Origin of the sequence: Spiroplasma endosymbiont of Phycita roborella, assembly GCF_964031195.1 — a bacterium.
Classification (GTDB): Bacteria; Bacillota_I; Bacilli_A; order Mycoplasmatales; family VBWQ01; genus Spiroplasma_E; species Spiroplasma_E ixodetis_A.
The window spans coordinates 1-57,671 of sequence record NZ_CAXIQJ010000004.1; the positions used below are offsets into that span (position 1 = coordinate 1).

Here is a 57,671-nt window from a genome sequence, read left to right on the forward strand (position 1 = left end):
AACCACAATCTATTCTTATTGATTATGTTGAATATAAATTATCGCTTCCAAAATGAATGATTAAAAATAATTCTTTTATTGTTGATAACAGTTATACATATTGAGTTTTTAATTTAGAAAATATTAAAAGAGAATTAAGTGGTAATGAATTAATAAAATTATTAGAACCATATATTAAAGACCAAAAAATAACTGTTAATAAACCAACTGCTCCAAAAGAATATTATCTTAATGATATAAAACTTGAATCATTAACATTTTATGAACATCATAATAGTTGATTTATGGGTGAAATAACTGATAACAAAACTAAAATTACTAATCCTTGTTTTAAATATAACATTACGTGAGAAGAAAACAGAAAAGGTTTTAAAATAAATAATCCATATAAACATGATGATTTACCAATTAATTATATAGTTACTTCTTATAAGGAAATTTCAACTCATAATGAAAAAGTATTTTTGTTGAACATGTAAACAAAATAAATTAGATTATTTATTCTTTAATACTAATGATATAAAAACAAGAAAATATTTTTTAAGAGATAAAAATAGTAAAGCAATTTGTTATGACTGTATTTTAAATATTAAGTTAAGTAGGAGGTATAAATATGGATAAAGAATATTTAACTAAAAGAGGAACGATTTGCATACCAGACAGTGATGATATTGAATTTAAAATAGGGCTAATTAAACTGATTGATGATTTAAAAAAAGATAATTTAGTTTGTGGTCATAAAGAATTTATTGAAGAATGTAAATATTGTTGATGTAATTGTGATTTAGAAATTATTAAAACGGTTATTAGAGGTTAACTTAATTAATGTAATATGACTTAATTATTGGAATTGACCCCGCTGGTATTGGCAATAATGGAATTGTTATATATTCAAATGAAACTAATAATATTGTTTTTAATGAAACATTCAATACATTAACTGTTTTATGAACTAAAAATATTTATAAAGAAAAATTTCAATTAATTAAAGAAAAATTTATTGATAAAAAAATATTAGTTATTGTAGAAAATTTCTTTTTAAGTTCAAAACAATTATTAACTAATCCATTAGCAACCCCTAAAATTATTGGTGCATTAATGGTATTAGTACAAGATGTTATAAATTGAGATTATCTAGAAAGTGAACCAAAAAATAAAACTAAAATAGAAAATTATAAAGGAAATATAAAATTAACAAAACATGAACACTATGCATATAAGCATATTCAATATTATTTAAGGAAATTATAAAAATGAAAGATAAAACAAATTATGTCAAATTAAAAGTAAAACTTAGTAACACTATTGAAGCAAAATATTACGAAAAAGGTAATAAAGAATTATATTATAGTGTTCGTGGTCAATGAAATGGATTAAACTATGTTACTTTAATTTTTAATAAACCAAAACTTTATAGACGCTGTATTTTATTAAACAAAAACGATGAAATTATAGTAACTGGTGAAATCTTTAATACTTTAAATATTCAAAAAAATCGTGCATTTTGTTCAATTAATGTTAAATGATTTAAAAAATGAAAAGAGTAAAAAATGATATTATGAAAAATTTTATTAATAGTACCAATATTAATAACAAGTATAACTATTTTAATATTTTTAATTTATATAATTATAGATTTAAAAAATGAATATAAAGTTTTAAATCTATTAAATTCAATTGCAAAAGATTTAGAAAAGAAAGATAAAAATAAGGAGAATAAATAATGGGATATTGAACAAAGTATAAATGTGTTTTTTGTGGAGAAATAATGATTGGTGATGAAGAAAATATTGAACATGTAAGAGAACATAGAAAGGGTATTAGATAATGAAAAAAGTTGAAATTAATAAAGAAAAATTACTTGAACATTTAAAAAATATATATTATGGATATAAATTAACAAATTACTCAATTGATATTATTAAAATTTTAATTAATAAAATTGAAAATGGAGAATTTGACTAATGATAATATTACCTACTTTGTTTGAAAATAAAGATGAAATTGAAATATTATCACCATTTCCCAAAGCAATTCATACAAGTAATGATATTAGAGCAATTATTTTAAGACAATACCCAAATGTTAAATCAAAACACATAATTGTTTCTGACCCAGAAAGTAATGTTGCATTAATAGTTGGTGATAATGATGTTTATCAAGGTTGAATTAAAGTAACAATTAAAAAATTAGAAAATTAAAGGAGATTAAATTATGTTAGATGAAATTTTAAAAGTAATTTTTGATAGAGCAGATAAAAAAGAATTAATTTATATAATAGAAAGATTAATTCTTGTTACTAACAATCACATAGAAACAAAAAAATGACTTATTAAAGAATTTGATAAAAATCATTATGTTTTAGAAAAATTATTGAATACGAACGGAGAAGTTAAATAATGTCAAATGAAAATACACAATCAAATTATACTTTAACTAAATTAATTAGAACTGGTATAAGTCCTATTTGTGCAATGATTGGTACAAGTGCTTATTATGGTCAATTAATAGGTAATCCAGTGTTAGGTAGTATTAATTCATTATTATTTGGTAAAAAATTAGGTTTAGATGTATGAAATTTAAATCAAAGACCAAATACTAAAACTAAATTAATTAATAGTAGTAAAAAAATATTATTAGGTTTAGGAACAATTGGTTTAGCAAATTATAGTAAATGAACAGAAAATAATATTAATCCTATTATTCCAACAACACCAACTCCAATAACTACTACAACTACAACAGAAGGTCCTCCATGATTATTATTAAATAAACAAGAACATCAGTCATTAATGGATTGAGATACATATATTAGTTTAAATGCTTATGGTATATCAAATCTTATTAGTGGATTAACTGAATTAATTCCTAATAGATTTGAAACTATTCGTAAAATAGCAAATATGGCAACTGGTGGATGTTTAATATCAAGTGGTGTTGCTATGGGTATTAATAATGATTTTAATAATGCTTATGCAATTCCTACTATTGTTGCAGGTGCTAGTGAAATTATTCATAATTTACTACCTATTGAAACTACACATCATAATGAAGAAATGCAAGAAACATCATTTAATGATGAAACTGCAAGATTAGTAAATGATAATAGATTCACAATTAATAGTGAAACAACTAGTCAATATGGTAGTGATAATATGAGCGAAGTAGCATTAAATCACGATAATGCTTCATTAAATTGAGATTATAATCACATGAGTTTATAAAGGAGGTGAATAATTTATGAATAAAGAAAAATTACTTGAATATTATAATAATGAAATTCATACATATAAAGAGAGAATGGAACAATTAAATAAAGAAATTGCCTTATTAGTAAACATTATAAGTAATTCAAAATCAATGATTGAAAGAATTAATGGTGGTCAATTTGATGAATAATTAAAAATAAAAAAATAAATAATTGAAAGGAAAATATTGAAATGAAAGAATTTATACATGAATTAATTATTATTGGAACAAGTGTTGGAACATTAATTTGCAGAGAAATTATTGTTTTATTAAAAAGATTTATCACAACTCCAAAACATGTTAGAGCAAATAACAAAATTATAAAACATCAAAAAAAATTAGCAAAATTAAATGAAAAGATTAATAAAGGAGAAAAATAATATGACAAAAATTGAATTTAATGAAAAATATAGAAAACAAGATATTAGTATTGATAGAGATTTTGATTTACATATTGATAATTGCTTTAAATTTTCTGATATTGATACATTAGAAAATGCAGTTAATGATTATAAAAAATTAATAAGTGAAATGCCACAATTAGTTAAAGATTGATTATTGGGATAAGATTAGGAGAATGTTAAATGTTAGAAAATGAAAATAATGTTCAACAAACAACTGAACCTTTAACTGAAAATAATGCTCAACAAGAAAAAGAAAATAAAGTTAATGAAGCAGAAAATAAGTTAAATAAACTTAATCAAGAAATTAAAGAAAAAGAAATGATTAATATATTTAAAAAATATCAAGTTAAAACTGAATTTTATGATTATTTAAAATTTAAAACTAATAATTTAGAAAATTCAAAAATTGAAGAAACTATTAAAAAAATGATTAAAGAACAACCGGTATTTAAAGAAATAATTAATACAGGTGGTAAACAACAAACAATAATAACAAATCAACAAAATTCAATAAAAAGTACATTATTGGATTATAAAAAGAAAAATAATTTATAACAGAAAGGAAATAAAAAAATGTCAGTACCATTCAATCAAAATTTAGATAATACCGAAAAATTAGTAGAAGCACCTGAGTTTATAGAATTTTATAAACAATCAAATTCACCATGGGCAAGTTTTTTTCCTATTGAAATGGTTAATTCTACAAAAATTGAATTTATAGTTAAAAAACCAAAAAATTCAGAAATTAAAGTACTAAAATGAAATGATAAAAGCAAAGGATTAGATGTTAGTTACGCTGAAACTATTAAAATTTTAAAAGAAATTAAACAAGAAGCAGTTGCAGGTGAAATAATTGCTAATGTTGATTTAAATGCAGAAAATGGACAAAATTTGTTAAATACAATGCAATATGAAGTTGCTAATGATTTAGCAGATTATTTAGCAAATAATGATACAAATGTAATTGCAAAATATGCAACTAAATTAGATATTACTGATAAAACACCAGTAGGATATTTAAAATCAATGCTATCTGCTTGAAATACTTTATTTCAATTAAGAAATAGTAATAATTGTCAATTTTTTATTACTAATAATTTATATGATAGTTTAGTTTATTTAGCAGATAATAAAGGTTTAATTACTGATAACCAAATAGCACAACAATTAAGATTAAATGGAACAAATTTATATATCAAAGGTGTACTATGTCAAATTGTAATGGATGATTATATGACTTTTACTGATAATAATGAAACTAAAATTATGTCTTTTGTTTTAGCAACACCAAGAGCAATGAAAAGATATATGTTACAAAATACAGTTGTATATGTTCAAGATATTAATGATGGTAAAGTTGGGAGAAGATATTTAGTTGGGGGAGAAGTAACTGGTGAATCAATACCCTATATAACAGATGAAGAAACAACTTCACGCTGAATGTTATGTGGAATTATTAATAGTGATAAAACTGATTTAAAAACTAAAATTACAATTTTAACAACTGATATTACTGCAAATGTTAATAACAATAATAGTGAATTAAATACACAAATAAAAAGTACTAATGAACTTAAATCATTAAATCCTAATTTAACAAATCCAACTATTAAATATTTTAGTGATGCACAAGGAAAAACTAATGTAAGTAATCAAAAACAAAAAGCGGGTGACTTATACATAGTTATTTCTTCAAATGTTAATGATTTAAATTATAAAGGTTCAACAAATCCAATTAAAATAACTCTTAAATAAAGGAAATTAATATCATGCCAATTGGTACAACTAGTACAGCAATACTTTTAAACATAAATAAACCAAAACATACTAGAACAAGTAACCAACAAGAAAATAAAAGTTTTTGATGAGAAATTTTAGAAATGATTGGTGTACAAGTTATAGCAGTAGCACTTGCTCCTTTTACTGGTGGATTAAGTGAAAGTATAGCACTTGGATTAGGTGCAAGTGATTTAATTGCTAGTATTAGTGCTGTTGGTATAGAGTTTTTAACTGATTTTACTATTAATCAAGTTTATGATTATTTAAAAGGAAATGTAACACCATTAAATACTTTTTTTAATATATTACCTGCATTTGCTGGAATTAATAAAATTAGTCGTGGTTATCGTACTACTAAATTTATTAAGTTAGCACAAAAAACTAAAACATTAGAACAAATTGGAATTAAAGAAGCAAAAAATTTACAAGAAATTATTAGTCAAGTAAGTGGTAAAGAAATTTTAACAGATAAAATTATTGGTAATAAACGTTATTTATTCAATTATAGTTTTGCTCCTAATCGTGAAACAATAATACAAAATTTAGGATATGTTGCTGAAAGACAATTTAAAAATAATTTTAAAAAGTTAGAAACCAAAGAGTTAAAAGATTATTTATTATTACAAAATACATTAATAAAATTAAGTCCACAATTAACTCCTAAATTTAAAATCAAAGATATTGAAAAAGCAAATAACTTTTTAAAAAAATATAATACTGAATTAAAAGAAGTATTAAAAATGAACCAACATGATTGATTAAATTTAGTTCATACAATACATGCAGAGAATAGATATGGTAAATCTTTAATTTTGGATTTACAAAAAATTCGTGCAAATGTTATTAAATTTAATTTTAAAAATAATGTTATTCATCAACTTGTTTTAAAAGCAAATCAAAGTTTTAAATATTTTGATATTAGATTTTATTTAAAAAAAGGTTTAAATAAATTTTGAAAAGATACACCATATTTTGAAAAAATAAGAGAAAGTATATATAAATTACAAGAAAAATTTGAAAAGTTAGAAAAACAAGCATTTGAAAAAATTAATAAATTAAAAGAAAAAGCAACTGATTTATTTACTAGTGCAGAAAAAAGAGCAATTAAACATGCACAATTAATTCCATTAAATTCCCCAGTATTTATGGGTTGTAAAATTCAACCTTTATCATTAGATAAATGTGCAATTACTATTTATCATCGTAATCCTAAGTATAAACCAATTACAGTTATTGATAGTATTCTTAAAGCAGAAACTTTTGTTACTCAAATACATCCATTCCATTGATATCGTTGATATAGTGGTTGATACATTGGTTATGGAGTTAATCAAAATAAATGATTAAAAGCAATAGCATTTGCTCCACCAGTTTTACAACAAGTAATTAGAGATAGTTTTAAAGTATATAGAGAAATATTTAGAATAATAAGAACTTATCATAAAGTAGTAAATGTTATTAATAATCCTATTGAAAATATTAACAAATCATTTAAAAATGTTGGTTTAAAGTTTTCAGTTAATACTTTATTTGGTACTGGATTATTACATCATTTAGAAAAATTTGCATATAGTCAAGTTGCAGAAAAAGGTAAGAAAAAATTACAAAAAGAAATTATTCATATATCACATAGAAAAACTAAAACAAAAACTAAACATTATAAAAAAGCATTTTTTAAGGAATGATAAATTATGATTAATAAACTTTGAACTGGTGTCAGTCTAGAAAATTATAATAACTGATATCCATTAACTGGAAAAATTACAGAAACACCACAGCAATATATACAAACATGACCAAATGTTAATGATTGATTTAAAACTTTTGCTATTCGTGCTCAAAATGATATTAATGCTTATCTTGGTTTTATTTTATCTAAATTTCCTTTTGATAGTTTTAAAGATGAATTAATTAAAGAAACATTAAGAGATATGGTTTATGTAACCACTGAACATTGAGTATTTAATCGTACACCAATTGAATTTAATGTTGATGCTACTATTCAGTTTAATAATGGTAGTCAATTTAGTGCAAATAGTATTCCTACAATTAATGTTTGAGATTTAGCACCAAGTAGAATGAAAATATGGGCAAGACTAACAGAATTAAAACAAATATTATCAAATTATAATAATGATGAAATAGATGTTGAAAAAATTGATTTAAAAGCATTTTATACTAGAAATCAAGTTGATGAATTAATCGAACAACAAAAAGAATTTACATTATCAAAACAAATTAAATTATATGATGATTTAGTTGATGATAATGAAAATGAAATATATAGAGGTCCTGTTAGTAAATTTATTAATAAAGGTTATGTTGCAACTGATTATGATAAAGAAACTGAAACAATGATTTTAGATTGACCTGATGAAATTGGTACATTACCCCCCGAAGCATTACAAAATAATCCACAAATTGGTGATTATACGCATGCACCAACTTGTGATTTTTCTGCTAAACAACAAAAACGAATTACTACAAATGAAAATAATATAACTAAATTGAATGATGAATTAACTAAAACTAATGAAAGTATTGATGATATTAAAAATAATTGATTTAATATTGAAACTAGTCCATTATGAAAGAAAATTAATAATGATAATTTTTATTTAGATAAATGAACTATAATTCTTTGAGTAATTGATTTACAAGATAAAAATGATAAAAAAATAGTTAATACTCTTAAAAAAGAAATAAAATTTTTATTAAATAACAATGAAAGTTATAATACAAAATCAATCATTCAAATAATATCATGAGAAGAAATGACAACAGTAGCAGATGTTACTAGAAGCGTAACTTTATTTTATGATTATAGTACAAAAAAAATTTTATTCGAAGTTTCTCCTACTCCTCCAACAATAGAATTTAATACAAATGTAATTAATCAAATTGAAGTATATCAATATCAAGGAACTGGAATACCAACTGAATTTATAGCAGAAGAAAGTACTGAACGTGATTATTATACAAAAATAGAAACTAATAATTTATTAGATAAAAAACAAGATAAAATAGATAATTTACAAGATAAAATTTTTAATGATAAAGATGATAAAAATAAAGTTACGTATTTAATTAATAATGTTTTAAGTGAAGTAAGTGTTAATGGTTTAATTTATTCACAAGCACCAACTATGAATAATGATAATAAAATACCAAATAAAAAATATGTTGATGATAAAATAAATACTAAACAAGATAAAGAAAATTGAAAAGTAATAGGTAATAGTCTTGATAATCGTACATGAGAAGATTTTACTCTTGGTTTTAATAAATATTATAGAGTAATTATTATATGAGAAAAACCACCATTTAATCAAGTAAATACAAGAATTACAGTAGAATTTAAAACTGGTTCTTATTTAGGTGGTAGTGTTAATGAGAAATTTTTTCTTACAAAAGGAGAAATTGATAGTGTAGAAGCAAATTTATATTTGGTTATAGGAAACGAACATAAATTCAAATTAATTATAGATGGTGGTAATGAAAAATATGGAAATATTTTTTCATTAGAAGAATTACAAAATACAATTAAAGTTGATGTTACACCAAAAATAAAAATTAATTCAAGAAGTTTAAAAACTAATGAAATAGAAGAAAATTATTGAGATATTGAATTACCAGATAATCCAACACCAACTCCAAATAATCAACAATGAAAAGATGTAGGAACAAGAGAAAAAAATAAATGAGATAATTGACAAATTACTTATGATTTTCAAGAGAATAAACATTATAGAGTTTATTATTCTTGAAGTATATATAATCCAGTTTATACTATTCAAGAATTTATTATAACTGATAAAAAAATTGCTGGTGTACAAATACAAACCTTTAATGATAGTGCTAATATAGTAATTTTATCAGTTCAACATGCAAAATGGATTACTATTTATACTGGAAAAGGTAATTTAAAAGGTAATGTATGAAAATTAGAAGAATTACAGGAATAATATTATGATTTGAAAAATTATAAAAATTATTTTAGGTTTAATAGGAGTTATATTATCATCAGCTATTGCTGGTTTAATTATATTTATTATTATAAAAATTGTATTTAAAATTAATCAAATATTTTAAAAAAAGGTGGTGAATATTATGTTAGGTAGATTTTTAAGAAAAGATAAAAGCACTAATAATGAAGAAAAAACTAAATTAACTTTTTTAAAAGGTAAAAGTACACATGCTTCTATTTTAAGTTATTTTGGTTTTAATGATTTTAATCATGAAACTTATTTCACTGATTTTGTAGCAGAAAATAACGCTAATTTATATAATGCTCCATTAGATATTAATAATGAAGTTATTACGAAATATTTAATTCAACAAGAATTTTATAGAAAAAATTGAAATTCTATTTTTAAATTAAGTAAATTAGGAATTAGTGGTTATTTAATTTTTATTGCTAATGATGATTTATATTTTCAAGTCGTTGATATACAACAAAGAGTTTATGATATTACTAGTAAATTAATTCAATGCACTATTTTTTATGATAGTTATGAACAAAATGCACAAACTGTAAGATTATTTGAAGTTTATACACTAAATAATGAACAAATAACTATTAATCGTGCAATTTATAGTATTAGTGATAATAAAAAACAATTTCCATTAGATTTTAAATCATATATTAATAACCCTAATTTAGAACAAGAACAAATATTAAATATTAATTATATTCCAATAGCAATTATGCGAAATAAAGCAAATGAATTAGCAGATTGTAATAAAGTAATGGATAAAATTAAAGCATTAGATGTTATTTATGAACAAATTGTTTTAGATACAATTTTAAATTCACCTAAATTTATATTTAGTCAAACTTATGGTAATGTTCAATCAACATTAGAAGAAGCAGTAAGAACACTAGTTACTAAAAACTACATATTTAAAAGTGGTGGAGATAATAATGAACAAAACGAAAATATCAATATGACAAATAGTAATTTTAAAGGTAAAAATTTAACTGATATATATGATTGAAATGTTAATGAAATATTTAAACGTTGTGGTATTCATATTCCAAGTCAAAAGAAATCAGCACAACAATCTGTTCCGGAAAGTACAGCTGTAAATATTTCAACTATTAATTATATTGAACAAAAATTATGACAATTTAACATTGATATTCTTAAATTTATTCAAATATTAGTGAAAATTGATAAAGATTTATTAAATAGTAAAACATTTAATATTAATGATGAGCAAGAAATTAATAACTTAACAGTTAAATTAAAATTATTTAATCCCGAAAATAACCAATTAATAGGAGAGAACAATGGACAATCAAAACAACAAACCACAAACGAAGTTTCCACAGAAACAAACTAAACTTAATCAAGCAGCAATAGAAAATGATTATTTAATTGATAATATTCCTTATGACTTTACTAATATGATGCGTGCTACTAGTGACCCAGATATTAATAGAGCATACGATGAATTTAAAAAAAGAACAATTTATATTTATGAAATTGAACGTTTATTTAAAAATAATGAAAATAATAGTTTAAGATTTTCAGCAAATACTATTAAAATTGGTTTTATTGATATTGAAAAAGTATTAAAAACTACTGCTGTTGAAACATCTGACTTTACTATGCAATTAAATCAAAGAGCAAGTACAAATATTAATGATAATACAATTGAATATAGTATGACTGATATTAAAAATTTAATTTTTCAAGAAATAAATTTATTAAATCAATTTAAGTTATATGCAGTTTCTATTAATGAACCATTAACTGAAAATAATATTGATAATTTATATATCATTAATAACTATTCTCAACCTTATCAAAATCCAAAAACAAGAAGTACTAAAAGTATTACTATTATTAAAATTAAAGATTTTAAAACAAGAGATGGTTATCCTATAATTATTAAATTACAAAAACCATTAGATAAAGATACCAAAGTTATTGGCTTAAAAATTAAAGCCCCTAGAAGTATGATTTTTGGCAATATAAAGGTACTTGGTGAAGTTGACAATATGGAAGTATACCCAAAGTTATTTGTTAAAGATAAAATAGCATTTCCGCTGTTATCAATGCCTATTGAAACGCAACCAAAAGTTAGAATACTACAACAATGATTTAGTGAACAAATATTACCTTGAAATTTAGCAAAGCAATTTATAGGACAAGAAAAATCAGTTTTAGACTTAATTAAAATTAGTAGTGGTTCTGTAACAAGAAGAGAAGTTATTAATAATGCAAGAATAACTCATGCTTGATTAGGATATGAGTTTAGTAATGTTTTAGGTGGTAAATGACCATTAAAAAGCCAAAAAGAATTAAAGGATAAAGAAGTTTGAGATTTTGTAGGTGAAAGTCAATTTTATCAATATGTTGCAACTAATAATAAATTTGATGACATTGAAATAGAAATTAAAGATGCACCAACTAATGATAGTTTACAACAACTATTATTAGATATGCTAAGTTACACATATAACTATAATAGAAATTTTGAAGGTGCTACATATGATGAAAAAACAGGTAAACCAACAAATAAAATGGCAATATTACGTGATACATTTTCAGGACAAAAACCTGATGAAATTATTACTAACTTATTTAAACAGTGAGAATTAGATTATCCAAATTACATCAATTTATCACAAGTTAAAATATTTAAACAAGTATTGATTATGTTATCAAAATATATTTATTCATCTTTATCAATAAATAAAGGATTAAATGATGATAATAAAATACTATTACCTTATTATTTTGAATTAAAATCAAGTCCAATAAAACCTAGTGATAAAGATATTTGAAAATATAAAGACGTAAAAGTTATATTAAAATCTCCATATTTTGATTTTACAGATATCAATAATATTAAATTAAAAAATAATGATATTAGTCAAAATGAATTATTTAAGTTAGATGATAATCAATTTAACTGATTATCTATTACAAATGAATTAGAAAGTAATAATATACCTTCTTTAATTCCTGCTGATTGAACATTAGCAAATGGTGAATATGGAAAATATTTTACAAGAACAATTATTAGTAACAATAAAATTGAGAATGCTTTAAATTTATATGGTTCAAATAAATCTCAATTATTTTCAAAATTGGAATTTTATGAAGAAATTTTACAAATTGATAATATTAATGAATTAGAATTACAAATTAAAAATCCAATTAATAACTTAAATCGACTAGAAATTAGTGGTATATTTGGTGCTGGTGACTATGATTTAATTTTAATAACTAATAAGCAAGAAATAAATCTAACTAATATTAACTTATTTGATAAATATAATGAAAACATTTCTTACATAAACTTAGAAATTTAATTATCAAAATATCCATCAGGATATTGACCATTTCATTTTATATCCTCTTTAAATTTTGGCTTAATATCAAAATATAAATCTATTTTATTTTCATCATATAAATTTTTAGTTTCTCATATTGTTGTTCCAGCCCCCCCCAGTAGACTGTATAATCATGTCCTAAAAATGATTGATAACCATTAGTTTTATTTTGTGCTATCGAACCAATTATTAAACCGGTTGTAGCAAGAACTAATGCTAAAATTGATGTTATTTTATAAAAATTTGTTTTTATTCATGTTTTCATATTAAATTACTCCTTTTTAATTTGTTATTTTTTCTTAATTTTTGATAACTTATTCTTTATTTTTATAATTAAAATGGTCTTCAAATTCTTTTATTTGAATTTGAATTATTTTCAATCGTAGGATAATTATCTGCTAATTTATTAATGGCATATTTAAACAATGAATTTTCAAAATTTTCAGCTTCTTTTTTTAATTTATCGACTAATGGTGATATTGAATTATCTATTTTTTGAATTTTATAATTAAGTTTATCATTTCAATCATTTCATTGTTCATTGCTTACTTCATTTCATCATTTTCCATTTTGTATTTCTTCAAGGGAATATTTTTCATCATCATGTTCTTCAACTCATTTCATAATTTCTTTTTCAATTGTATTTTTTTCAGCTTTTCTTTTAAAATTTTGAACTTTTTCAGATGATGAATCAAAAATCATTCATGATTTATCAATTGAACTAAGTCTTTTATCAACATGATTATTTCAATTTTTAGTCATAGCATTAAATGATTCATATGATTTTAAAGGTTTTTTATCATTAAAATCATTAAATATAAATTTAAATATATTATAAGCAAATTTTTCTTTTTCTTCATTTTCAATTTTTTCTTTTAAATCTTCCTTTTCTTTTAAAGTGAAAAAAAATTTTTCTTTGTTAACTAAGCATAAAGCATCATTTGATTTGTTTAAATCTTTATAATTTACAAATTCTGCACTGATTACTTCTTCTGCTTTTGTTCCATCACCTTTACCTTTGTAAATTGCATTCAAATTTAAATTTAGATTTGTTAAATCTATAGTAAAAAAATATCATAATTTTGTACTTGATTTATTTGCATAATGTTTACCTAAATAATAAATTTTTGATTTATCATTTTTAACATTAATTCCAGTTTCCTCCAACATCTCATTAATTACAGTTTGATAAGGGTCTAAATTTTCAAGTCCACCAGTGATACTACTATATTTACTAATTTTTTTATCTTTAAATAATGGATTATTTTCATTAGTTAATAATAAAAAAAAATATTGATTGTCTTCTAAAACATAGGGTAATATTGCCACTCCTTGGTTATTACATCAAGGTTCTTCAACACCATACATAAAGTCTTTTTTAATTAATTTTAAAAATTCTGGATTCATTAAATTACTCCTTTTTTTAATTTTACTTTTAAATTATACTATTTTTGATTATTTTTACAAGTATGCTTTTAAATGTGTCATTATTTAGTGATAATTTCCTATTAGTTATCGAGTGAAAATTTCTCAAAAAGTGAAGTTAAATATACTTGGTAATAAAAATGGAAAGAAGCATGACTATGAAAGAAAAATATAAATACAAAATTATAAATGACATTGTTATTAATAAATTATCTAAACATCAAGCCAAAAATAAACTTAACCTAACTATTAGAAGAATTAACCAATTAATTCAAATTTTTAATAAAGAAGGTAAAGTTGGTTTTATTCATAAATCTCGCAATAAAATTTCTAATAAGGCAACAAAAATAGAAATTAAAAATAAAATTATAAACTTATATAAAACAAAATATTATAATTTTAATTTTCAACATTTTCAGGAAAAATTAATTAATGAAGAAAACACTAAAATTGCATATAGTACAGTTTATAATCTATTAATTCAAGAAAAAATCACTTCACCAAAAAGACATAAGAATAAAAAAAATAACTTGCATCCCACAAGAAATCGTAGAACAAATTTTGGTGAATTAATTCAAATGGATGCAAGTAATCATCATTGATTTGGTAACGATAAACCAAAAGCATTTTTACATGCTGCAATTGATGATGCTACAGGAAATATTGTTGGACTATGATTTGATCACCAAGAGACATTAGATGGTTATTATAATGTTTTTTATCAAATTTTAACTAAATATGGCATACCAAAGATATTTTATACTGATAATAGAACAGTTTTTGGATATAAGAAAAAAATTGATTCAGGTAAAATAAACACAGAAAATGATACTTATACTCAATTTCAAAAATGCTGTAATGATTTAGGTGTTGAAGTAATTAGAACCTCAATTCCACAAGCTAAAGGCAGAATTGAACGATTATTTGGAACACTTCAAAGTCGCTTAATTAGTGAATTACGACTTAATAAAATTAAAAATTTAGAAGATGGTAATAAATTTCTTAAAACATATATAAACATTTTTAATAATCAGTTTGCTTTTCCTATTGATGATAATAAATCTGCTATGGTTAAAGCTCCTACACAAAATGAAATAAATGTTTATCTTTCAAGATTTTGTAAAAGAAAAACAGATAGTGGTTCAACTATAACATATTATGGTAAAAAATATTTTCCTTATAAAAATAACAAAGTTCAATATATACAACCTAGAACTGATGTAATTGTACTTAAATCATTTATTAATGAATTCTATCTTAGTTATAATAATAAAATATATGAACTAAAAGAAATAGCATTAAAACCAATTATTAAAGAAGATTTGATAAAAACTAAAAAAGTTTATATACCAAATAAAGACCATCCTTGAAGATATGGATATCAATAATTTTTAATTAAAAGTAAAAAAACATATTTTAGAAGAGATTTATTTTATTAATACTAAACCATATAAAATTTTAAAACATTTGTATATGAGCAAATTTGGTGTCTTAAAATCAATTTTAAAGATATAAAGATATTGCAAATGCAATATCTTCCCCTTTTACATCTGTGGTGAGCTTGGTTTATATCCACTTGTTAAAGGTTGATTTTCACTGTTTGCACTGCGTTTTCATTGTTCAAAAATTGAATCAAAATCATAATCTAAACTTGATTTTAATTTTAAATATTTTCCTACATTATCAACCCTTTTTTGTCCTTTTGATTCGATTTTATCTTCTAAATCATATATATTTAATTTTTCAATATATGGAATTATTTTATATTTCTTTTTTAAATTTTCATTTAATGTTTTTAGATATATTTCTAGTTTTTCTATTTCTTCTTTAAGATTTTTTTCAGTATTTATTATATTATCTAATTCTTTATTATCTTTAATTTTACCCTCTAATTTTTTTATTTCAGAATAATAAAATTCATAAACTGGTGAATTAGGTTTAACTTTAAACATTTTTTCTTTTCTCCTTTGAATAAATAATAAAAAAACTCATTTATTTTAAGATAAAATAATGAGTTAAAAACTTATATAATTTTTTGTATAAATTAATTATACAAAAAATTTTAAAAAATTAAAAAACTTTATTTCTATTTTTATCTAGAAAAGAATTTATTTGGAATTTATGTTTATTTAACAGTATAACTTTTCAAAATAATTTATTTTTTAAAAAATATTTTTGGGAAATTTTCACTCGATATTGACAGTATGCTTTTAAATGCTGTCATTATTTAGTGATAATTTCCTATTAGTTATCGAGTGAAAATTTCTCAAAAAGTGAAGTTAAATATACTTGGTAATAAAAATGGAAAGAAGCATGACTATGAAAGAAAAATATAAATACAAAATTATAAATGACATTGTTATTAATAAATTATCTAAACATCAAGCCAAAAATAAACTTAACCTAACTATTAGAAGAATTAACCAATTAATTCAAATTTTTAATAAAGAAGGTAAAGTTGGTTTTATTCATAAATCTCGCAATAAAATTTCTAATAAGGCAACAAAAATAGAAATTAAAAATAAAATTATAAACTTATATAAAACAAAATATTATAATTTTAATTTTCAACATTTTCAGGAAAAATTAATTAATGAAGAAAACACTAAAATTGCATATAGTACAGTTTATAATCTATTAATTCAAGAAAAAATCACTTCACCAAAAAGACATAAGAATAAAAAAAATAACTTGCATCCCACAAGAAATCGTAGAACAAATTTTGGTGAATTAATTCAAATGGATGCAAGTAATCATCATTGATTTGGTAACGATAAACCAAAAGCATTTTTACATGCTGCAATTGATGATGCTACAGGAAATATTGTTGGACTATGATTTGATCACCAAGAGACATTAGATGGTTATTATAATGTTTTTTATCAAATTTTAACTAAATATGGCATACCAAAGATATTTTATACTGATAATAGAACAGTTTTTGGATATAAGAAAAAAATTGATTCAGGTAAAATAAACACAGAAAATGATACTTATACTCAATTTCAAAAATGCTGTAATGATTTAGGTGTTGAAGTAATTAGAACCTCAATTCCACAAGCTAAAGGCAGAATTGAACGATTATTTGGAACACTTCAAAGTCGCTTAATTAGTGAATTACGACTTAATAAAATTAAAAATTTAGAAGATGGTAATAAATTTCTTAAAACATATATAAACATTTTTAATAATCAGTTTGCTTTTCCTATTGATGATAATAAATCTGCTATGGTTAAAGCTCCTACACAAAATGAAATAAATGTTTATCTTTCAAGATTTTGTAAAAGAAAAACAGATAGTGGTTCAACTATAACATATTATGGTAAAAAATATTTTCCTTATAAAAATAACAAAGTTCAATATATACAACCTAGAACTGATGTAATTGTACTTAAATCATTTATTAATGAATTCTATCTTAGTTATAATAATAAAATATATGAACTAAAAGAAATAGCATTAAAACCAATTATTAAAGAAGATTTGATAAAAACTAAAAAAGTTTATATACCAAATAAAGACCATCCTTGAAGATATGGATATCAATAATTTTTAATTAAAAGTAAAAAAACATATTTTAGAAGAGATTTATTTTATTAATACTAAACCATATAAAATTTTAAAACATTTGTATATGAGCAAATTTGGTGTCTTAAAATCAATTTTAAAGATATAAAGATATTGCAAATGCAATATCTTCCCCTTTTACATCTGTGGTGAGCTTGGTTTATATCCACTTGTTAAAGGTTGATTTTCACTGTTTGCACTGCGTTTTCATTGTTCAAAAATTGAATCAAAATCATAATCTAAACTTGATTTTAATTTTAAATATTTTCCTACATTATCAACCCTTTTTTGTCCTTTTGATTCGATTTTATCTTCTAAATCATATATATTTAATTTTTCAATATATGGAATTATTTTATATTTCTTTTTTAAATTTTCATTTAATGTTTTTAGATATATTTCTAGTTTTTCTATTTCTTCTTTAAGATTTTTTTCAGTATTTATTATATTATCTAATTCTTTATTATCTTTAATTTTACCCTCTAATTTTTTTATTTCAGAATAATAAAATTCATAAACTGGTGAATTAGGTTTAACTTTAAACATTTTTTCTTTTCTCCTTTGAATAAATAATAAAAAAACTCATTTATTTTAAGATAAAATAATGAGTTAAAAACTTATATAATTTTTTGTATAAATTAATTATACAAAAAATTTTAAAAAATTAAAAAACTTTATTTCTATTTTTATCTAGAAAAGAATTTATTTGGAATTTATGTTTATTTAACAGTATAACTTTTCAAAATAATTTATTTTTTAAAAAATATTTTTGGGAAATTTTCACTCGATATTGACAGTATGCTTTTAAATGCAAAATAACGCCTAAATTAAAGGCGTTTATTTTGTGATACCTATATTATTAATTGAATTGTATTTGTTTATTATATTTTAAATATGAAAGTGATTTTTTAAATATTTTTTATTTTATTTAAAATAACACTTATATATTTATATAATAATTAAGTAAATTAATTTTTTAAATATATTTACAATAAATTTAGATTTTTTTAAAATAGTTAGGAGAAGTAAATGTGAATTTTAATTATAAATGAAATTTTAGAGAACAAAGTGCAAAAATTGATAAATTAGTTTTAGAACATATAACAAAAAAATGAGAAAAATGAGATTGAAGAATAAAAAATACAAGAGATAAAAAGAAATATAAGATTGTTGATTATCAATATCGAACAAGAAAAATAATGTATGGATTAGTAACTTATAAAAGAAGAATTTATGAATATTTTGATGAAAAATTACAAAAATGAGTTCGTGTTTGTTTAGTTGATGAATGACTAGAATTACCTAAATATAAAAGAATTGGTGAAGATGTTGAACAAACTATTATTGAATATTTTGCTGATGGAAAAAGATATCATGATATTTGTGCTATTTGTAAAAAAGCAGGTATTAGTGTTAGTACTGTTCATAGAGTTTTTAAAAATTTAAAAGTAATTGAAGTAAATCCAGTAAAAGTAAAATTAGAAAAAAATCAACCTATTTTTGTAGCAATTGATGATGGACATCGAAAATTTTGAAATTTTAAACGTAAGGGTATAAAACACTCTATGCGTTTAATAGTAACATATACAGATAATATTAATCACAAAGTACAAAATAAAAGAGTAAAAGCAATTATTAGACCAACAAAAACAGCAATTGGTGTTAAAAAAACTGCTGAATTTGTTAAAGAACATTGTCAAAATTTTTATGAAAACATTGAACAAGCAAAAATCATTATTTGTGGTGATAGTGCAGGATGAATTAAAGATGTAGCAGATTATTTAGGTGCACAATTTGTTTTAGATAAATTTCATTTAATTAGAACATTATATCTTGGAATAATGTCTGGAAATAAAGGAAAATATTTAAAAAAATATAATCACTGTAAAAATTTAATTAATAATGGTCAATATGAACAATTAATTATCTATTTATATAAAGAATTAGATAATCATAAAAAATTAAAGAAACAGTATTTTAAAAATAATAAACAAGGTATCGAAAATCAGGGTGCAAAATGAAATATTGGTTGTTTTACAGAAACAAATATTTGACACGTTTTAAAAGAAATGCTTGGTAATAGAACATATACAGATAATATTAATCACAAAGTACAAAATAAAAGAGTAAAAGCAATTATTAGACCAACAAAAACAGCAATTGGTGTTAAAAAAACTGCTGAATTTGTTAAAGAACATTGTCAAAATTTTTATGAAAACATTGAACAAGCAAAAATCATTATTTGTGGTGATAGTGCAGGATGAATTAAAGATGTAGCAGATTATTTAGGTGCACAATTTGTTTTAGATAAATTTCATTTAATTAGAACATTATATCTTGGAATAATGTCTGGAAATAAAGGAAAATATTTAAAAAAATATAATCACTGTAAAAATTTAATTAATAATGGTCAATATGAACAATTAATTATCTATTTATATAAAGAATTAGATAATCATAAAAAATTAAAGAAACAGTATTTTAAAAATAATAAACAAGGTATCGAAAATCAGGGTGCAAAATGAAATATTGGTTGTTTTACAGAAACAAATATTTGACACGTTTTAAAAGAAATGCTTGGTAATAGAACATATAATATTTTAATTTATATTAAAATGGTTATTTTTAAATGTAATAAGATAAATTTAGAAACATAGTTTTAATGTATGTAATAGTTACTTATTATTTCACAATTTTGAATAGCATCTCAAAAATTATTATTTTTTATTTTTACTTTTAAACCAATAATGAAAAAAGTTAATGATAAAATTATAATTATTAAAATTGGTACTAAAATTAGACAAAAAATCACTCCAATTTGTAATTGAATTCAATTATAATAATTTCCATTACAATTAGTTATTGAACATACAAATTTCGGAGAACAACCTAAAATATGGATTATACTGGTTGTACTTAATATTCCAAATCCATTTTTTTCTAGATTTATATGTTTTTTTGTTAATAAATTATAAATATGAGAATGATAATCACAAGAACCTATAAGAGTTAAACCTATAGTCATAATTAAAATAGTAAAAATAAATAGTAATACAGTTATTAACTGTAATTTTTTAAGTGCTTTAATTGTCATCTTTAAATTCTCCTTAATTTTATTTCATAAGTTTAACACTTACTAAACTTAATTATAAGTATTTTAGTTGCAATAAATTTAAAAAAATTATATTATTTAAATACAATTTCATAAAAATCCAAATTATTTCTTGTCTAACATAATAATAAGACTTATGAATTAATTTATTCCGGATTTTTGACAATCTCCCTACATTAAAAGTAGAAAGTTTATTTGATATTTTAGAAAAAAATAGATTAGCAAAAAAAGAGAGTAGAAGGAAATTTTTTGAAGATGAATCATTAGATGAAAGATTAAATATTGAAGAAATTAATAAATCAGAATCACAAAATCAACAATTTTTAACAAAAAATTATTCGCAAGAACATTGCAAATTTAAAGTTTATTAAAAATATTATGATACATTTTTATTAAGTTAAATCTAAATTTTAATTTTCAAGAAGTATTTTTATAAAGGTTATATTTTCATTTATATTTCATAATTGTCGTTAAACATGTTAATCATCATTTATGATAGAATTTAATATATGAGATTTTAGAGTTGTGAGGTTTTAGTATGGAAGTGTCAGCAGAGAATTATAGAAACATTAATTCTCATAATCGTTGAGGAATTATTGTTAGTTCGGGGTTAATGGCAATAACTTTGATTATAAGTTGAGTATTATGACTTATACTTTATCGTACTAATGCTAATGAGATTTTAGTAATTTTAACTGAAGTAATTAATAGTAAAGGCATTACATTTACTCTTACTTTTCAGATTTTAACAATTTTTACTTTAATTTTTTCGGTTATTACTCTAGTGTTTATTACAATTCCATTTATTTTTTTAAATAAATATGGAGTAATAACTTTAGTATGAGCATTAATAGTAGTAGTAATTTCGCTTGTCTTACTTATTGGTTCAGGATTATTAATAAGTTATGGTTATAAAAAAATTTATAGTTATGTTATGGACAAAAAAATTATTAATGTTTTATTTTTTATTTTGCCTTGAGGCTTTGCATTAATTTGTAGTTTCTTTTTAGTACTTTTTTCTTTATGATTAATAATGGCTAATCTAAGAAATAAATCAAAAAAAGCATTATCATTGACAAATAATAATGCTTTATCAGCAACAGAAATATCCGCGAGTGTTGAACAAAATTCTCTTTTTGGTGAACAAACTATTGGACCATCATTTACAGATCGATTTTTTAATGAACACGATAAATCAACACAAGGTATAAATATAGTTATTAATAATACTGGTGGAGGTGCACTTCCACAATCAAAATTACTTGATTATCAAGTAACTAGTAATCCGAATCCTGTTCAAACTAATAACAGTAGTAATGTTGTTAATAGCGAAGTAACTTGAACACCACAACAAATTGAAGAAGTATGAAATAAAGGAGAAATTATTGATGATTATAATCCACAGTTATATCGAAAAGACTATGCAGGTGCGCTAATGTTTAGGAATAACTTTATTAGTAATGTTAAACTTGATGATGATCCTAAAAGTTATAATTGAACTATTATACATCAACGACCTTTATTTCATGGAGGCACTTCTGATATTAGTAATTTACAACCAATGAATAATACTAATGCTATTACTAAAGGTAATAATTATCCACGTTGAAAAACAGCTATTGCTTTTAATGGAAAACAAAATTTTTTAAAACAAAAATCATGAAAAGATAAAAAATAGAGTATTAATCATTAATTTAATTGAAGATTATATTGAGCATATTATAAATATAATTGGTATTTTGCTTAGTTGTTAATAATTTAAATTTAATTACACTATTATCTTTTAAAATTTATTTGTTTATGGGAAAATGTATATAATAATTAAAAGATAGGAGCAATTAATCATGCAAGTTATTGTCCATGGAAAAAATATTAATATTACTTATGAAATTAAAAATGCTGTTGATAAAAATTTTAATTATTTACAAGAAAAGTATTCTAAATATATTAAAAAAGATATGATTGCTAAAGTTGGTATTGAAAGAAATAGTAATCATACATATAATATTTTCGTTCATATTCAGTTATTAAATAATAATTTTTTACAGTGTTTAGTAGAAAATCACGATCTTTATGTTGGCATTAATAAAACATTGGTTCCGTTGGAAAAACAATTAAGTCGTTTAAAAACTGTTGCTGATAAAACTGGTGCTGAAAGCGTTGGTCAATTTATAACTAAAGAAATTCTTGATGATAATAGTGAAGTTATTATTGACGTAACAGAAAATAAAGATTAAAGAAAACGTTTATGAAAGTATACAATTATTAGCATTAGTTTTTTTATTTAAATATGATGCATCATATTTTTCATTGAGGCTTTTTAATAATCTGTGTATCTTTGTTTTACAAAGTTACTAATTTAGATTAATTCTGTCTTCAAATTTTATCATAAAATGAGCAATTGCTGTATTTCAATTTTGAATAGGCAATGTTCATTTTTTTGTTATATTTTCAATTGCCAAGTAAAATATTTTGAAAACTGCCATATCATTAGGAAAAACTTTTTTATTTCTGATGATTTTTCGTAATTGACTATTAACAGATTCAATAGCATTTGTAGTATAAATCACTCTTTTGATTTCTACTGGATAACTAATAAAAACCATTAAATTATCTCAATTTTTATATCAAGATTTAGTAATTTGAGGATATTGTTTATTTCATTTACTTTCAAACGATTCTAAAGCTTGCATTGCTTGTTCTTCACTACATGCACTATAAATTGGTTTTAAATCTGCAACTAGACCTTTTCGATGTTTGTATGAAACATATTTTAAACTATTTCTAATTTGATGAACAATGCATAATTGATGTTCTGTTTTAGGATAAACTGATTGTATTGCTTCTGACATGCCTGTTAAATTATCACTACAAGCAATAAGAATATCATTTAAGCCACGATTTTTCATTTCTGTGAAATTAGATAATCAAAACTTAGAACCTTCATTTTCACTAATTCATAATCCTAAAACATCTTTTTTGCCTTCTAAATCAACTCCTAATGCTATATAAACTGATTTGTTAATAATCCGTTTATCTTGTCGTACTTTAACTACTATACAATCAAAATAAACAATAGGATAAATACTTTCTAATGGTCGATTTTGTCATGCTTTAACATCATCAATAACATCATCAGTAATTTGACTAATAACACTTTCACTAATATCAGCACCATGATATAACTCTTGCAACTGCATTCTAATGTCAGATAATGTCATTCCTTTTGCATACAAGGAAAGAACTTGTTGATCAAAACCATCAAATCTTCTTTGCCTTTTAGGAACTATTACAGGAGTAAAATTACTATTGCGATCTCTTGGTACATCAATTTCAATTTTACCTTGTTGAGTTATTAATTTTTTTGAACTTGTACCATTACGAGCATTTTCAGTAGTACTATGTTGATTTTTTTCATATCCTAAATAATTTTGCATTTCAGAATTCAACATTTTTTCAACTAATCTTTTTGTTAATTCTTTATATAAACCGCCAGGTTTAAAAACTGTTGTTAAATCTTCAGTATTTTCTAGTAATAAATCTACTGCTTTTGATATTGGATCATTATTATTAAAGTTATCTTTTTTAGCCATCTGTAACTCACTCTTTCTAGTCATTTAATTATATTTACTAGAATTAATTAAACATAGTTATTTTTGTAAGTTACACAGATTACTAAACATTTCCGATACTTATGCAAATATATTAGAATATTTAGAAAGTAATGAATTTTATAATGATAATAAAAATTAAAAAGAATAATAAATGTGGTTATGGTAGAGTTTTTGCTCATAAATGTAATAACTTATGTAAACAAAAACAAAATAAAAGAGTTAGAAAAGAAAGGTTAAATTATGAATAAAGAAAAATTAATTAAAGATTTAGAAGAACGAATAACATGACTTACAAATGAAATATCTAATGTTAAATATTTTAAACAAATAGAATTTTATATATGAGAAAAAATATGTTTAAAAAATCTATTAATTAAAATTGAACAAGGAGAATTTGACTAATGTGTTTTTGTTATGAAGATGAAGCAATAAAATGTGATAAAGGATATTGTGATAACTGTTGTGAAAAATATTGTAATCAAGGAGATGAACATTAATGATAATATTACCTACTTTGTTTGAAAATAAAGATGAAATTGAAATATTGTCACCATTTCCAAAATCAATTCATACCAGTAATGATATTAGAGCAATTATTTTAAGACAATACCCAAATGTTAAATCAAAACACATAATTGTTTCTGACCCAGAAAGTAATGTTGCATTAATAGTTGGTGATAATGATGTTTATCAAGGTTGAATTAAAGTAACCATTAAAAAATTAGAAAATTAAAAAAATTAAAATTAGAATTCATGAATTTGAATTATATGATTATCAAGTAAATACTTTATTAGATATTGTAAGAGAAATGTTAAAAGCAAATAAAGGAGAATAGAAATGGAAACAAATAATTATACATTAACAAAAATAATACGCTCTTCAATAAGTCCTTTAAGTGCAATGATTGGTACAAGTGCTTATTATGGTCAAGTAATAAGTAATCCAGTATTAGGTTCAATTAATAGTTTATTATTTGGTAAAAAATTAGTGGATGGGTTACACTTTATTGGACACTAATTACATAGACAAGTGAACAAATTAGTTAAAAGAAAGGAATTATAATTATGGTCACTATTAACTCATATTCAGATGAATTTAAAAAACAAATAGTAGCTTTATATCAAAGTGGCAAATCAGTATCTTGCCTTGTTAAAGAATACAATGTTACAAGAGCAGCTACTTACAATTGAATTAAGCAATTTACTAATTCAGGTAGTTTTAAAACTAAAGATAATCTTTCAGATTTAGAAAAACAATTAATTCAAGCAAATAAAGAATTAAAACAGTTACGAATGGAAATTGATATTTTAAAGCAAGCAGCACTAATAATAGGCAGAAAGTAGAGATTATTGCAAATAATAAATCTAAATATAAAATTCGCACAATGTGTCATTTTTTAAAACTCTCTAAATCAACATATTATTTTAATTTAAAGAAAAAAAATAAAATTCAAAATAATATTTATGAACAAGCTGTTATTAGTGCTTTTAAAGAAAATAAAGAAGTTTATGGTACTAGAAGATTAAAAGTCATACTAGCAAACCAAGAAATTTATTTATCACGCAGAAAAATTAAAGAAATTATGAATAAGCATAATTTAATATCAAAATACACTAAATTATCATTCAAAAATTATCATAATAAAGTCAATGATAGTCAAATAACCAATCTTGTTAATAGAAACTTTAATAATAGAATTAAAAATGAAGTTATTGTTAGTGATTTAACTTATGTTCAAGTTAATGGTAAATGAAACTATATTTGCCTATTAATCGACCTATTTAACCGCGAAATTATTGGACATAGTGTTGGAGTTAAAAAAGATGCATCATTAGTATATCAAGCATTTATGCAATCAAATCACTGTTTAAAAGATATTGAAATATTTCATACTGATCGCGGTAATGAATTCAATAATAAAACTATTGATAAACTTTTATTAGCTTTCAACATAACTCGATCTTTAAGCAAAAAAGGATGTCCTTATGACAATGCTGTTGCTGAAGCAACTTTTAAAACTTTCAAAATTGAATTTATTAATGATAAAAATTTTACATCATTAATCCAATTAAAATTAGAATTATTTGATTACATCAATTGATATAACAACATAAGAATTCACAGTACTCTAAACTACCTAACTCCAATTAGTTATCAAAAACAAATGTCTACCAAAAAATAGTCCTAAAAAGGGTTGCCATTCCAGATGCAATCTGTTTTTCTGTAAATTCTGGGATTTGTTCTTTTGTAAAAGCAGAAATTTGTAACGGTGTAAACGCAGGGATTTGTTCGGTTGTAAATAACCGAATTTGTTCAATCGTAAAAGATTGAATTTGCAACGGTGTAAACGCAAGGATTTGTTCTGGTGTAAAAATTGGGATTTGCTCATATGTTAAATACGGAATTTGTTCTAATGTAAATGCTGCAATTTGAATAGATGTAAATGACTGAATTTGTCATAATCAAAATCATTGAATTTGTTTGGGTCTAAACGATTTAATTTGTTCTGCTGTAAAAAGTGGTATTTGCTCTGGTAGCAATGATTGAATTTGATATTTAGATAAAGCTTTTATTTCATGATCTGTTAAAATTGATATTTTTATTGAAGGTATTATTGAAATCATTGTTGTATTAGATTCTACTTGTAAAGTCTTAAAAATTGAAATATTACTATTAATGATAGGTTCTTCTTGTAAAAGAGGTTTAACAATCAATGAATAATTATTAGGCATGTGCTTTTCCTTTCCAAATAAAAACCCATTTACTTTAAAATAAAGTAAATAGGTCAAAAACTTATATTTATATTTTAATATTTTTCTCTATCTATTAAGTGAATCTTACACTATTTTAAGAATATTATTATAAATATTATTTATAAGCAATTTTATTTTTAATATTAATATAAAACCTTCATTTATTTTTAATGTTCATTAATAACAACAATTATTTTTTTACTAACATTGTTAATTTTAATAAAATCATTAATTTTTTGTGAATTAACTCGTTTAGCATTACGCAATGCTCAACCAATAGAACGTATTAGATAAAAATTTGTTGTTAATAACAATGGCTTAATTAATGCAAATAGTAAATTAAAATCAGTATCTTCTTTAAACATTAATTGTGATTGAATTGCTATTCTTTGAATTCAAAAATTACTATCATTTATTAACTTAAATAAATATTGATCTCTAACACTAATATTATTGTTACTAAATATAAGAACACCAATAATATTATCAAAATAATCAGTAGTATCTCATCAAATATTATGCTTAATTATCGATAAAAGCCAATCTAAGTCATTAAAACTTAAGTTTTTCTTTCATCAAAGATTTAAAAATTCCATTGCTGTATATTGAAATTCACGATTTTTTTGTAAATATAATGTTTCAAATAACTGTTTTTTACTTATTAAAGATAAATTTTTATTTCATTTATCTAAAAATAATCTTACTAATGGTTTTCGTTTACTAGTTAAAATTCCATAAAATTTGAAATTATTAATTAAAAATTTTTCTTGTTTAATTTTAGTATTGATATTAGCATTATTAATAAAAATTGTCGTTAATATTTTTATTTCTTCATTAAATTTTTCCATATATACCTTTCTATCTATATAAAATATTTTATCTTAAAAATATTGAAGGGAAAGTACTCATTAAAATAATCGTTATTATTGCTAAACAACTAAATATGCATAATCTAAGAATATGACGAAAATGTTTTTTATTTAAATAACTAATTGTTTGATTTAAATACATTAAATTTCATTTATTAATTGGCAATTGATAATAATCCAAAATAGCGATTAAAATTGCATGTCGTTTAAATGATTTACATTTTTTATAATATTTAATATGGAATGAAATTTCATTTCAATGCTTGAAACTAAAAATATTATTAAGATCCATTAGTTCCGAAACAATTTCTTCTGGTGTAAAATCAGCATTTGCTGCATAAAAAGATTTGAATTGCTTATTTTGTTTAATTCAATATTTAACCTCATAAATAATGCAATTACTAATACCATTACCACTGTTAAATCTTTAAATATATTTACCGCATACAATAATTTTCGAAGTTCAAAACTAATTTTTTGATCAGTTTTATCAATAACAGTTAATAATATTGAAAGAATTATTGAAAATATTGATAAAAACAATGCTAATATATCCATAATTCTAATTTTTTGTGTACATTTTAATTTAATATATTTAAATAAATCTTTAACAACAATATTAACATCAATTGTTAATGTTAAATTTTGTATATTTGTTTGTATTTCTTCATACCTAGCTTCTTCTAACTTTTTTTCTTCATTATCAAAAAACATAGTTTTCCCTCCATCCTATATTATAATTTTAACATTATCCGTAACTAAAACTAAAAAAATGAACAACTCAAAAAGTTGCTCATTTTTATATTTTAGTAATAGTTTATTTTGGAGTTCAAGTTTTTAATAAATCATTTTTAATATTACCTACTTGTGGCCCATAAATTACCTGAATAGCTGTACCTTTTTTAAAGATACCAACCGCACCAGTTGATTTTAAAATATTATCATCAATTTTAGTTTCATCAAAAACTGTAACACGCAATCTTGTAGCACAATTGTCTAATAATTTAACATTACTTCGTCCACCAAGACCTTTAAAAATATTTTCTAACATATCATTATTTTTATCTTTATTAGTATCAGGTGTTAATGTTTGTTTCTTTGTCATTTCTGCTTGTAAAGTTTTATGAATAGACTCTGCACCATCAAGATAGGTAATTTCAACTTTATTGGCAATTACTTTAATATTTTTAGTTCCACTTAATCTTAATAAAGCTTTTGAATAAATATTTGCATCTTTTAAAGTTGCAACTAATACTTTATCTTTAGCGTTAACATCAATGATATTTAATGCTCCACCAAGTCCAAGTAATAAATTTTCTATTTTTGTTCTACCTTTTTTTGAAGACTTATCTAAAGAACTTTCAACACTTTGTAAAGCTAAGTTGGTTGCTAATTCTCCTTCTTCACGACCTAAAGTTTTGTAATTTCTTCACTTAATAATGTAATAGAACCCAAAGAAATAAGCAGGTACCATAATTAATCCAGTAACAAATACTCAATAGAATCCTGTTTCTTTACCAAGAATACTTGGTAATATTCCAAAGAAAGAAAAATCAATAAATCCAGCAGCAAAACCTTGACCAACAACTATATTTAATAAATACGCCATCATAAAACTAATTCCTGCCATAAATGCATGGAAAACAAAACATAATGGTGCTACAAATAAGAATGAAAACAATAATGGTTCTGTAACTCCTGTTAAGAAAGAAGTTAGAGCAGCAGATCCTAAAATACCACCAACCATTTTTTTATTTTCTGGTCGTGCTAACATTCACATAGCAAGTGCTGCAAAGGGATAGCCATATTGCATATATGCAAATCGCCCACTCATAAACATTGTTCCCGGTGTTTGATTCATGTGTCCTACTGCATTAGAAGCAAATTGTCCAAAGAAAATATTGTACGCTCCAACAAAATGATCACCAGATTCATTAATTCAATTTCCACCAATTCCAGTATATCAGAAAGGCGCATATTGAACGTGATGCAATCCTGTTGGTATTAATAAACGCTCAGTAATTCCAAAAAACATTGCAATAAATGCTCCACCAACTGTCGGATGAAAATTATCACCAGTTAACTGTCCATCAGTAAGTTGACCTGTATTCATACCAGCTGCTAAGCCATTACCAATTTCTCTAAAAGCAATTAATAACATTGGTCAAATAAAGAAAAAAGCTAATCCCATTCCTATTCCAACAAAAACAGCTAAAATTGGCACAAAACGTTCACCACCAAAAAAAGCTAATACTCTTGGCATACGAATATTGTATGAATGATTATGAACAATTGATACTAATCAACCAACAAGAATGCCACCTAAAACTGAAGTATCAAACGTAGGAAATAATCCTAAGACAGAAGAAAATAAACCAGAAGATTTACCACTTTCTGGAGTAATCTTTGCACCTTCACCTAAACCTCATGGATCAAACCCCAACATTCCTGTTTTAGGATTTCAAAAAAACATGCCACTAATAACTGAAGTCATAACAATAAAAGTAATAAATCCAGAAAGAGCAGCTACACCTTTACTAGCTTTTGCAAAACCAAAAGCAATAGAAATAGCAAAAATCAATCCTAAATTAGCAAAAACAACGTTTCCGGCTGATTGCATAATTGAAAAAATATTAATAATAGCAACAAGATTATCATGATTAGGCAATTGCTTTAAAGCACTAGCAACTCCACCACCAATTCCTAACAATAAACCAGCTATTGGTAATGTAGCTATTGGTAAAACAATGGCTCTTGATAAGTTTTGCATTTTACCAAACATTTTGCCACCTAATTTATTGAAAGTTCCTTTAAAAGTAAAACTAGGATTTTTCTTATCCTCAGGAGATGTTTGTTTACTATGAAAAAATTTACTCATTTTTTCACCTCCATTCTATATTGTTCTATACAGATAAAAATATTATATATATATATAATAGTAAAAACAACAATAAAATAAATAAAAACGATTTTTTTACTACTATAATAGTAATTTCGGAGAAATTTTATAATCTATATAGATATTATTAATAACTACTATAAATTTTAATAGTATATTGTAATTAAAAAAATAGTAAATATTTTAAAACACTTACTATTTTTATTTTTTTAATTTTAAGTATTAATTTAAATTAAATCAAATATCTAAACCAATAAATTTAATAATTAACGTACCAATACAATAAGTAAAAACTAAAGTTGTTAACATATATAAAATTCATGATTCTTTTACTCTTTTATGATCAAGAAATTTATTAAAAGGAATTGCTTTTACAGCAAATCCGCTAGCAATAAAACTAAAAAGATAAATACTTATTTCAATTATTCATTTTATTAAATGTGAATCATGCATATTTATTAACCTCCACTAACCCTTTTAATACGTTCATCAAATACCTTTGTTTCTTGCTCTTTTAAAATTGATGTATATTCAACTTTATCACTAATAATACGAACCATATGTAAATCAGTTACCAAAAGTCCACCAGAAATCGTTAAATTACGAATTTTTTCTTTAATTTTAAATGACATTTTTGATATTTGAATATTAGCAATCAAAGGTGTATGCCATTCAAGAATACCAACATAGCCTTCAGTTGTTTTAACATTAACTCACTGTACTTCTCCATCGAAAAAAATACCATCAGGAGTAATAATTTTAAGATTTAATGCCATACTATCACCTTCAATTATCTCAATTTCTTTGCCTTTTCAATTGCTTGTTCAATAGTTCCTACATATAAAAATGCTTGCTCTGGTAAATCATCACATTCACCATCTAAAATTTGTTTAAAACTATTAACAGTTTGACTAATAGGAATATAAATACCATTTAAACCCGAAAATTTTTCAGCAACATGAAATGGTTGTGAACAAAAATTACGAATTCTTCTTGCTCTAGCTACTATTTTTTTATCTTCTTCACTCAACTCATCCATTCCTAAAATACCAATGATTGGTTCTAATTCAGAAAAACGTTGAATTGTTTCAATAACTCTTTGTGCAACATCATAATGTTCCTGACCAACAATAGCAGGATCTAACATTCTTGATGAAGATTGTAAAGGATGAACAGCAGGATAAAGCCCTAAAGCAGCAATATTACGATCTAAAACAATTTTAGCATCTAAGTGAGTAAATGTTGTCGCAGGAGCTGGATCAGTTAGATCATCGGCTGGTACATATACTGCTTGTACAGATGTAATAGAACCACGTGTTGTTGATACAATACGTTCCTGTAAAGCACCCATTTCTGTCGATAATGTTGGTTGGTATCCTACTGCTGAAGGCATTCTTCCTAATAAGGCCGATACTTCACTACCAGCTTGTGTAAAACGAAATATATTATCAATAAATAATAATACATCTTGCTGTTTTTCATCACGGAAGTATTCAGCAATTGTTAAACCAGTTAATGCAACACGCATTCTAGCACCTGGTGGTTCTGACATTTGACCAAACACTAAAGCAGTTTTACTAATAACACCTGACTCTTGCATTTCATAATATAAATCATTACCCTCACGTGTTCTTTCGCCAACTCCTGAAAAGACAGAAATACCACCATGTTCTTTAGCTATGTTATTAATTAATTCTTGAATTAAAACTGTTTTACCAACTCCAGCTCCACCGAATAAACCAATTTTTCCACCTTTAGCATAAGGTGCTAATAAATCAATAACTTTAATTCCTGTTTCTAAAACTTCTGATTTTGATTGTAATTCATCAAAACTAGGAGGTGTACGATGAATAGGATATTTTAATTTAGTTTTAAGTTCTTTACCATCATCAATGACTTCACCCAATACATTAAAAAGTCTACCCAAAACTTCTTCACCAACAGGAACACTAATTGGTATTCCTAAATCAACTGCTTCAAGACCACGTAGTAATCCTTCAGTTGGACCCATTGAAATACAACGAACACTATCATCACCAATATGTTTTGCAACTTCAACAATTAATTTTTGACCATTATTATCAATACTAATAGCATTATTTAAATTAGGTAAACTATTATCATTAAAACGAATATCAATAACTGGACCTGAAATTTGAACAATTTTTCCAATATTTCGTTTAGTTGGTAATTGTTTACTAGTTTTAACACTTTCTTTGCTATTAACTACTTTTTTAGTGACTTTTGCTTTTACTTTAGCAATAACTTTAGTATTATCCTTTTTTAAAGAATTTTTATCACTAACTTTTTTTTCTTTAATTGTTATAGGTTTTTTACTAGTTGCATTTTTCATTTTAGTTTACTCCTTTATTATGATGATTGGGCATCAGCGCCACCAATAATTTCTGAAATTTCTTGGGTAATAGCACCTTGACGGGCACGATTATAACTTACTAATAATTTATCTTTCATTTCTTTGGCATTATTTGAAGCATTTTCCATTGCTAATCTTCGTAATGCTTGCTCTGACACTTGTGATTCTACTAATGTACCATAAACAATGGCACCAACATATAAAGGAATAGCACTATTAATAACAGTATTAGCGTCTGGTTCAAAATCGGTTTGAATTAAATTACTTTCTTGATTAGTTTTAATAGAAACAATTGGCAATAAATCAATAATTTTTGGAATTGTTGTTACCGTATTTAAATATTTTGTATATGCAATTTTAATAGCATCAGTTTCTTTATTATTAAACTTAGAAAGTAACAACAAAGATATCTCTTGCGAATCATTATATGATGATTGAATGTTAATTTCAGTATAAGATTGCATAATTTTACAATGATGATTAGTAAAGTATGAAACTCCTTTACTACCAATAACAACTATTTCATCTTGTGGTTTATATTGTTCTAATACTAATTTATTTAAATTATTATTAAAACCACCACATAATCCTAAATTAGAATTAAAAACGACTCATATTGTTTTATTAATAACTTGATCTTTTGTTTTTAAATAAATTGAATTACTTAATTTAGGTATTAGTTGATTGAATGTATCATAAACTTCAGAATAATAAGGTTTAATCATCTCAATTCTTTTACCTACTTTTTTTAATTTAGCTGTTGATACTAGTTGCATTGCTTTAGTAATTTTATAACTAGTATTAACAGATTTAATTTTTTGTCTAATTTGTTCCATGCTTTGAGCCATGATATTTCACCTTACCTTCCTAAATACATTATTTGAATGTTTTAATTAATGTTTCCCATTCTTCAAGACTACCATATATTTTAGGATTATAGTCATTTAGCTTATTGGTCAAATTATAAACAACCTGCATAATGCCTTGACTAATGCTCACTTGTAACTCTTCACTAAACGCTTGATCTTGCTGTAATTTTAAATAACTTTTTCGTTGTTGTTTTTGAAAATAAGTTATTACTTCCTTTTTAAAAGAATCCATCATTTCTACTGGTAATCATTTAATTGCCTTATTTTTAATTGCTAATAAAATAATTGCTTGATCAATTTGATTTAATGGTTCATTTTGTTTTTGTTTTAAAATTTCAATGGCACGTTTACCATGTTCAATAACAGCTCTAGTATTTTCATCTAAATCAGAACCAAATTGTGAAAAAGCTTGTAATTCACGAAATTGTGCTAATTCTAATTTTAATGTTCCACCTGCTTGTTTTATTGCTTTAATTTGTGCTGATGAACCTACCCGTGAAACTGATAAACCCACATCAACTGCTGGACGAATTCCGGCATTAAATAATTCTGACATTAAAAAAATTTGACCATCAGTAATTGAAATAACATTAGTAGGAATATATGCAGAAATATCACCGGCTTGTGTTTCAATAATAGGTAAGGCAGTAATACTCCCACCACCATGTTTTTCATTTAATTTAGCTGCACGTTCTAATAAACGTGAATGAAGATAAAAAACATCTCCTGGATAAGCTTCTCTTCCTGGTGGTCGTCTTAATAATAAAGAAATAGCACGATAGGCCACTGCATGTTTACTCAAATCATCATAAACAATTAAGACATCTTTACCTTCTTCCATTCATTCTTCGGCAATAGTTACTCCTGTATAAGGAGCAATATATTGCAAAGGAGCAACTTCACTAGCAGTAGCAGCAACAATAGTTATATACTCCATTGCCCCTAATTGTGTTAATTTATCAACAATTTGAGCAACAGTTGAGGCCTTTTGACCAATAGCAACATAAACACAAAAAACATTTTTACCCTTTTGATTAATAATAGTATCAATAGCAATCGTTGTTTTTCCAGTTTGACGATCACCAATTATTAACTCTCTTTGACCTTTGCCAATCGGAATCATTGCATCAATTGATAATAATCCTGTTGCTAAAGGTTCTGATACAGATTTTCTAGTCATCACACCCAGCGCTATTCTTTCAATCGGTCTAGTTTTCGTAGTTTTAATTGGACCTTTACCATCAATCTTTTGCCCTAGTGCATTAACAACTCTTCCTAAAAGCATATTACCAACTGGTGTTTCAACAACATTACCTGTTCTACTAACAATATCTCCTTCTTTGATACCCGTGTCATCCCCCATTAAAGTAACACCAACAGCAGTTTCTTCTAAACTCAAAACCATACCATAAATATTACTTTTAGGAAAAAATACTAATTCACCATTAACAGCCTTATCTAAACCATGAATTAGTGCAATTCCATCACCGACAGTAACAACAATGCCTTCCTCATTAGCACTAATTTTTTTACCATAATTTTTAATTTGGCTTTTTATAATTTCTGAAATTTGATTAACGTTTAAGGACATTTGTTTTACCTCTATTCATGACTTAATAATTCTTGTTTTAATTGATCAATTTGACCTTTAACTGAACCATCAAAAACTTGATTCCGTACTTTAACTTTAATACCGCCAATTAATGATTTATCAATCTTGTTAACGACTTTAATCTTATGTTTAATGACTTTCTCAATTTTCAATTTTATTTGATTTATTTGTTGGTTTGAAAGTTCTATCACTGAATAAATAATGCCATAGTTTACATCTTGATATTCATTACATAATTTGCGAAATTCTTTTAAAATGAAACGAACACACTGGAAATGATGTTCATCAATCAACAAAAAGAAAAAATTTAACATATATGGTTCAATATGATTTTTAAAAGTTTCACTAATAATTTGTTTACGTGTTTCAATAGTTAAATTACTACTACTAGTAATATCAATAAATTCTGGATAAGTAGTAAAAATATCAATTAATTTATTACTTTCTTCAGCAAATTGAGTAATTTTTTTTATTTCTCTTGCTAATTGAAAAAGACCATTACTTCATTGATTAGCTAATCCTTCATCTATCATTTAACTTCACCACTATTCCAAATTCTTAATAAAATCAGTAATTAATTGTTCATGTTTTTTAGCATTCATTTCAGCACCAATAATTTTTTTAGCTGCTTCTAATGCTACTACTTTGATTTCTTCGTTAATCTTTGCTTCTGCCTCTTTACGAGCACGAACTAAATCACGATTTGATTGATTAGTAATACGCATACTCTCTTCTTGCGCTTTATCAATAATTTGTTTACGCTTATTGTAACCATCATTTTGTGCATTAGCAATAATTTCCTGAGCTTCAATTTTAGCAGCTTTTAATATTTGACTAGCTTCACCACGATCTTGATTAGCTAATGATTGCTTGCAAGCAGCATCATCAAGTTTTTCTTTAATTACTAAATGTCGCGAATGTAAAGCCTTACGAAACGGAGCATAAACTCATCTTCAAAGTACCATTAATAAAATTAATGTTGCAAAAATATGAGCAATAAAAACAGGAAGATTGGGAAATAATTGATTAACAATATCATCACCTGATACTAAATCATTGAAATTAAAATTCATAAAATCACCTACTTTTTAATATTTTTTAATACCTTATGCTACAAATATTAAAATTAGAGAAACAACTAAACCATAAATAGCACCTGATTCGGCAATAGCTGCACCAATAACAAATTGTGTTCTAATTTTAGATTCTACTTCAGGATTACGAGCAACCGCTTCAACAGCTTTACCAGCAGCAAAACCTTGACCAATTCCACTTCCTGCACAAGAAATAGTTGAAATTCCAGCTCCAACAAACTTTAAATTCATCAATCCATTAGGATCAGCTGCTAAATGATTAAAAAAATGAAAGACATGTGTCATTACTGTTGTTAATAATTCCATAATAAATAAATTCTCCTTTTTGTATTTTATTTTTTTTCCATAATTGAACGTTCGGTATAAATTTCTTCTTCATGATTTATTGCTTGTTGTTTACGAAGTTTTTTTGGTAATTTAATAGTAAGTTCTCCCTTATGAGAACTTCCTTCTTCCATTTGTAATTTCCAATAAACAAGAGTTAAGGTGCCAAAAATTAAGGCTTGAATGCTTCCAGCAAATAAATCAAAATAAATATGTAAGAATGGTCCAATTACACCAATTAATAAATTCATCTGACCAATAATTGGGATATTACTTCAAATATTAGCAGTTACCCCATAAAGCATTGCCAAAATAATACTTCCACCTAAAATATTACCAAATAAACGAAAAGATAAAGAAATCAAAGGTGCAAATTGAGTAATTAATTCTAGAGGGTTAATAATAAATTTTTTAAAAAATAAAAGTTTCTGAAATTTAATAGCAATATAATATATTCCAATAAAAGTAACTAATGCCATTGATAAAGTAACCGTATACATTGATGACTGTGGTTCAAGACCAATAATCGATAATCAATTACCAATTAAAATATAACCCATTACATATAACAAATAAACTGTCAGGTTTTTATACTTTACACCAAGAACATCAACAACAATTTTTTCAACTGATTTAATTATTAATTCAACAACTAAAACAATACCTCTTGGATCTTCATCAGGCTTCATTCGTTTTACTTTATAATAATAAATATAACTAATAACACTGATAAAGACTATTGTTATCAAAATTGTTACCAATTGTGGCATAATTTGTAAATAATTCCAACTTTCCAATCCAGCTAAAGTTTCCATTTAAATTCCTTCTTTTAAGTTATTTTTTTGATATACACATAACGTTGCAGTAATAGTAGCAACCATCAATATTGACATTCCGGCAATTATAGTAAAAATATTAGCAAAATTAAAGAAAATATTCAAAACTATAATTGAACCATAAATTAACATTCTTAATAAGAATCCAAAATATGCTAAGGTTTGTTTTAAATGTATTCCACTGGTTAATCATTTTGACGATAAATATAAAAAGCATAACCCAATCATACTTCCTATAAAACCAATATTAAATCCAGTAATTAATAACCAATGGTTTGTATTAATTATAACAGTTATAATTAATCCTACATTAATTAATAATCAATAGCATAACATTGTAAAAAGTATTGAAAGAAAAAGGTTATTTCTAATTTTTTCCATTAAAATATTTATTTAGTTCCAAAAATTCGATCACCAGCATCACCCAATCCAGGTACAATATAACCATCATCATTTAATTCTTTATCCAACGCTGCTAAAAAAATCTTAACATCAAGATGATTATGATTAATTTTCTTAATAGCTACTGGTGCTCCTACAATGGAAACTAAAGTAATGTTTTTAAAACCTACTTTTTTTAATTCTTTAATAGCAGCATCAGCAGTACCACCAGTAGCAAGCATTGGATCTAAGATAAATACTAATGCATCACTTATATTTTTAATATTTTTGGGATATTTAAAAAAATATTTTTGTGGTTTTAAAGTTTCTTCATCACGATAAAGACCAACATGACTAATAATTGCATTAGGTACTACATACTCAAATCCATTTGTCATCCCTAATCCTGCTCTTAAAATCGGAGAAAGAATGATTGTCTTGGTTAATGTTTTACCAATAACTTTAGTAATGGGTGTTTCAACTTCAATTTCATCAAGAGGAATATCTTTAAATACTTCATAAGCCATTAACGTTGCAATTTCGCTTAAATTCTCTTTGAAATCTTTTTTTTGGGTTAAGTGATTTCTAATTCTTGTTAATTTATCTTGTATTAAAGGATGATTAACAATAAACAGATTTTTACTACTTTCCACTAAAAACACTCCTTTATCTTTAATGCGTATATTTTCAATAATTTAAAATATATACTAATATGAAATTTTACGCCTTTTAATTTATAAATCAATAAAATAACAATAAAAATAACGAAAAAAGATAAAAGATTTATTCAAAAATTATTTTTTTAATTGTTAATAACATTCTTATAGTTCAAAATTAACTAAATAAAAATATAATTTATAAATTTTATTTTAATAACTTTGTTTTTATTTTAAAAAAATTATAATCTAAAATATAAATTTAATAAATTTCTTTTATTGATATAGAAAATTATATATTTGAAATAAACTATTAATAGTAATTTTTGTCTTATTTTTATCAAAAAAAATCTTATGTTAAAATTAAAATATAAAACTTCATACAAGTTTTTAAACTATTATTTTAATTTTAAAATAAATAGTTTTTTATTTTGAAAGGAGAAAAAATGAAAAAAATTCAAAAATACTTTACATATACAGGCGGAATATTAGGTGGTAGTACAGCATTAGGTGGTATAAGTTATTTTTATTATGATTTAATTTCAAAAAATAAGGAAGCTTTCCATGATCCAGAAGCAGGAATGGCACTCTTTGGAATAATGTTTACTATAGCAGGTTCACCTTTGATTGGAGCATTTTTAGGCTCTAAACTACGGTATGGAATTGGCACTTCCATTTCAAATATTTATGATAAATGTTTTCCAACAAATATTTCTGATATTAATGTTGAAAGTAATAACGAACAACAAATATCTGAAAGAACTCCATTATTAAGAAACAACGATATAACAAGTATTAATAGTGAACAATTACCAATAATTAATCAAAATCATTGTCAATTAACTTTTTAATAAACTTAATAAAAATAAATGTTAGTAATTTACTAACATTTTTTATTTATGATTAAATAACAATAAAAAAAGTTACTGTTTAACACCCATTTTTTTCATTTCTTCATATAACTTATTATTATTTCTATTATTTCATGTACCAAATTGATGATTAAAAGAAGTAAGCAAAGGATAAGAAAACCCAAGTTCTACTAATTTTTTAATACATTTAAAATAATCTTCTTTTAATGGTAAAACAACTTCAGCAACTTTCTGTTTTCATGGTTGTTTATATTGAATACCACTATAAATATCATTTAATTCAGGAACAATAAAAGCATAAATTCCACCAACACCAACTTCCATAAAATTATGTTTATTTGGATGAGGATATTCAAAAATTTTAATATGTAAAACCAAATGTTCTAATAAATTACAATAAACTAATCGATCAGCATATTGATAGGCAAATGGTGACTTTTGAGCTCATTTGGGAGTAGATAATAAAATTGCTTTATCTTCATCAATATGATGAATATATAAACCTTCTTTTCCCCTTGTTATTCCTTGTGATTTCTTAGACATTGTTGCATCTGAAAAATAATTTTTTGAAATACATCCATATTTATTTTTTAAAAAATTACAAACATTTTCATAATTCATTGTTAATAACTTTTCTACTTCTGACATGCTTACCCCATACTATACTACTTTATTTTTATGATAATAATGAAAATTAAGTTATCTTTTTTATTACCCAAAATAATATAAATTAATCTTTAGCAAAGGCTAAGAAAAAACTAAAACTACCATGTAATAAAAAATGATAATCATCTTCAATAGCATTAACATTAATATGAACATCATCAAATGTTTTAATAGATTCTGATAAAGTATGACCTTCTACATTAACAACATAGTCACTATCTTGTTTTGCTGTTGGAACAATAGCGTTAATTTTACTTTCAATTAATGATAAACAACGTAAAGCAATTGCTTCACCAAAAGTAGTGGTATTAATTTTAATTTTTTCTTCTTGCTTATCAATATTAATATTACTAATGTCTTTAGCCTTTGGTACTAATTTTACACAAGCATTAAAACTACCTTTTAAAATATTACTATTATTTGAAGCAGATACATTAACAGTAAGTGATTCAAATTTATTAATTTTAGCATACATATCATTATGATTAAGAATTGTTATTTTATAATCAGTACCATTTTCTGGCTTTTTTCCTTCTGGAACTAATTTACTAATTTCAGTTTGTACTTTAGTTTTAAATTTAATTAAAGCTATATTATAAATATCTTTATTTAATTCAACAGGAGCATTAGTAACTTCCATATTAATATTACTAATATCAACATATTTTTGATTTGCATCATTTACCTTATCACATGCAATAAGTGGTAAAGAAATAATGCTCGTTAAAAACATCGCTTTAAATACTTTTAATATTTTTCTCATAGTTTTTCACCTATTATTCTCTCGAAAAAACTAATCTTCTTAGTTTTAACTTTATATTTCTTAATTATTTTTGATTATTAACTTATTATTATTTTGTTTTCTTGAATATTTTTTATAACTATTTGTTCCAATAAAAATATAGTAAATTAAAATATTAATAGAACCTATTAATACTGATACTAAACCAAAATATAACAATAGGCTAACTTTAAAAGAAGAAAAAGAAAAAATAATTCCTAAAATAATTAAAAAAAAGCCAGTAAATTGAATAAACTTTCAAGTATTAAATTTAAAGTGTTTTTTTGACATAATTTTGCTCCTAATAATATATTTTGTATAATTATATCATTTTCACAAAAAAAGCAAAATTTTTAATTATTAAATAATAATTGTTATAAACTAATAACATGAACAGCAAAACTAATTGCTTCTTCATATTTATTAAAAAGAAAAAATAAACGTTTATTTTGAAAATTAATTTCAATACCAATATATTTTTGTTTATTTTTTATATAATTATTTTTTTCTCAAAAAAATGTAATACTTTTAACATCAACTAATGGTATTATTTGTAGTTCAAAAGAATCAATAAAATAAAGATTATTTTGTGAAATTAACAAGTCTATTTGATTTAAAGGTATAAAATCTGATGATTTGATAAGATTAACGTCTTTAATTTTATAACGTAAAAATAATTTTTTGGCAGCACTATATTCAGTTTTTAGCAAAATATTTTGGCCAGAAATCTTATTAAGTTCTTCATACTTTCCCAAAATGACTTTGTCACTATAATAAATATCTTCTTTAATTTTTTCTATTGAGACTGGTAATTCTTTAGTATTTATTTTTTTTAATTTTAAGTATTTATATAAAGTATTTATATCTTTAGTAATTTTTAATATTTTCTTTTGTTTATTTTTTTTAATTAATAAAATTAGTGCAATTAATAAAATCAATATTGTTGTGCACGCAATAATAATTAAAATTATTCATCAATTCATAGTATTATCTCCTTTTTTAATACTGTTATCTAATTATTATCTAATAATTTTATCATTAAAACTATTAAAAATAGTTGATGGTTTATTTGTTAAAATCTCACCTGCTACTCTATACCTTAAATTAGGCAAGTTTATATTATGATAATCGTTAATTGGTTGTTCATTACTTAAATTACAACTTGTAGCTACTAAAGGCCCTGTTAATTTAATTAATTTTTGAATAAAATGTGAAGCACTAACTCTAATTGCTATTGTCTTTTTATTTATTCAATATGATGTGTTTAAACTAGGTTGTTTTAAAACTATAACAGTAACTTTACCAGCACTAAAATTATTTATTAAAAATGACTGTAATTGATCGCTAATTATACCAATGCTTTTAGCTTGCTCTCAACTAGCAACTAAAATTGGCAGTTCTTTACTATAATCACGTTTTTTAATTTGATAAATTTTATTAATAGCTTTGTCATCATCAAATTTACAAACAAGACCATAAATTGTATCTGTTGGTAAAGCAACCACTTCGCCATTAGCAATGATTTGGCTAATTTCTTTAATTTGATTTTGCTGTAAAGTTATCATGAAAACACCACTATAAATTTTAACTAAATTATACACCTATTATTTTAAATATAATAGTTGTTTCAAAATAATGAATAAAAAACTTATAAATAATATTTGTAATTTAAAATAAACCTTAAAATTACTAATTAAGGATTGGAAAATCATTAATTAATGGTTTAATAAACATCTTAATTTAATATAGATTAATATTTATATTAGATTTTTATTAAATTAAATATAGAAGGAGAATCAAAAAATATGCCCAAAAGAAAAATAGGAATACAACATACTAATGAAGAAATTGAAAAAATAAGAAAAGAAAATGAAGATAATGATAATAAACCATTTATAATAGAAACAATTTGTATTCAAAATATCATTGAAAAAACAATTGATAAAAAATTTAATAATAATGATTTTACAAAAATGATTTTTCCCAATAAAGAATTAGATAGTACTATAAAAAAAGAAATTATAAAATTAGAAACTCAATTTAAAGATGCAGAAATAGATTATATTAAATTTAATTCTTATTTACCAAAAATATAATGAAAGTTAAGATTTATCTTTCTGATGATTATTTAACTAAATGATCATTATTAAATTTATTAAAAATAAATGATTTCATATTTGTTTTTTATTTATACTATTAATTTTATATAAAAATGTAAGGGAAATTAACATTAAATTGTCATGATTGATTGTATTATTTTATATATATGACTAATACTTTTAATATTAGTATTAATCATTTTCTTAAATAAAGAAATTCACAAATTGATTCAATTATAATTTTGAGTATTGTTTTTATTAGTAAATAAAATGAAAATAAAATGAATTTTAAATTTGTTTTGAAATATCAAAGGGTTTTTTATATATAAAAGGATAATAGGGAACTCGTAATTAGGAATAGGTAGTAATTGATTTATTAATAATATTTTTTCATAAATATGATTTTTAATTATAGAACATTCATCAATATCTAAAAATTCTAAATTTAAATTATATTTTTTGATAAATGTTTTTTGAAATGCTCACAAAATAGATTTAATACTATAAAATTTTTCTTGGATATAAAAATTAAATACCACAATTGAATATTGAATTCTTTTTAACATTACTTGTTTTATTTTTTCATTAATATTTTTTTCTAATTCATAATTTCATGAATTTTCATTAATATTAATAACAGAAATATTCTTATATTTATCTAAATTATAATTACTATAGATATTTACCTTTTCAATTAATATACAAGGTTTTTGATTTAGTAAATGAAGTTTAAAATTATTACTTAAGTTATTTTTTAGGGAAATAATTAAAATATTAGGGAAATTTACTTTTATAAATGAAGTTATTTGAATTTTATTAGCATAGGAGTCATCAATTAAGAATATATATAAGGGAATGTTTCAGTTCTCGTTTGCTATAAAACTTTTATGAAAAGTAATTATTAAAAATTTATTTTGTAAAAGATTAAGATTGGGAAAATAATTATTTTTTAATTGCGAATTTATAATAAAAAGGAGTTGTTGCCCTCATTGGTAGTCACTTTCTATTTTAAAAGTATCATCCAAGGCAAAACCAATATCACTATAATAATTAAATTGTAATTTAAATCAATTATCACTAAGAAAACTATTCAAATTACTTTTAAAAGTATTTGAATATAAAGACACCTGATATTCATAAGTAATAAAAGAAAATATTTTTTGAGTAATGTTACTAATTTCTGAAGTTATATTTGGAAATAATTGACTGTCAACTTTAATATTAAGTAAACAAATGAAATTAAAATAATTGGTTTCAAACTTATCAAACTCAATAGCAAACTCTTTAGCAATTATTAATCTAAAATGTTCGACTTCTCTTTTTATACTTAAGTTTAAATTAAATTCAATTTGTTCATCTTTTTCAAGAAAAAAATTAAGTTTAATTTTTCGTACATGAATTGTTAAAAATCATATTAGTTGATCATCATAATATTTTTTATAACCGATATTGATCATTATAATTTCTATTTTTTTGTATATATAGGTTAGGACTTTATCATTAGTTAAGAGATTTTTTTATCTTTACTAATAAGTTTTATAATAATAATAGCGGTTATAAATCTTAAATGTCATTCATAACCATCTAATTGAAACCCTTTATTATGTTCAAATTTTAATTTTAATCTTAAATTTTGTTCAAAGAAAAAGTTATTCAAGTAAATAATGTCTTTTTTTAAATTATACTTATTTGTGTTACTTATATTGATAAGTCACTCACTACTTAAATATTTTTTTTGTCATACACATATTAAGAACAAATTACTCATTCTAACAAAAGGATATTCATTGGATATGTGGATAAACTGTGTAAGCAAAGTATTTATTGCTACTATTTCATTGTCACCATTAATTACAAAGTAATCTTGCTTTCTGGAAATATTGCAATTACTAATTTTTATTAACATTGTATTAATAAAAGTAATTGGAATGGCAACCCTTTTTAGGACTATTTTTTGGTAGACATTTGTTTTTGATAACTAATTGGAGTTAGGTAGTTTAGAGTACTGTGAATTCTTATGTTGTTATATCAATTGATGTAATCAAATAATTCTAATTTTAATTGGATTAATGATGTAAAATTTTTATCATTAATAAATTCAATTTTGAAAGTTTTAAAAGTTGCTTCAGCAACAGCATTGTCATAAGGACATCCTTTTTTGCTTAAAGATCGAGTTATGTTGAAAGCTAATAAAAGTTTATCAATAGTTTTATTATTGAATTCATTACCGCGATCAGTATGAAATATTTCAATATCTTTTAAACAGTGATTTGATTGCATAAATGCTTGATATACTAATGATGCATCTTTTTTAACTCCAACACTATGTCCAATAATTTCGCGGTTAAATAGGTCGATTAATAGGCAAATATAGTTTCATTTACCATTAACTTGAACATAAGTTAAATCACTAACAATAACTTTGGATGGGTTACACTTTATTGGACACTAATTACATAGACAAGTGAACAAATTAGTTAAAAGAAAGGAATTATAATTATGGTCACTATTAACTCATATTCAGATGAATTTAAAAAACAAATAGTAGCTTTATATCAAAGTGGCAAATCAGTATCTTGCCTTGTTAAAGAATACAATGTTACAAGAGCAGCTACTTACAATTGAATTAAGCAATTTACTAATTCAAGTAGTTTTAAAACTAAAGATAATCTTTCAGATTTAGAAAAACAATTAATTCAAGCAAATAAAGAATTAAAACAGTTACGAATGGAAATTGATATTTTAAAGCAAGCAGCACTAATAATAGGCAGAAAGTAGAGATTATTGCAAATAATAAATCTAAATATAAAATTCGCACAATGTGTCATTTTTTAAAACTCTCTAAATCAACATATTATTTTAATTTAAAGAAAAAAAATAAAATTCAAAATAATATTTATGAACAAGCTGTTATTAGTGCTTTTAAAGAAAATAAAGAAGTTTATGGTACTAGAAGATTAAAAGTCATACTAGCAAACCAAGAAATTTATTTATCACGCAGAAAAATTAAAGAAATTATGAATAAGCATAATTTAATATCAAAATACACTAAATTATCATTCAAAAATTATCATAATAAAGTCAATGATAGTCAAATAACCAATCTTGTTAATAGAAACTTTAATAATAGAATTAAAAATGAAGTTATTGTTAGTGATTTAACTTATGTTCAAGTTAATGGTAAATGAAACTATATTTGCCTATTAATCGACCTATTTAACCGCGAAATTATTGGACATAGTGTTGGAGTTAAAAAAGATGCATCATTAGTATATCAAGCATTTATGCAATCAAATCACTGTTTAAAAGATATTGAAATATTTCATACTGATCGCGGTAATGAATTCAATAATAAAACTATTGATAAACTTTTATTAGCTTTCAACATAACTCGATCTTTAAGCAAAAAAGGATGTCCTTATGACAATGCTGTTGCTGAAGCAACTTTTAAAACTTTCAAAATTGAATTTATTAATGATAAAAATTTTACATCATTAATCCAATTAAAATTAGAATTATTTGATTACATCAATTGATATAACAACATAAGAATTCACAGTACTCTAAACTACCTAACTCCAATTAGTTATCAAAAACAAATGTCTACCAAAAAATAGTCCTAAAAAGGGTTGCCATTCCATATTTCTTTGTAAAGTTCGAAATGTAACATTAAATTTTTCCATTAGAAATGCTATATTAACCGAACAAGAATACTGAAAATATTTTAATATTTCAATGATACGCCACATTAAAACTGCCCCCGTTATCCTAATTGAAAGATTAAATGAGATTTTCCTTTTCAAAAAATAAAATAGTCACCTTTTGAGTGACAAAATTATTGTTCTTAAATTGTTTTTATATGTTATAATGTTTGCCAAATAAATAGCATTCTTCATTTATTATTAATATCTTTAATAAATTTGTAATTATATTGTGGTAAATACTTTTTAATAAGAATAGTTAGTGCTTCTTTTTGATCAAAACCAAATTCAAATGCTAATAAAAAAGATTTTTCTAAAACTGCATGACATTGTTGAAAAATTACTTCATAAAAATATAATCCTTTATGATCAGCAAATAAAGCTAATTTTGGTTCATATTGTAAATTATGTTTTGAAAAAGTATTCGCTGTCTCATCAATATATGGCGGATTTGAAATAATAATATTAAATTTATGATTTTTAAGATTTGTAAATATATCGCTTTCAACAAAATTAATATTTTTTAGGTTAAAATTATCATTATTAATCTTAGCAATAGTTAATGCATCTTTGCTAATATCACTTGCTACTATATTTCAATTAGGTTTCTTTAACGCTAAACTAATAACAATAGCACCACTACCTGTTCCTAAATCTAATACTTTTAAATTATCATTATTAAAAATGTTTTGTGCATAGACAAAAACATTTTTAACTAGTTCTTCAGTTTCATTACGAGGAATTAATACTCTATTATCAACAACAAACTTATGATCAAGAAATCATTGATAACCAATAATATATTGTAAAGGATAGCCAGCAACAAATTTTTTAACTAGTTGTAAATATGATTCTAAAAAATCTATTGCTATTGTTTGACTAAGATTTGCATATAATCAAGATAAATCTTTATTAATAAACTTTAATAAAATTATCTTATTAATTTGTTCATTTTTTTTATTAATTTTTTTTGCTAATAAAAGATAATCTCTATAAGTCATTAATTTATACTCCAAAAATAAATATTTTATTGAAAATTAACAGATGAATTATTATTTCTTGAAGTTTTTTTTATTAAATTATTAACAACGAGAATTAAAACAATAATACTAAAAATAAATAAAAAACTAATTGTTAATAAACAAATAATTGGAAAAAGAATAATGTAACTACAAATACTAATAATAAAACCAAAATTATTAATATTGTTACCATTAATATTTCGTAAAAATTCTAAATTTTTTCATAATAAATAATGAAAAATTAAACTAGATGCACTAGCAAATCATAATGTTAAAACTAAAAATAAAATGTGAATAATACCACTACTAAAAGTTAATGTAATAAATGTTCCTAATGTCGCATATAAAAAAATAACTGATATTAAAAACAAAATTTTTGTTCTAGAGTCTAAAATCTTAAAATCCATAATAATTTCTTCCTTCTTTACTTTAATACTGTAATATTTTCATCAATATTTTCTAATTTTTCTTTTTGTTCACTACTAATTAAAGCAATAATAATTTCATCAATATTACCTTCCATAATACGATCTAACTTTAATAAAGATAATCCAATCCGATGATCGGTTACTCTATTTTGTGGATAATTGTATGTTCTAATTTTTTCTGAACGATCACCGCTACCAACAGCTGTTTTTCTTAAATTACCAATTCTTCCCTGTTCTTCTTCAACTTTTTTTTCATAAAGTTTAGCTCTTAATACCCGCATTGCTTTATCTTTATTATCATGTTGACTTCGTCCGTCCTGTGAAGTTACAACAACACCCGTTGGAATATGAGTAATTCTAATTGCTGAATCGGTAGTATTAACATGTTGACCACCAGCACCACTAGAACGATAAGTATCAATTCTTAAATCAGAATTATTTATTTTAATTTCAACTTCATTAACTTCTGGCAATACAGCAACCGTTGCAATTGAAGTATGAACTCGTCCTTGTGATTCGGTTTTTGGAACTCTCTGAACACGATGTCCACCAGCTTCAAACTTTAATTTAGCAAATACATGTTTACCTTTAACCATAAAAGCAATATAACTAAATCCACCATTTATTGCTTCCTTTGCCTCAATAGTTTCAATTTTTCATCGTTGAATTTCACAATACTTACTATACATACGATATAAATCACCAGCAAAAATATTTGCTTCATCACCACCAACAGCTCCTCTGATTTCAATAATAACATTTTTATCATCATTTATATCTTTAGGAATTAGTGTTAGTTTTAATTCATTTTCTGCTTTTTCTAATTCTATTTCATTTGCTTTAATATCTATTTTAAGCATTTCACAAAGTTCTTGATCCTGTTCGGTTGCTAATGCCTTTTTTGCTTGAATAATTTCTTTGTTAATTTTTTCATATTTTCAATATTGTTCAATAATTGGTTCTAATCTACTATGTTCTTTTGTTAATTCAGTGTATTTATCACGAGGAATTAATTCGGGATTTTCTAACTGCTTTTCAATTTCACTATATTTTTTAGTAAGTTGCATTAACTGTTCTAATGTTTTTTCATTCATAATATCACACCTGATTTATCTATTCTGATTATTTATTAAGACACGATGATGACTACGACATCGAGCTTCATATTGTTCTTGCGCACCAATTAAAATAATTTCATCATCATATCTAGCTTCTCGGCCATTAATAATACGTTGTGTCCTTGTTGCTGCTTTACCACATTTTACACAAACAGCATCTAATTTAGTTACAAATTCTGCTAAGGCTAATAATTCTTTAGTAACAGGAAATGGTTCACCACGAAAATCTTGATCTAAACCCGCAACAATAACTTGCTTATTTTGATTTGCTAATGTTTTAATCACTTCAATAATTGATGGTTTAAAAAATTGTACTTCATCAATTGCAACTGCTTCTATTTCTTTATCTACATGTTTTAATATTTGCATTGGATCATCAATTACTATCGCTGTGATAGATACTCCTTTATGACTTACTACTTTTTTAGCATCATAACGAATATCAACCTTGGGTTTAAAAACTAGCACTTTGCGTTTAGCATACTGTAAACGATTTATACGTCGCATAAACTCTTCGGTTTTTCCAGCAAACATACAACCAGTAATTACTTCAATTCATCCCTCATTATAACGACTATACATTTATATCCAACTCCATCTCTAATTTTAATTGTTTGTTAATTCTAGTGATTTACTAGCAATTTTATCTAAACTATCAATCAATTTTTCAACTTCATTAATATTTTGTAAATATGCACCAGCTGCTGTCTGATGACCACCACCACCAAACTTGGCAATAGTATCATTAATTATTCATCTTGCACTACGAACACTAACTTTGATTTTACTATTCATTTGATCATAAGCAGCAATTAATCAAATTTTAATACCATCAATATTTGACATTACATTAACTTGGCTAGTTAAATCTTCTCTAGTTAAAACAACTTCACCTTTAATATTTAATATTTTATTTTGAGTAATAATTTTTGTTTGTAAGTCAGTAATTATTTTATCGTTAAATATTATATAAGCAACACCATTATCAGTAATTTTAAAATTTGATAATATATATCCTTTCAATCTTGCGATTTTTAAATTTTGAATATATAAACTTTGATATAAGTCTAATAAATTAAAATTTTGTTTAACTAAAAAACTAGCAATCTGAAAAGTTTCTTCATTAACAGAGCGATACAAAAATCTACCAGAATCAGTAACTAAACCAAGAAATAAATTTCTAGCTGCTAAAGCAGAAACTTTTAAATTCAATACTTGTGCTCATTTTGCCACTACTTGGCAAGCAGCAGAAGCCTTTTCTTCAATTAAATCAATATCACCATATTTATCAACAATTGGATGATGATCAATTTTAATTATCTTTTTTCCTTCTTCTCAAAATTCGCCACTAATTCGTTCGCGATTAGCTGTATCAGTGACTATTACTAGTGCATTTTCATAATCTTCTTTTTTAACAAAAGTTGGTTGTGGAAATAATGATGCCATATGTTCATTTGTTTCACCTGGAACAAGTACTTTTTTATTTTCAAAATTATCTTCAATAATTTTTTTTAATCCTCATTGTGAACCCAAAGCATCTCCATCAGGATTAATATGACGATGAATAATAATTGGATTACTAATTTTTATTAATTCATAAATTGCTTGTACTTCTTTTTTAAACTTATTCATATTATATATCCTTTCTATCATGTACCAATTAATTGCTTTGTTTCATCATCAAAAACAAAAATTGAATTTTTAGTAATACTAATTCAACCAACAATTCCCACTTCTAAATTATCATTATTATTAGTTAAAACTTCAAATTGTTCTGATTTAGTAGTTTCAACCAATAAATATGCTTTTTTATCATCAACTTTAGTAATATTTTTAATAACACCATTAATAATAATTGAATTTTTTAAAAAAGTAAATCGTGGTTTCTTTGCACTAAACAAAATGGCATTTGATTTAAAAGCAATAGTAGAAGCGGTTTTAGCACCAAACTTACCTAAATTTACATTATAAAAATATAAATTATGAGCATTTCATTCTCCCTTTGCGATATTAATATGCTGTTCATTTATTTCTTTTAATAAATTTAAAGATAATGGTTTATCAGTGATCTCACTAACATTTCCTTGTTGAATAATTATTTCATTTTCAATAACAGTAACATTAGTTGCTAATAAATTAATATCAACTTGATTATTAGTTGTAAAAATAATAATTATTTTCAAAAATTTTTGTAATTTTTTAATTCAATTTGCTAATTGTTCTTTATTATCAACATTTAAAAGTTCAAATGGGTTATGTAAAATTAAAATTTTAGTAGGCACAATTAATTGTTGAATGATTTTTATTATTTGTCGCTCTACTATTGTTAATTGTGTTAAACGTAGTGACAATAAATGACTTAGATCTAAATGTTTAAATATCATAACAATATTTTCACTAATTAAATCACGGACATCAATTAACTGTGAATATAAAGTTTGTAATTGTTGTTGATATGTTTCTTTATCTTGTAACTGTGGATTTTTTAAAATTTTATCATGATAGATTTTAATTTCATCTTTAATATTTTTTAAAAGTAAATGCATTTCATCTGGTAAAAGTTGCATTGCCACAAAATCTTGTTTCATATTAAATTTAATTCTTTGTACTTCTGCTAAGTCAATTCACTGGTCTAAAATTTGATCAATTTGACTACGAGTACATTTAATTTGTTGATATGAAACTAAATGATTAAGTTCACTATTAAAATTTTGATTATGATTGTTACAAGTTTTTAATGTAGTTCTAATTTCACTTCTAGTAGTACTAATCTCTCTATTTAAATAATTATTTATTTCTTTAATAACAAAACTAATTTCTCGTAGTTGAAACTCTCATTTTCTTTCTTTTGGTGGATTACATCCACAAAAACATGGTCCCACTAAACTTTCCAAACTAGAAATACGATCTTGCAAATATTGTAAAAATAATAAGTTATTATTTGCAATAATATTTTTTTCTTCGGCAGTGAATTTTTTAATTAGAATATCTGTTAATTTTTCACTTCCAGCAAAATTAAATTTCTCTTGAGCAAAGTTTTTATGAAAATGATTAATTTGATATTGATATTCTTTAATAAAATTATTACGAGTGCTTTGTGTCTCATTAATAAAATTTTTAATAATATTAATTAATTTTTCTTTAAAATAACCACTGTCTAAATTTAAACCTGTATTTTTTAAGTTTTCAATATCAGTCTTAATTTTTTGATTAATATTACTTATTTCTTGTAAAAAAGGTTTATTAGTAACTGCTGTTCTTGCTAAGTTACGTTGAATACTAAATAATTTATTTCAACTCTGTAAATGCATACTAACATAAGCCATTTTTCGTTCAAAACCAATACTATTATAAGTAACATCAATATCATCAATTAAAATTTTACCCTCCATAATAGGAGAAGAACCTGCTAGAGCATTAATTAATTTTTCAATATTATCTTCATCATTACTAAAAATTGCCAAGCAACTAGGATATTTTCCTTCAAAACTTCAATCTTTTACGGCTTTTTCAACGGATAAATTAATAATACTAAAATTAAAGTTACTAGTTTGCTCAGTATTATATCTAATACCTTTACTTATTACCAATTTATTAAAATCAGATGATTTTTCCATAAAACCATTCCCTACCTTAAAGTTTTTTATTTCATATACTATTAAAATTATATTCTATATTTATTGGGTTGTATACATACAATATTTTAACTTAATTAATGTTAAATATGTCTGTAAATAATTTTATTTTTAGAGTATAAAAAAAGAAACTATGATTAGTTTCTAGTTTAATTAAAATTATTTTTTAACTTGTTTAGTATCAGTTAGTTTTAGAACATCTTTTGCTGTTTCTAATACAATAGTTTTAGTATTTTGTGGTTTTGCTTTGTTTATTTCAACAGTTTTTGTTTTTGTTTCAACTTGTTTACTTGCTTTTGTATTAAAGCGTTCAACTCTTCCTTTTGCTGAAACAAATGATTGTTTTCCAATATAAAATGGATGACAACTTGAACATGTATCAACACGGATTTCTTTACCCTTAGTTGAACCACTTATAAAATTATTTCTACATGTTATACATGTTACTTTAGTTTGAAAATACTCTGGATGGATGCTTGCTTTTGCCATGGTTTCACCTCACTTATAAAATTACTATTAATAAAAAGCACTTAAAAATAATATCATTAACAATATAAAAAAGCAAATAAATATTAATGATGGATAGAGTTTTTATTTTGGTAGATTATGTTGTAAAAATTGGATGGGTTACACTTTATTGGACACTAATTACATAGACAAGTGAACAAATTAGTTAAAAGAAAGGAATTATAATTATGGTCACTATTAACTCATATTCAGATGAATTTAAAAAACAAATAGTAGCTTTATATCAAAGTGGCAAATCAGTATCTTGCCTTGTTAAAGAATACAATGTTACAAGAGCAGCTACTTACAATTGAATTAAGCAATTTACTAATTCAGGTAGTTTTAAAACTAAAGATAATCTTTCAGATTTAGAAAAACAATTAATTCAAGCAAATAAAGAATTAAAACAGTTACGAATGGAAATTGATATTTTAAAGCAAGCAGCACTAATAATAGGCAGAAAGTAGAGATTATTGCAAATAATAAATCTAAATATAAAATTCGCACAATGTGTCATTTTTTAAAACTCTCTAAATCAACATATTATTTTAATTTAAAGAAAAAAAATAAAATTCAAAATAATATTTATGAACAAGCTGTTATTAGTGCTTTTAAAGAAAATAAAGAAGTTTATGGTACTAGAAGATTAAAAGTCATACTAGCAAACCAAGAAATTTATTTATCACGCAGAAAAATTAAAGAAATTATGAATAAGCATAATTTAATATCAAAATACACTAAATTATCATTCAAAAATTATCATAATAAAGTCAATGATAGTCAAATAACCAATCTTGTTAATAGAAACTTTAATAATAGAATTAAAAATGAAGTTATTGTTAGTGATTTAACTTATGTTCAAGTTAATGGTAAATGAAACTATATTTGCCTATTAATCGACCTATTTAACCGCGAAATTATTGGACATAGTGTTGGAGTTAAAAAAGATGCATCATTAGTATATCAAGCATTTATGCAATCAAATCACTGTTTAAAAGATATTGAAATATTTCATACTGATCGCGGTAATGAATTCAATAATAAAACTATTGATAAACTTTTATTAGCTTTCAACATAACTCGATCTTTAAGCAAAAAAGGATGTCCTTATGACAATGCTGTTGCTGAAGCAACTTTTAAAACTTTCAAAATTGAATTTATTAATGATAAAAATTTTACATCATTAATCCAATTAAAATTAGAATTATTTGATTACATCAATTGATATAACAACATAAGAATTCACAGTACTCTAAACTACCTAACTCCAATTAGTTATCAAAAACAAATGTCTACCAAAAAATAGTCCTAAAAAGGGTTGCCATTCCAAGTTTTATATCATTAAGATAATATTCTTTGGGTGTTTCTGGTTTATTAACAGTTATTTTCTGTTCAGAAATATATGGTTCTAATAATTTTGTTAATTCATCACCATTTAATTCTCTTTTAATATTTTCAGAATTAAAAACCCAATATGTGTAATTATTATCAACAATAAAAGAATTATTTTTAATCATTCATTTTGGAAGTGATAATTTATATTCAACATAATCAATAAGAATAGATTGTGGTTTATCTTTAACAATTTGTTCTTTTTTAAATTCTATTTGCATAATAATCCTTTCCTAATATGTCCTGTTGCTTCTAGCATAAAGGACATATATTTTGATTTTTAAATTATTAATAATACTATTATTAGTTTTATTCATTCCAGAAATTCTGGGCTCAAAAATAAATTGTGAAATTTTAAAAAACATTGAGGCATTCGATTCAATATTTATTTAATTTATGTTTAATAAATTAATATTTTAATTGAACCGGCACCGCTCAATTTTTTTTACAAGTTTGAAATTTATTTTCTCGCCCAAAAAAATTTTTCAAAAAAAATAAAAAATAAAACCAACACTTGCTCACTGGGTAGTGGCAAGGTTGGTTAAATAAAGAATAGAATTAATACAATAGGTCCCTACAACAGGTCTATATATACTAGTTTCCAATTCGCTCCCACCCCAAGAATTACCATTAAATGGTTAGTATATTTTATTAGGTATCACTCCACTTTTTATTTATCCATGCAAGTCCACATGTTCTAGCTACTATTTTTAACAACTGTGTTGTAGTTCACTTTTTTAGTTCCCTAACACGTGTTGATAATAGCGTTAAAGAAGATTATTAATTATTAACTTTCTCCTACTTGGTCACTGCGTGTAGTAGATATTTAAAGGATGTTAATAATAAAAATTTTAAAATTTTACAATTACAAAAAAAAGACAAGAATTTTATTCTCGTCTTTTGTCATTTATTTTTAATTCAAGGGTTTAAAAAAGAAAGGAGCTATTTTTAAAACTTTTTAGTTATCGACATCTTCGACACGCTCCCAAATTTTATCATTAGATTGTGGCCCTAAAGCAGTTTGTGGTAATTTTTGGATTTTTAACATCTCTTCTTCTGTTAGTTGAAAACCCCCAATATCGGGATTACTAATAATTCGCTCTGGATTAGTTGATTTAGGAATAACTACTTGACCCAATTGTCAAGCTCATCTTAAAGCAATGTGACTAGTAGTAACCTTGTATTTATTTGCTAATTCTTGTAATAATGGTATTTCATCTGCTCTACCACCTAGCATTGTTCTTCATGAAGTAACAGCAATATTATTCTCGTAACAAAAATCTATTGTGTTTTTTTGATTAAAACCAGGATGTGTTTCAATTTGATTAATTGCTGGTTTTATTTTTATTTTTTTTAAAAAATCTTTCAATTGTGAACTATTAAAATTTGAAACACCAATTGCCCTAACTTTACCATATTCATAAAATTCTTCTAAGGCTCTTCAACATTCAAAACTTTGTTTAGTTGGTCAATGAATTAAACATAAATCTAAATAATCTAGTTTTAAACGATTCAGGATACCACGCAAAGCATCTTTAGTAAGTTCATATTCATGATTGTCATTTCAAATTTTAGAAGTAATAAATAAATCTTCCCTTTTAACTTCTGGATTTTCTGCTAAAAAATCTTTAATTGCATTACCAATTATCTCCTCGTTTTTATAATATTCTGCAGTATCAATATGACGATAACCATTTTGCAAAGCACAAATTACTGAATTATAAATAGATTTACTATCAACCATTAAATATGTACCTAATCCAAATTGAGGAATTTTGACACCATTATTTAAAGTTATCGTTTTTTGTAAAATTTGTTCTTTTGTAAGTTTTAACATTTGTCTAATATCCTTTCAAACAAAATATTAATTATAACCCGCTGTAAAACGTTTTTTAATAAATTTTTGTTCTTTAATCTCATTAATAATAGCAATTGCAGCATCACCATAACTAATTTCACTTTTTCCTTCTTTATTAACAATTAAGTGATTGTTACCAATTTTAAATTTGCCTAAAGTTGGTAATTCTGGGTCATAGTATAAAGAAGGGCTAAAATATGTTCAATTAATGTCACTGCTACGATAAGTATCTAATGCTTGAACTTGTTGTTGTGCATGCTCTTTTCATGCTTCAGGAAATGCAATTGTTTCTACTAATATTTCATTCTTATCATTTAACAAACTACCAGCACCACCAACAATTAATAACCTTTTAATATTTTGACATTCATGCATGATAGTAATTAAGTTTTTAGCAACTTGCTGATGAATATTTTGGGGATTATC

General features: G+C 23.7%; 70 protein-coding genes and 1 pseudogene (1 of these 71 running past the window's edge). 32 read left to right on the plus strand and 39 right to left on the minus strand.

Annotated features, from left to right (window positions below):
* The 19 genes from AAHM95_RS02045 to AAHM95_RS02135 all read left to right on the plus strand — a co-directional run.
* Positions 1-479: hypothetical protein (locus AAHM95_RS02045; RefSeq protein WP_342273983.1), on the plus strand; the 479-nt coding region annotated here is incomplete at its 5' end.
* A gap of 134 nt (positions 480-613) precedes the next feature.
* The gene (locus tag AAHM95_RS02050) at positions 614-817 is read left to right on the plus strand and encodes a hypothetical protein (protein ID WP_281748672.1); all 204 of its coding nucleotides are present in this window, start codon (positions 614-616) and stop codon (positions 815-817) included.
* 281 nt (positions 818-1,098) lie between these two features.
* Positions 1,099-1,251, plus strand: a complete 153-nt coding sequence (locus AAHM95_RS02055) for a hypothetical protein (RefSeq protein ID WP_342273984.1) — start codon at positions 1,099-1,101, stop codon at positions 1,249-1,251.
* Between the two features lie 2 nt (positions 1,252-1,253).
* Positions 1,254-1,547, plus strand: a complete 294-nt coding sequence (locus tag AAHM95_RS02060) for a hypothetical protein (RefSeq protein WP_342273926.1) — start codon at positions 1,254-1,256, stop codon at positions 1,545-1,547.
* 3 nt (positions 1,548-1,550) lie between these two features.
* Positions 1,551-1,724, plus strand: coding sequence for a hypothetical protein (locus tag AAHM95_RS02065; protein WP_339046679.1), 174 nt, complete (start codon positions 1,551-1,553; stop codon positions 1,722-1,724).
* 103 nt (positions 1,725-1,827) lie between these two features.
* Entirely contained in the window at positions 1,828-1,965 is a 138-nt protein-coding gene (locus tag AAHM95_RS02070; protein WP_342273927.1) for a hypothetical protein, read from the plus strand.
* A complete protein-coding gene (locus AAHM95_RS02075) occupies positions 1,965-2,201 on the plus strand; it encodes a hypothetical protein (protein ID WP_174480108.1) in 237 nt (78 codons plus the stop codon). The genes AAHM95_RS02070 and AAHM95_RS02075 overlap by 1 nt, the downstream gene beginning before the upstream one ends.
* Positions 2,202-2,214: 13 nt before the next feature.
* A complete protein-coding gene (locus tag AAHM95_RS02080) occupies positions 2,215-2,400 on the plus strand; it encodes a hypothetical protein (protein ID WP_338987820.1) in 186 nt (61 codons plus the stop codon).
* Entirely contained in the window at positions 2,400-3,224 is an 825-nt protein-coding gene (locus AAHM95_RS02085) for a hypothetical protein (RefSeq protein ID WP_342273928.1), read from the plus strand. Before AAHM95_RS02080 ends, AAHM95_RS02085 begins: the two co-directional genes overlap by 1 nt.
* A 16-nt stretch (positions 3,225-3,240) precedes the next feature.
* Positions 3,241-3,399, plus strand: coding sequence for a hypothetical protein (locus tag AAHM95_RS02090; RefSeq protein ID WP_342273929.1), 159 nt, complete (start codon positions 3,241-3,243; stop codon positions 3,397-3,399).
* Between the two features lie 41 nt (positions 3,400-3,440).
* A complete protein-coding gene (locus AAHM95_RS02095) occupies positions 3,441-3,629 on the plus strand; it encodes a hypothetical protein (protein ID WP_342273930.1) in 189 nt (62 codons plus the stop codon).
* A gap of 1 nt (position 3,630) precedes the next feature.
* Complete coding sequence (locus AAHM95_RS02100; protein ID WP_281748210.1) at positions 3,631-3,816, plus strand: hypothetical protein; 186 nt, start codon at positions 3,631-3,633, stop codon at positions 3,814-3,816.
* 17 nt (positions 3,817-3,833) lie between these two features.
* On the plus strand, positions 3,834-4,208 hold the full coding sequence (locus AAHM95_RS02105; RefSeq protein ID WP_342273931.1) for a hypothetical protein: 375 nt from the start codon (positions 3,834-3,836) through the stop codon (positions 4,206-4,208).
* Positions 4,209-4,226: 18 nt separating this feature from the next.
* Positions 4,227-5,408: a hypothetical protein gene (locus AAHM95_RS02110; protein WP_342273932.1), complete on the plus strand. Its 1,182-nt coding sequence runs from the start codon at positions 4,227-4,229 to the stop codon at positions 5,406-5,408.
* A gap of 14 nt (positions 5,409-5,422) precedes the next feature.
* Positions 5,423-7,120, plus strand: a complete 1,698-nt coding sequence (locus AAHM95_RS02115; protein WP_342273933.1) for a hypothetical protein — start codon at positions 5,423-5,425, stop codon at positions 7,118-7,120.
* Positions 7,121-7,123: 3 nt separating this feature from the next.
* Entirely contained in the window at positions 7,124-9,397 is a 2,274-nt protein-coding gene (locus AAHM95_RS02120) for a hypothetical protein (protein WP_342273934.1), read from the plus strand.
* 4 nt (positions 9,398-9,401) lie between these two features.
* On the plus strand, positions 9,402-9,524 hold the full coding sequence (locus AAHM95_RS02125) for a hypothetical protein (RefSeq protein ID WP_342273935.1): 123 nt from the start codon (positions 9,402-9,404) through the stop codon (positions 9,522-9,524).
* Between the two features lie 18 nt (positions 9,525-9,542).
* Entirely contained in the window at positions 9,543-10,778 is a 1,236-nt protein-coding gene (locus tag AAHM95_RS02130; protein ID WP_342273936.1) for a hypothetical protein, read from the plus strand.
* Positions 10,726-12,759, plus strand: a complete 2,034-nt coding sequence (locus AAHM95_RS02135; protein WP_342273937.1) for a hypothetical protein — start codon at positions 10,726-10,728, stop codon at positions 12,757-12,759. Before AAHM95_RS02130 ends, AAHM95_RS02135 begins: the two co-directional genes overlap by 53 nt.
* A gap of 79 nt (positions 12,760-12,838) precedes the next feature.
* Here AAHM95_RS02135 and AAHM95_RS02140 read toward each other — a convergent pair whose 3' ends face one another.
* Entirely contained in the window at positions 12,839-13,045 is a 207-nt protein-coding gene (locus AAHM95_RS02140) for a hypothetical protein (RefSeq protein WP_342273938.1), read from the minus strand.
* A 68-nt stretch (positions 13,046-13,113) separates the two neighbouring features.
* The gene (locus AAHM95_RS02145; RefSeq protein WP_342273985.1) at positions 13,114-14,187 is read right to left on the minus strand and encodes a hypothetical protein; all 1,074 of its coding nucleotides are present in this window, start codon (positions 14,185-14,187) and stop codon (positions 13,114-13,116) included.
* 158 nt (positions 14,188-14,345) lie between these two features.
* Between AAHM95_RS02145 and AAHM95_RS02150 the strand changes: the two genes are divergently transcribed.
* Positions 14,346-15,593: an ISNCY family transposase gene (locus AAHM95_RS02150; protein ID WP_342273976.1), complete on the plus strand. Its 1,248-nt coding sequence runs from the start codon at positions 14,346-14,348 to the stop codon at positions 15,591-15,593.
* Positions 15,594-15,749: 156 nt separating this feature from the next.
* On the opposite strand, the gene AAHM95_RS02155 is transcribed toward AAHM95_RS02150, so the two are convergent.
* Positions 15,750-16,157 (minus strand): hypothetical protein, encoded by a 408-nt coding sequence (locus AAHM95_RS02155; protein WP_342273977.1) that lies wholly within the window; start codon positions 16,155-16,157, stop codon positions 15,750-15,752.
* A 349-nt stretch (positions 16,158-16,506) separates the two neighbouring features.
* On the opposite strand from AAHM95_RS02155, the gene AAHM95_RS02160 reads away from it, so the two are divergent.
* Positions 16,507-17,754: an ISNCY family transposase gene (locus tag AAHM95_RS02160; RefSeq protein WP_342273976.1), complete on the plus strand. Its 1,248-nt coding sequence runs from the start codon at positions 16,507-16,509 to the stop codon at positions 17,752-17,754.
* Between the two features lie 156 nt (positions 17,755-17,910).
* Here the strand turns inward: AAHM95_RS02160 and AAHM95_RS02165 are convergent, their stop codons facing one another.
* Positions 17,911-18,318: a hypothetical protein gene (locus tag AAHM95_RS02165; RefSeq protein ID WP_342273977.1), complete on the minus strand. Its 408-nt coding sequence runs from the start codon at positions 18,316-18,318 to the stop codon at positions 17,911-17,913.
* Positions 18,319-18,803: 485 nt separating this feature from the next.
* On the opposite strand from AAHM95_RS02165, the gene AAHM95_RS02170 reads away from it, so the two are divergent.
* Entirely contained in the window at positions 18,804-20,429 is a 1,626-nt protein-coding gene (locus AAHM95_RS02170) for an Mbov_0401 family ICE element transposase-like protein (RefSeq protein WP_342273986.1), read from the plus strand.
* Between the two features lie 2 nt (positions 20,430-20,431).
* On the opposite strand, the gene AAHM95_RS02175 is transcribed toward AAHM95_RS02170, so the two are convergent.
* Positions 20,432-20,866 (minus strand): hypothetical protein, encoded by a 435-nt coding sequence (locus tag AAHM95_RS02175; protein WP_342273987.1) that lies wholly within the window; start codon positions 20,864-20,866, stop codon positions 20,432-20,434.
* Between the two features lie 556 nt (positions 20,867-21,422).
* Between AAHM95_RS02175 and AAHM95_RS02180 the strand changes: the two genes are divergently transcribed.
* Both AAHM95_RS02180 and hpf read left to right on the plus strand, forming a co-directional pair.
* Complete coding sequence (locus AAHM95_RS02180; protein WP_342273988.1) at positions 21,423-22,562, plus strand: MFS transporter; 1,140 nt, start codon at positions 21,423-21,425, stop codon at positions 22,560-22,562.
* A 166-nt stretch (positions 22,563-22,728) separates the two neighbouring features.
* Entirely contained in the window at positions 22,729-23,121 is a 393-nt protein-coding gene (gene hpf / locus AAHM95_RS02185; protein WP_342273989.1) for a ribosome hibernation-promoting factor, HPF/YfiA family, read from the plus strand.
* Positions 23,122-23,238: 117 nt separating this feature from the next.
* Here hpf and AAHM95_RS02190 read toward each other — a convergent pair whose 3' ends face one another.
* The gene (locus tag AAHM95_RS02190; RefSeq protein ID WP_281749630.1) at positions 23,239-24,477 is read right to left on the minus strand and encodes an IS256 family transposase; all 1,239 of its coding nucleotides are present in this window, start codon (positions 24,475-24,477) and stop codon (positions 23,239-23,241) included.
* A 261-nt stretch (positions 24,478-24,738) separates the two neighbouring features.
* On the opposite strand from AAHM95_RS02190, the gene AAHM95_RS02195 reads away from it, so the two are divergent.
* The 4 genes from AAHM95_RS02195 (at position 24,739) to AAHM95_RS02210 (ending at position 26,681) form a co-directional block, all read left to right on the plus strand.
* On the plus strand, positions 24,739-24,900 hold the full coding sequence (locus tag AAHM95_RS02195) for a hypothetical protein (RefSeq protein WP_338976085.1): 162 nt from the start codon (positions 24,739-24,741) through the stop codon (positions 24,898-24,900).
* A 94-nt stretch (positions 24,901-24,994) separates the two neighbouring features.
* Positions 24,995-25,231 (plus strand): hypothetical protein, encoded by a 237-nt coding sequence (locus tag AAHM95_RS02200; RefSeq protein WP_338976087.1) that lies wholly within the window; start codon positions 24,995-24,997, stop codon positions 25,229-25,231.
* Between the two features lie 105 nt (positions 25,232-25,336).
* Complete coding sequence (locus AAHM95_RS02205) at positions 25,337-25,516, plus strand: hypothetical protein (RefSeq protein ID WP_342273990.1); 180 nt, start codon at positions 25,337-25,339, stop codon at positions 25,514-25,516.
* 47 nt (positions 25,517-25,563) lie between these two features.
* Positions 25,564-26,681, plus strand: a protein-coding gene (locus AAHM95_RS02210; RefSeq protein ID WP_338975281.1) for an IS3 family transposase whose coding sequence is annotated in 2 segments (ribosomal slippage) — positions 25,564-25,834 and positions 25,834-26,681 — 1,119 coding nt in all. Because the reading frame shifts where the segments join, the coding sequence is not laid out codon by codon here.
* Here the strand turns inward: AAHM95_RS02210 and AAHM95_RS02215 are convergent.
* The 16 genes from AAHM95_RS02215 to upp form a co-directional block, all read right to left on the minus strand.
* Positions 26,668-27,231, minus strand: a complete 564-nt coding sequence (locus tag AAHM95_RS02215) for a hypothetical protein (RefSeq protein ID WP_342273991.1) — start codon at positions 27,229-27,231, stop codon at positions 26,668-26,670. The genes AAHM95_RS02210 and AAHM95_RS02215 overlap by 14 nt on opposite strands.
* 188 nt (positions 27,232-27,419) lie before the next feature.
* On the minus strand, positions 27,420-28,100 hold the full coding sequence (locus tag AAHM95_RS02220) for a DNA alkylation repair protein (RefSeq protein WP_339043265.1): 681 nt from the start codon (positions 28,098-28,100) through the stop codon (positions 27,420-27,422).
* Between the two features lie 28 nt (positions 28,101-28,128).
* Positions 28,129-28,413 carry a hypothetical protein gene (locus AAHM95_RS02225; RefSeq protein ID WP_342273992.1) on the minus strand — a complete coding sequence of 95 codons (285 nt, stop codon included), beginning with the start codon at positions 28,411-28,413 and terminating at the stop codon, positions 28,129-28,131.
* Positions 28,413-28,835: a hypothetical protein gene (locus tag AAHM95_RS02230; protein WP_342273993.1), complete on the minus strand. Its 423-nt coding sequence runs from the start codon at positions 28,833-28,835 to the stop codon at positions 28,413-28,415. Before AAHM95_RS02230 ends, AAHM95_RS02225 begins: the two co-directional genes overlap by 1 nt.
* Before the next feature lie 103 nt (positions 28,836-28,938).
* Positions 28,939-30,999 carry a PTS transporter subunit EIIC gene (locus AAHM95_RS02235; RefSeq protein WP_342273994.1) on the minus strand — a complete coding sequence of 687 codons (2,061 nt, stop codon included), beginning with the start codon at positions 30,997-30,999 and terminating at the stop codon, positions 28,939-28,941.
* 243 nt (positions 31,000-31,242) lie between these two features.
* The gene (locus tag AAHM95_RS02240; RefSeq protein ID WP_338961288.1) at positions 31,243-31,473 is read right to left on the minus strand and encodes a hypothetical protein; all 231 of its coding nucleotides are present in this window, start codon (positions 31,471-31,473) and stop codon (positions 31,243-31,245) included.
* Positions 31,474-31,478: 5 nt separating this feature from the next.
* The gene (locus AAHM95_RS02245) at positions 31,479-31,796 is read right to left on the minus strand and encodes a F0F1 ATP synthase subunit epsilon (protein WP_174480958.1); all 318 of its coding nucleotides are present in this window, start codon (positions 31,794-31,796) and stop codon (positions 31,479-31,481) included.
* 14 nt (positions 31,797-31,810) lie between these two features.
* Complete coding sequence (gene atpD / locus AAHM95_RS02250; RefSeq protein WP_338985983.1) at positions 31,811-33,373, minus strand: F0F1 ATP synthase subunit beta; 1,563 nt, start codon at positions 33,371-33,373, stop codon at positions 31,811-31,813.
* A 17-nt stretch (positions 33,374-33,390) separates the two neighbouring features.
* On the minus strand, positions 33,391-34,242 hold the full coding sequence (gene atpG / locus AAHM95_RS02255; RefSeq protein WP_342273995.1) for an ATP synthase F1 subunit gamma: 852 nt from the start codon (positions 34,240-34,242) through the stop codon (positions 33,391-33,393).
* A gap of 28 nt (positions 34,243-34,270) precedes the next feature.
* Positions 34,271-35,854 (minus strand): F0F1 ATP synthase subunit alpha, encoded by a 1,584-nt coding sequence (gene atpA, locus AAHM95_RS02260; RefSeq protein ID WP_342273996.1) that lies wholly within the window; start codon positions 35,852-35,854, stop codon positions 34,271-34,273.
* A gap of 11 nt (positions 35,855-35,865) precedes the next feature.
* A complete protein-coding gene (locus tag AAHM95_RS02265) occupies positions 35,866-36,408 on the minus strand; it encodes a F0F1 ATP synthase subunit delta (RefSeq protein WP_281749183.1) in 543 nt (180 codons plus the stop codon).
* 12 nt (positions 36,409-36,420) lie between these two features.
* A complete protein-coding gene (atpF, locus tag AAHM95_RS02270) occupies positions 36,421-36,948 on the minus strand; it encodes a F0F1 ATP synthase subunit B (RefSeq protein ID WP_281749184.1) in 528 nt (175 codons plus the stop codon).
* Positions 36,949-36,981: 33 nt separating this feature from the next.
* A complete protein-coding gene (gene atpE, locus AAHM95_RS02275) occupies positions 36,982-37,275 on the minus strand; it encodes an ATP synthase F0 subunit C (RefSeq protein WP_281749185.1) in 294 nt (97 codons plus the stop codon).
* Between the two features lie 26 nt (positions 37,276-37,301).
* Positions 37,302-38,108 carry a F0F1 ATP synthase subunit A gene (locus AAHM95_RS02280; RefSeq protein WP_342273997.1) on the minus strand — a complete coding sequence of 269 codons (807 nt, stop codon included), beginning with the start codon at positions 38,106-38,108 and terminating at the stop codon, positions 37,302-37,304.
* Positions 38,109-38,465 carry a hypothetical protein gene (locus AAHM95_RS02285; protein WP_338974247.1) on the minus strand — a complete coding sequence of 119 codons (357 nt, stop codon included), beginning with the start codon at positions 38,463-38,465 and terminating at the stop codon, positions 38,109-38,111.
* Positions 38,466-38,518: 53 nt separating this feature from the next.
* Positions 38,519-39,172, minus strand: a complete 654-nt coding sequence (gene upp, locus AAHM95_RS02290; RefSeq protein WP_425289623.1) for a uracil phosphoribosyltransferase — start codon at positions 39,170-39,172, stop codon at positions 38,519-38,521.
* A gap of 440 nt (positions 39,173-39,612) precedes the next feature.
* On the opposite strand from upp, the gene AAHM95_RS02295 reads away from it, so the two are divergent.
* On the plus strand, positions 39,613-40,017 hold the full coding sequence (locus AAHM95_RS02295; RefSeq protein ID WP_342273998.1) for a hypothetical protein: 405 nt from the start codon (positions 39,613-39,615) through the stop codon (positions 40,015-40,017).
* Between the two features lie 72 nt (positions 40,018-40,089).
* Here the strand turns inward: AAHM95_RS02295 and AAHM95_RS02300 are convergent, their stop codons facing one another.
* From AAHM95_RS02300 to AAHM95_RS02320, 5 genes are all read right to left on the minus strand, one after another.
* Positions 40,090-40,686, minus strand: coding sequence for an SAV1803-related protein (locus AAHM95_RS02300; protein ID WP_338974249.1), 597 nt, complete (start codon positions 40,684-40,686; stop codon positions 40,090-40,092).
* A gap of 82 nt (positions 40,687-40,768) precedes the next feature.
* Positions 40,769-41,467 carry a hypothetical protein gene (locus AAHM95_RS02305; protein WP_338975738.1) on the minus strand — a complete coding sequence of 233 codons (699 nt, stop codon included), beginning with the start codon at positions 41,465-41,467 and terminating at the stop codon, positions 40,769-40,771.
* A 60-nt stretch (positions 41,468-41,527) separates the two neighbouring features.
* The gene (locus AAHM95_RS02310; RefSeq protein ID WP_342273999.1) at positions 41,528-41,776 is read right to left on the minus strand and encodes a hypothetical protein; all 249 of its coding nucleotides are present in this window, start codon (positions 41,774-41,776) and stop codon (positions 41,528-41,530) included.
* A gap of 83 nt (positions 41,777-41,859) precedes the next feature.
* A complete protein-coding gene (locus tag AAHM95_RS02315) occupies positions 41,860-42,468 on the minus strand; it encodes a hypothetical protein (protein WP_338974253.1) in 609 nt (202 codons plus the stop codon).
* A 36-nt stretch (positions 42,469-42,504) separates the two neighbouring features.
* Entirely contained in the window at positions 42,505-43,050 is a 546-nt protein-coding gene (locus AAHM95_RS02320) for an L-threonylcarbamoyladenylate synthase (protein WP_338961373.1), read from the minus strand.
* Positions 43,051-43,290: 240 nt separating this feature from the next.
* On the opposite strand from AAHM95_RS02320, the gene AAHM95_RS02325 reads away from it, so the two are divergent.
* Positions 43,291-43,581, plus strand: coding sequence for a hypothetical protein (locus AAHM95_RS02325; protein WP_342274000.1), 291 nt, complete (start codon positions 43,291-43,293; stop codon positions 43,579-43,581).
* A 134-nt stretch (positions 43,582-43,715) separates the two neighbouring features.
* Here the strand turns inward: AAHM95_RS02325 and AAHM95_RS02330 are convergent, their stop codons facing one another.
* Together AAHM95_RS02330 and AAHM95_RS02335 are read right to left on the minus strand one after the other, a co-directional pair.
* Positions 43,716-45,041 (minus strand): hypothetical protein, encoded by a 1,326-nt coding sequence (locus tag AAHM95_RS02330; RefSeq protein WP_342274001.1) that lies wholly within the window; start codon positions 45,039-45,041, stop codon positions 43,716-43,718.
* Positions 45,042-45,531: 490 nt separating this feature from the next.
* Positions 45,532-46,005, minus strand: a pseudogene (locus tag AAHM95_RS02335) (transposase); the annotation flags it as partial.
* Positions 46,006-46,083: 78 nt separating this feature from the next.
* On the opposite strand from AAHM95_RS02335, the gene AAHM95_RS02340 reads away from it, so the two are divergent.
* Positions 46,084-47,201, plus strand: a protein-coding gene (locus AAHM95_RS02340) for an IS3 family transposase (RefSeq protein ID WP_342274002.1) whose coding sequence is annotated in 2 segments (ribosomal slippage) — positions 46,084-46,354 and positions 46,354-47,201 — 1,119 coding nt in all. Because the reading frame shifts where the segments join, the coding sequence is not laid out codon by codon here.
* 245 nt (positions 47,202-47,446) lie between these two features.
* Here the strand turns inward: AAHM95_RS02340 and prmC are convergent.
* The 7 genes from prmC to rpmE form a co-directional block, all read right to left on the minus strand.
* On the minus strand, positions 47,447-48,286 hold the full coding sequence (gene prmC / locus AAHM95_RS02345; protein WP_342274003.1) for a peptide chain release factor N(5)-glutamine methyltransferase: 840 nt from the start codon (positions 48,284-48,286) through the stop codon (positions 47,447-47,449).
* 26 nt (positions 48,287-48,312) lie between these two features.
* The gene (locus AAHM95_RS02350) at positions 48,313-48,714 is read right to left on the minus strand and encodes a hypothetical protein (RefSeq protein WP_252320576.1); all 402 of its coding nucleotides are present in this window, start codon (positions 48,712-48,714) and stop codon (positions 48,313-48,315) included.
* A gap of 17 nt (positions 48,715-48,731) precedes the next feature.
* Complete coding sequence (gene prfA, locus AAHM95_RS02355; RefSeq protein WP_342274004.1) at positions 48,732-49,829, minus strand: peptide chain release factor 1; 1,098 nt, start codon at positions 49,827-49,829, stop codon at positions 48,732-48,734.
* A gap of 15 nt (positions 49,830-49,844) precedes the next feature.
* The gene (locus tag AAHM95_RS02360) at positions 49,845-50,435 is read right to left on the minus strand and encodes a thymidine kinase (RefSeq protein ID WP_342274005.1); all 591 of its coding nucleotides are present in this window, start codon (positions 50,433-50,435) and stop codon (positions 49,845-49,847) included.
* Positions 50,436-50,459: 24 nt separating this feature from the next.
* The gene (locus AAHM95_RS02365) at positions 50,460-51,485 is read right to left on the minus strand and encodes a DHH family phosphoesterase (RefSeq protein ID WP_342274006.1); all 1,026 of its coding nucleotides are present in this window, start codon (positions 51,483-51,485) and stop codon (positions 50,460-50,462) included.
* A 14-nt stretch (positions 51,486-51,499) separates the two neighbouring features.
* Positions 51,500-53,470 (minus strand): hypothetical protein, encoded by a 1,971-nt coding sequence (locus tag AAHM95_RS02370; protein WP_342274007.1) that lies wholly within the window; start codon positions 53,468-53,470, stop codon positions 51,500-51,502.
* Positions 53,471-53,647: 177 nt separating this feature from the next.
* On the minus strand, positions 53,648-53,977 hold the full coding sequence (gene rpmE, locus AAHM95_RS09635; protein ID WP_425289624.1) for a 50S ribosomal protein L31: 330 nt from the start codon (positions 53,975-53,977) through the stop codon (positions 53,648-53,650).
* A gap of 206 nt (positions 53,978-54,183) precedes the next feature.
* On the opposite strand from rpmE, the gene AAHM95_RS02380 reads away from it, so the two are divergent.
* A protein-coding gene (locus AAHM95_RS02380; RefSeq protein WP_338975281.1) for an IS3 family transposase occupies positions 54,184-55,301 on the plus strand; the annotation gives its coding sequence in 2 pieces (ribosomal slippage) (positions 54,184-54,454 and positions 54,454-55,301; 1,119 coding nt in all).
* Here the strand turns inward: AAHM95_RS02380 and AAHM95_RS02385 are convergent.
* The 3 genes from AAHM95_RS02385 to AAHM95_RS02395 form a co-directional block, all read right to left on the minus strand.
* Complete coding sequence (locus AAHM95_RS02385; RefSeq protein WP_342274008.1) at positions 55,288-55,608, minus strand: hypothetical protein; 321 nt, start codon at positions 55,606-55,608, stop codon at positions 55,288-55,290. The genes AAHM95_RS02380 and AAHM95_RS02385 overlap by 14 nt on opposite strands.
* 737 nt (positions 55,609-56,345) lie before the next feature.
* The gene (locus tag AAHM95_RS02390) at positions 56,346-57,224 is read right to left on the minus strand and encodes an aldo/keto reductase (RefSeq protein WP_342274009.1); all 879 of its coding nucleotides are present in this window, start codon (positions 57,222-57,224) and stop codon (positions 56,346-56,348) included.
* Between the two features lie 27 nt (positions 57,225-57,251).
* Positions 57,252-57,671: the 3' portion of an NAD(P)-dependent oxidoreductase gene (locus tag AAHM95_RS02395; RefSeq protein ID WP_338978335.1), read on the minus strand. Its footprint extends 231 nt past the window's final position; 420 of the gene's 651 nt are visible here — the last part of the coding sequence; the start codon falls outside the window, past its right edge; the stop codon is at positions 57,252-57,254.